Annotated in this window: 56 protein-coding genes (2 of these 56 only partly in view); 14 read left to right on the forward strand and 42 right to left on the reverse strand. The window is 62.0% G+C overall.

Annotated features, from left to right (window positions below; translation table 11 throughout):
- From hyi to HX821_RS00260, 7 genes are all read left to right on the forward strand, one after another.
- On the forward strand, positions 1–308 hold the final stretch of the coding sequence (gene hyi / locus HX821_RS00230; protein WP_003210594.1) for a hydroxypyruvate isomerase. The gene continues 475 nt to the left of window position 1, outside the view; only the last 308 of its 783 coding nucleotides appear in the window; its start codon lies off the left edge, out of view; its stop codon occupies positions 306–308.
- Positions 309–484: 176 nt separating this feature from the next.
- Positions 485–1,375, forward strand: a complete 891-nt coding sequence (locus tag HX821_RS00235; protein ID WP_003210595.1) for a 2-hydroxy-3-oxopropionate reductase — start codon at positions 485–487, stop codon at positions 1,373–1,375.
- 178 nt (positions 1,376–1,553) lie between these two features.
- Positions 1,554–2,849, forward strand: a complete 1,296-nt coding sequence (locus HX821_RS00240; RefSeq protein ID WP_003210596.1) for a glycerate kinase — start codon at positions 1,554–1,556, stop codon at positions 2,847–2,849.
- Entirely contained in the window at positions 2,839–4,254 is a 1,416-nt protein-coding gene (gene pyk / locus HX821_RS00245; RefSeq protein ID WP_177035112.1) for a pyruvate kinase, read from the forward strand. The genes HX821_RS00240 and pyk overlap by 11 nt, the downstream gene beginning before the upstream one ends.
- Before the next feature lie 129 nt (positions 4,255–4,383).
- Positions 4,384–5,259 (forward strand): urea transporter, encoded by an 876-nt coding sequence (locus HX821_RS00250; protein ID WP_177035113.1) that lies wholly within the window; start codon positions 4,384–4,386, stop codon positions 5,257–5,259.
- A 31-nt stretch (positions 5,260–5,290) separates the two neighbouring features.
- The gene (locus tag HX821_RS00255; protein ID WP_177008368.1) at positions 5,291–6,115 is read left to right on the forward strand and encodes an ion transporter; all 825 of its coding nucleotides are present in this window, start codon (positions 5,291–5,293) and stop codon (positions 6,113–6,115) included.
- A gap of 107 nt (positions 6,116–6,222) precedes the next feature.
- Positions 6,223–7,227: a sulfate ABC transporter substrate-binding protein gene (locus HX821_RS00260; protein ID WP_003210600.1), complete on the forward strand. Its 1,005-nt coding sequence runs from the start codon at positions 6,223–6,225 to the stop codon at positions 7,225–7,227.
- Between the two features lie 141 nt (positions 7,228–7,368).
- On the opposite strand, the gene HX821_RS00265 is transcribed toward HX821_RS00260, so the two are convergent.
- Positions 7,369–7,983: a DUF5666 domain-containing protein gene (locus HX821_RS00265; protein WP_003210601.1), complete on the reverse strand. Its 615-nt coding sequence runs from the start codon at positions 7,981–7,983 to the stop codon at positions 7,369–7,371.
- Between the two features lie 178 nt (positions 7,984–8,161).
- Here HX821_RS00265 and HX821_RS00270 point away from each other — a divergent pair, with 178 nt between their 5' ends.
- Positions 8,162–9,358, forward strand: a complete 1,197-nt coding sequence (locus HX821_RS00270) for an MFS transporter (RefSeq protein ID WP_032899318.1) — start codon at positions 8,162–8,164, stop codon at positions 9,356–9,358.
- Between the two features lie 157 nt (positions 9,359–9,515).
- Here the strand turns inward: HX821_RS00270 and HX821_RS00275 are convergent, their stop codons facing one another.
- The 15 genes from HX821_RS00275 to phnC all read right to left on the reverse strand — a co-directional run bounded on the left by HX821_RS00275 (position 9,516) and on the right by phnC (position 24,233).
- Positions 9,516–11,555, reverse strand: coding sequence for a M10 family metallopeptidase C-terminal domain-containing protein (locus HX821_RS00275; protein WP_177035114.1), 2,040 nt, complete (start codon positions 11,553–11,555; stop codon positions 9,516–9,518).
- Between the two features lie 389 nt (positions 11,556–11,944).
- Positions 11,945–13,441 carry a M10 family metallopeptidase C-terminal domain-containing protein gene (locus tag HX821_RS00280; protein ID WP_177035115.1) on the reverse strand — a complete coding sequence of 499 codons (1,497 nt, stop codon included), beginning with the start codon at positions 13,439–13,441 and terminating at the stop codon, positions 11,945–11,947.
- Positions 13,442–13,789: 348 nt separating this feature from the next.
- Positions 13,790–14,539, reverse strand: a complete 750-nt coding sequence (gene phnP, locus HX821_RS00285) for a phosphonate metabolism protein PhnP (RefSeq protein WP_177035116.1) — start codon at positions 14,537–14,539, stop codon at positions 13,790–13,792.
- Positions 14,530–15,093, reverse strand: a complete 564-nt coding sequence (gene phnN, locus HX821_RS00290; RefSeq protein ID WP_003210611.1) for a phosphonate metabolism protein/1,5-bisphosphokinase (PRPP-forming) PhnN — start codon at positions 15,091–15,093, stop codon at positions 14,530–14,532. The genes phnP and phnN overlap by 10 nt, the downstream gene beginning before the upstream one ends.
- Positions 15,093–16,241, reverse strand: coding sequence for an alpha-D-ribose 1-methylphosphonate 5-triphosphate diphosphatase (locus tag HX821_RS00295; protein WP_177035117.1), 1,149 nt, complete (start codon positions 16,239–16,241; stop codon positions 15,093–15,095). The genes phnN and HX821_RS00295 overlap by 1 nt, the downstream gene beginning before the upstream one ends.
- Positions 16,231–16,950 carry a phosphonate C-P lyase system protein PhnL gene (phnL, locus tag HX821_RS00300; protein ID WP_177019620.1) on the reverse strand — a complete coding sequence of 240 codons (720 nt, stop codon included), beginning with the start codon at positions 16,948–16,950 and terminating at the stop codon, positions 16,231–16,233. The genes HX821_RS00295 and phnL overlap by 11 nt, the downstream gene beginning before the upstream one ends.
- The gene (phnK, locus tag HX821_RS00305) at positions 16,950–17,759 is read right to left on the reverse strand and encodes a phosphonate C-P lyase system protein PhnK (RefSeq protein ID WP_085984643.1); all 810 of its coding nucleotides are present in this window, start codon (positions 17,757–17,759) and stop codon (positions 16,950–16,952) included. The genes phnL and phnK overlap by 1 nt, the downstream gene beginning before the upstream one ends.
- Positions 17,720–18,586 (reverse strand): alpha-D-ribose 1-methylphosphonate 5-phosphate C-P-lyase PhnJ, encoded by an 867-nt coding sequence (locus HX821_RS00310; protein WP_008434764.1) that lies wholly within the window; start codon positions 18,584–18,586, stop codon positions 17,720–17,722. Before HX821_RS00310 ends, phnK begins: the two co-directional genes overlap by 40 nt.
- Positions 18,579–19,655 carry a carbon-phosphorus lyase complex subunit PhnI gene (locus HX821_RS00315; RefSeq protein ID WP_177035118.1) on the reverse strand — a complete coding sequence of 359 codons (1,077 nt, stop codon included), beginning with the start codon at positions 19,653–19,655 and terminating at the stop codon, positions 18,579–18,581. The genes HX821_RS00310 and HX821_RS00315 overlap by 8 nt, the downstream gene beginning before the upstream one ends.
- Entirely contained in the window at positions 19,655–20,245 is a 591-nt protein-coding gene (phnH, locus tag HX821_RS00320; RefSeq protein ID WP_177035119.1) for a phosphonate C-P lyase system protein PhnH, read from the reverse strand. Before phnH ends, HX821_RS00315 begins: the two co-directional genes overlap by 1 nt.
- On the reverse strand, positions 20,245–20,682 hold the full coding sequence (gene phnG, locus HX821_RS00325) for a phosphonate C-P lyase system protein PhnG (protein WP_003210619.1): 438 nt from the start codon (positions 20,680–20,682) through the stop codon (positions 20,245–20,247). The genes phnH and phnG overlap by 1 nt, the downstream gene beginning before the upstream one ends.
- Positions 20,683–20,693: 11 nt before the next feature.
- The gene (gene phnF / locus HX821_RS00330; RefSeq protein WP_023659262.1) at positions 20,694–21,398 is read right to left on the reverse strand and encodes a phosphonate metabolism transcriptional regulator PhnF; all 705 of its coding nucleotides are present in this window, start codon (positions 21,396–21,398) and stop codon (positions 20,694–20,696) included.
- A gap of 36 nt (positions 21,399–21,434) precedes the next feature.
- A complete protein-coding gene (gene phnE, locus HX821_RS00335) occupies positions 21,435–22,217 on the reverse strand; it encodes a phosphonate ABC transporter, permease protein PhnE (protein ID WP_003210621.1) in 783 nt (260 codons plus the stop codon).
- Positions 22,218–22,365: 148 nt separating this feature from the next.
- Complete coding sequence (gene phnD, locus HX821_RS00340) at positions 22,366–23,367, reverse strand: phosphonate ABC transporter substrate-binding protein (protein ID WP_003210622.1); 1,002 nt, start codon at positions 23,365–23,367, stop codon at positions 22,366–22,368.
- 32 nt (positions 23,368–23,399) lie between these two features.
- The gene (gene phnC, locus HX821_RS00345) at positions 23,400–24,233 is read right to left on the reverse strand and encodes a phosphonate ABC transporter ATP-binding protein (RefSeq protein ID WP_003210623.1); all 834 of its coding nucleotides are present in this window, start codon (positions 24,231–24,233) and stop codon (positions 23,400–23,402) included.
- Positions 24,234–24,626: 393 nt separating this feature from the next.
- Here phnC and HX821_RS00350 point away from each other — a divergent pair, with 393 nt between their 5' ends.
- Together HX821_RS00350 and HX821_RS00355 are read left to right on the forward strand one after the other, a co-directional pair.
- Complete coding sequence (locus HX821_RS00350) at positions 24,627–25,049, forward strand: NUDIX domain-containing protein (protein ID WP_102604693.1); 423 nt, start codon at positions 24,627–24,629, stop codon at positions 25,047–25,049.
- 298 nt (positions 25,050–25,347) lie between these two features.
- Complete coding sequence (locus HX821_RS00355) at positions 25,348–25,701, forward strand: DUF6124 family protein (RefSeq protein WP_087694315.1); 354 nt, start codon at positions 25,348–25,350, stop codon at positions 25,699–25,701.
- Between the two features lie 158 nt (positions 25,702–25,859).
- Here the strand turns inward: HX821_RS00355 and HX821_RS00360 are convergent, their stop codons facing one another.
- The gene (locus tag HX821_RS00360) at positions 25,860–26,756 is read right to left on the reverse strand and encodes a LysR family transcriptional regulator (RefSeq protein WP_177035120.1); all 897 of its coding nucleotides are present in this window, start codon (positions 26,754–26,756) and stop codon (positions 25,860–25,862) included.
- 135 nt (positions 26,757–26,891) lie between these two features.
- Between HX821_RS00360 and HX821_RS00365 the strand changes: the two genes are divergently transcribed.
- On the forward strand, positions 26,892–28,091 hold the full coding sequence (locus HX821_RS00365) for an MFS transporter (RefSeq protein ID WP_087694340.1): 1,200 nt from the start codon (positions 26,892–26,894) through the stop codon (positions 28,089–28,091).
- Positions 28,092–28,276: 185 nt separating this feature from the next.
- On the opposite strand, the gene HX821_RS00370 is transcribed toward HX821_RS00365, so the two are convergent.
- From HX821_RS00370 to ccmA, 10 genes are all read right to left on the reverse strand, one after another.
- Positions 28,277–28,681, reverse strand: coding sequence for a hypothetical protein (locus HX821_RS00370; protein WP_003210627.1), 405 nt, complete (start codon positions 28,679–28,681; stop codon positions 28,277–28,279).
- A 15-nt stretch (positions 28,682–28,696) separates the two neighbouring features.
- On the reverse strand, positions 28,697–29,890 hold the full coding sequence (gene ccmI / locus HX821_RS00375; protein WP_102369664.1) for a c-type cytochrome biogenesis protein CcmI: 1,194 nt from the start codon (positions 29,888–29,890) through the stop codon (positions 28,697–28,699).
- Positions 29,883–30,356 carry a cytochrome c-type biogenesis protein gene (locus HX821_RS00380; RefSeq protein ID WP_003210629.1) on the reverse strand — a complete coding sequence of 158 codons (474 nt, stop codon included), beginning with the start codon at positions 30,354–30,356 and terminating at the stop codon, positions 29,883–29,885. Before HX821_RS00380 ends, ccmI begins: the two co-directional genes overlap by 8 nt.
- Positions 30,353–30,889, reverse strand: a complete 537-nt coding sequence (locus tag HX821_RS00385; protein WP_008434782.1) for a DsbE family thiol:disulfide interchange protein — start codon at positions 30,887–30,889, stop codon at positions 30,353–30,355. The genes HX821_RS00380 and HX821_RS00385 overlap by 4 nt, the downstream gene beginning before the upstream one ends.
- Entirely contained in the window at positions 30,886–32,874 is a 1,989-nt protein-coding gene (locus HX821_RS00390) for a heme lyase CcmF/NrfE family subunit (protein WP_177035121.1), read from the reverse strand. Before HX821_RS00390 ends, HX821_RS00385 begins: the two co-directional genes overlap by 4 nt.
- Before the next feature lie 3 nt (positions 32,875–32,877).
- Positions 32,878–33,333 (reverse strand): cytochrome c maturation protein CcmE, encoded by a 456-nt coding sequence (ccmE, locus tag HX821_RS00395; protein WP_008434786.1) that lies wholly within the window; start codon positions 33,331–33,333, stop codon positions 32,878–32,880.
- Positions 33,330–33,506: a heme exporter protein CcmD gene (gene ccmD, locus HX821_RS00400; protein WP_008434788.1), complete on the reverse strand. Its 177-nt coding sequence runs from the start codon at positions 33,504–33,506 to the stop codon at positions 33,330–33,332. Before ccmD ends, ccmE begins: the two co-directional genes overlap by 4 nt.
- Entirely contained in the window at positions 33,503–34,258 is a 756-nt protein-coding gene (locus HX821_RS00405; RefSeq protein ID WP_003210634.1) for a heme ABC transporter permease, read from the reverse strand. Before HX821_RS00405 ends, ccmD begins: the two co-directional genes overlap by 4 nt.
- A gap of 85 nt (positions 34,259–34,343) precedes the next feature.
- Positions 34,344–35,012 (reverse strand): heme exporter protein CcmB, encoded by a 669-nt coding sequence (gene ccmB / locus HX821_RS00410; protein WP_003210635.1) that lies wholly within the window; start codon positions 35,010–35,012, stop codon positions 34,344–34,346.
- A complete protein-coding gene (ccmA, locus tag HX821_RS00415) occupies positions 35,009–35,590 on the reverse strand; it encodes a cytochrome c biogenesis heme-transporting ATPase CcmA (protein WP_003210636.1) in 582 nt (193 codons plus the stop codon). The genes ccmB and ccmA overlap by 4 nt, the downstream gene beginning before the upstream one ends.
- Before the next feature lie 252 nt (positions 35,591–35,842).
- Between ccmA and HX821_RS00420 the strand changes: the two genes are divergently transcribed.
- The 3 genes from HX821_RS00420 (at position 35,843) to HX821_RS00430 (ending at position 39,143) form a co-directional block, all read left to right on the forward strand.
- On the forward strand, positions 35,843–37,426 hold the full coding sequence (locus tag HX821_RS00420; protein WP_032899324.1) for a flagellar hook-length control protein FliK: 1,584 nt from the start codon (positions 35,843–35,845) through the stop codon (positions 37,424–37,426).
- Complete coding sequence (locus tag HX821_RS00425) at positions 37,423–37,752, forward strand: EscU/YscU/HrcU family type III secretion system export apparatus switch protein (protein WP_177035122.1); 330 nt, start codon at positions 37,423–37,425, stop codon at positions 37,750–37,752. Before HX821_RS00420 ends, HX821_RS00425 begins: the two co-directional genes overlap by 4 nt.
- Before the next feature lie 227 nt (positions 37,753–37,979).
- The gene (locus tag HX821_RS00430; protein WP_102369668.1) at positions 37,980–39,143 is read left to right on the forward strand and encodes a hypothetical protein; all 1,164 of its coding nucleotides are present in this window, start codon (positions 37,980–37,982) and stop codon (positions 39,141–39,143) included.
- A 33-nt stretch (positions 39,144–39,176) separates the two neighbouring features.
- Here the strand turns inward: HX821_RS00430 and HX821_RS00435 are convergent, their stop codons facing one another.
- The 15 genes from HX821_RS00435 to flhB form a co-directional block, all read right to left on the reverse strand.
- On the reverse strand, positions 39,177–39,572 hold the full coding sequence (locus tag HX821_RS00435; RefSeq protein WP_003210640.1) for a DUF2802 domain-containing protein: 396 nt from the start codon (positions 39,570–39,572) through the stop codon (positions 39,177–39,179).
- On the reverse strand, positions 39,573–40,058 hold the full coding sequence (locus tag HX821_RS00440) for a chemotaxis protein CheW (RefSeq protein ID WP_003210641.1): 486 nt from the start codon (positions 40,056–40,058) through the stop codon (positions 39,573–39,575). It abuts the gene before it with no gap.
- Positions 40,059–40,131: 73 nt separating this feature from the next.
- Entirely contained in the window at positions 40,132–40,935 is an 804-nt protein-coding gene (locus HX821_RS00445) for a CheW domain-containing protein (RefSeq protein WP_003210642.1), read from the reverse strand.
- A gap of 151 nt (positions 40,936–41,086) precedes the next feature.
- The gene (locus HX821_RS00450) at positions 41,087–41,875 is read right to left on the reverse strand and encodes a ParA family protein (RefSeq protein WP_003210643.1); all 789 of its coding nucleotides are present in this window, start codon (positions 41,873–41,875) and stop codon (positions 41,087–41,089) included.
- A 51-nt stretch (positions 41,876–41,926) separates the two neighbouring features.
- On the reverse strand, positions 41,927–42,814 hold the full coding sequence (gene motD / locus HX821_RS00455) for a flagellar motor protein MotD (protein ID WP_003210644.1): 888 nt from the start codon (positions 42,812–42,814) through the stop codon (positions 41,927–41,929).
- A gap of 15 nt (positions 42,815–42,829) precedes the next feature.
- Positions 42,830–43,570, reverse strand: a complete 741-nt coding sequence (locus HX821_RS00460) for a flagellar motor protein (protein WP_003210645.1) — start codon at positions 43,568–43,570, stop codon at positions 42,830–42,832.
- Positions 43,570–44,691 (reverse strand): chemotaxis response regulator protein-glutamate methylesterase, encoded by a 1,122-nt coding sequence (locus tag HX821_RS00465; protein ID WP_008434810.1) that lies wholly within the window; start codon positions 44,689–44,691, stop codon positions 43,570–43,572. Before HX821_RS00465 ends, HX821_RS00460 begins: the two co-directional genes overlap by 1 nt.
- Positions 44,692–44,740: 49 nt before the next feature.
- On the reverse strand, positions 44,741–46,951 hold the full coding sequence (locus HX821_RS00470) for a chemotaxis protein CheA (RefSeq protein WP_177008379.1): 2,211 nt from the start codon (positions 46,949–46,951) through the stop codon (positions 44,741–44,743).
- A gap of 11 nt (positions 46,952–46,962) precedes the next feature.
- Entirely contained in the window at positions 46,963–47,751 is a 789-nt protein-coding gene (locus tag HX821_RS00475; RefSeq protein ID WP_003214538.1) for a protein phosphatase CheZ, read from the reverse strand.
- Between the two features lie 18 nt (positions 47,752–47,769).
- Positions 47,770–48,144, reverse strand: a complete 375-nt coding sequence (locus HX821_RS00480) for a chemotaxis response regulator CheY (protein WP_005790040.1) — start codon at positions 48,142–48,144, stop codon at positions 47,770–47,772.
- Positions 48,145–48,314: 170 nt separating this feature from the next.
- The gene (fliA, locus tag HX821_RS00485; RefSeq protein ID WP_008434817.1) at positions 48,315–49,055 is read right to left on the reverse strand and encodes an RNA polymerase sigma factor FliA; all 741 of its coding nucleotides are present in this window, start codon (positions 49,053–49,055) and stop codon (positions 48,315–48,317) included.
- Complete coding sequence (gene fleN, locus HX821_RS00490) at positions 49,052–49,885, reverse strand: flagellar synthesis regulator FleN (RefSeq protein WP_003192912.1); 834 nt, start codon at positions 49,883–49,885, stop codon at positions 49,052–49,054. Before fleN ends, fliA begins: the two co-directional genes overlap by 4 nt.
- A 120-nt stretch (positions 49,886–50,005) precedes the next feature.
- A complete protein-coding gene (gene flhF, locus HX821_RS00495; protein ID WP_003214543.1) occupies positions 50,006–51,322 on the reverse strand; it encodes a flagellar biosynthesis protein FlhF in 1,317 nt (438 codons plus the stop codon).
- Between the two features lie 11 nt (positions 51,323–51,333).
- Positions 51,334–53,448, reverse strand: a complete 2,115-nt coding sequence (gene flhA / locus HX821_RS00500) for a flagellar biosynthesis protein FlhA (protein ID WP_023659255.1) — start codon at positions 53,446–53,448, stop codon at positions 51,334–51,336.
- A 489-nt stretch (positions 53,449–53,937) separates the two neighbouring features.
- A protein-coding gene (gene flhB / locus HX821_RS00505) for a flagellar biosynthesis protein FlhB (protein WP_008430191.1) crosses the window boundary here: on the reverse strand, positions 53,938–54,937 show its 3' portion. 137 nt of this gene lie beyond the right edge of the window; only the last 1,000 of its 1,137 coding nucleotides appear in the window; the start codon falls outside the window, past its right edge; the stop codon is at positions 53,938–53,940.

The raw sequence follows: 54,937 nt of genomic DNA on the forward strand, positions 1-54,937 counted from the left end.
CGCAGGCCCTGTCGATTCGCGAGCAGGTGGGCAGTGCCAACCTGTTCCTGCAATACGACATCTATCACATGCAAATCATGGAAGGCGACCTGGCCCGCACCATGGCTGCGCACCTGGGTGAGATCAACCACATCCAGCTGGCGGACAACCCGGGGCGCAACGAGCCGGGGACCGGTGAGATCAACTACCGCTTCCTGTTCGAACATTTGGACCGCATCGGTTATCAGGGTTGGGTCGGCTGTGAGTACAAGCCGTTGACCACCACCGAAGCGGGTTTGGGTTGGCTCAAAAGCCACAACGCGATCTAACTGAACAAACACAGCACCCAATGTGGGAGCGGGCTTGCTCGCGAAAGCGGTGGATCAGTCGACATCAATGCTGAATGTCGGCCCCCATTCGCGAGCAAGCCCGCTCCCACAGTGGATCTCCTGTGTTTAGCAGGCCGCGCCAGGCCTGCACACCTAACAATAAGAGGATTTTCGTCATGGCTAAAATCGGATTTATCGGCACCGGCATCATGGGCCAACCCATGGCTGCCAACCTGCAAAAGGCCGGTCACCAACTGTTTCTTTCCGAGCATCACGGCAAGGCGCCGGCTGAACTGATCAGCGCTGGTGCGGTGGCCCTGGCCAATCCGCAGCAAGTGGCCCAGGAAGCCGAGTTCATCATCGTCATGGTGCCCGACACTCCGCAGGTCGATGATGTGCTGTTCCGCGCCGACGGCGTTGCCGCAGGCCTTGGGCCGAACAAAGTGGTGATCGACATGAGTTCGATCTCGCCCACCGCCACCAAGGCCTTCGCCGCGAAGATCAACGAGACCGGCGCACGCTACCTCGACGCCCCGGTGTCCGGTGGTGAAGTCGGTGCCAAGGCCGGCACGCTGAGCATCATGATCGGCGGCGACCCGCACACCTTCGAACGCGCCCTGCCGCTGTTCCAGGCCATGGGCAAGAACATCACCCTGGTGGGCGGCAATGGCGATGGCCAGACCGCCAAGGTGGCCAACCAGATCATCGTTGCGTTGAACATCCAGGCGGTGGCGGAAGCGCTGCTGTTCGCCTCGAAGAACGGCGCCGACCCGGCCAAGGTGCGTGAAGCACTGATGGGGGGGTTTGCTTCGTCGAAAATCCTCGAAGTGCATGGCGAGCGCATGATCAAGGGCACCTTCGATCCGGGCTTCCGCATCAACCTGCACCAGAAGGATCTGAACCTGGCCCTGGCCGGTGCCAAGGAGCTGGGGATCAACCTGCCGAACACCGCCGGCACCCAGCAGGTGTTCAGCACCTGCACCGCCATCGGTGGCGGCAACTGGGACCACTCGGCGCTGATCAAGGGCCTGGAACATATGGCGAATTTTTCGATTCGCGATAAATAACCCCCGTTGAAATGCGATCGAATGTGGGAGCGGGCTTGCTCGCGAAAGCGGTGTATCAGTCAGCATGGATGTCGAATGGTAGACCGCTTTCGAGAGCAAGCCCGCTCCCACATTTTTGACCGCATTTCACATCGAATTTGATGCACCCCTAATAACAAGAATCCCCGGGAGCCCGCTTATGTCGGTCGATCCGCAACACCTGCTTCGCGAGCTGTTTGCCACAGCCATCGACGCCGCCCACCCCCGGCAAGTCCTCGAACCCTATCTGCCCGCCGACCGCAGCGGCCGTGTCATCGTGATCGGCGCCGGCAAAGCCGCCGCCGCCATGGCGCTGGTGGTGGAAAACTGCTGGCAAGGCGAAGTCTCGGGCCTGGTGGTCACCCGCTACGGCCACGGCGCACCCTGCAAGAAAATCGAGGTGGTCGAAGCCGCGCACCCGGTGCCGGATGCCGCAGGCCAGGCCGTGGCCAAGCGTGTGCTGGAGCTGATCAGCAACCTGGGCGAAGACGACCGCGTGATCTTCCTGCTCTCCGGCGGCGGCTCTGCACTGCTCGCCCTTCCGGCCGCCGGCATCACCCTGGCGGACAAGCAAGCGATCAACAAGGCCCTGCTCAAATCCGGCGCCACCATCGGCGAGATGAACTGCGTGCGCAAGCACCTCTCGGCGATCAAGGGCGGGCGCCTGGCCAAGGCAAGCTGGCCTGCCACCGTCTACACCTACGCGATTTCCGATGTACCGGGCGACCAGGCCACGGTCATCGCTTCCGGCCCCACTGTTGGCGACCCCAGTACCTCGCAACAGGCGCTGGCGATTCTCAAGCGCTACCAGATTGAAATCCCGGCGTCGGTGCGCACCTGGCTGCAAAGCCCGGAGTCGGAAACCGTCAAGCCCGGGGACCCGGTGCTGGCCCGCAGCCATTTCCAACTGATCGCCCGTCCGCAGCAATCCCTGGAAGCGGTGGCGGTGAAAGTCCGCCAGGCCGGTTTCAGCCCGCTGATCCTCGGCGACCTGGAAGGCGAAGCGCGGGACGTGGCCAAGGTGCACGCCGGTATCGCCCGGCAAATCATCCAGCACGGCCAACCCCTGGCGGCGCCTTGCGTGATCCTCTCCGGCGGCGAAACCACCGTCACCGTACGCGGCAATGGCCGTGGCGGACGCAACGCCGAATTCCTGCTGAGCCTCACCGACAGCCTCAAGGGCCTGCCCGGCGTCTACGCCCTGGCGGGTGACACCGACGGCATCGACGGCTCGGAAGACAACGCCGGCGCGATCATGACGCCCACCAGCTACGCCCGCGCCGAAGCCCTGGGCTTGAGCGCCAGTGACGAGCTGGACAACAACAATGGCTACGGTTACTTCGCGGCCCTCGACGGCTTGATCATCACCGAGCCGACCCGCACCAACGTCAACGATTTCCGCGCCATTCTGATTCTTGAAAGCCCTGAAAGAGAGTCCCCTGAACATGACGCCTGATAAGAAGGTCAAGATCCTCGCCACGCTGGGCCCGGCCACCGACAGCATCGACGACATCCGCGAGCTGGTGGAAGCCGGGGTGAATATCTTTCGCCTGAACTTCAGCCATGGCGATCATGCCGACCACGCCCAACGCTACCAGTGGATTCGCCAGGTGGAGCGCCAGCTCAATTATCCCCTCGGCATCCTGATGGACCTGCAAGGGCCGAAGCTGCGGGTGGGGCGTTTTGCCGAAGGAAAAGTGCAACTGATTCGCGGCCAGGCCCTGCGCCTGGACCTCGACCCGACACCCGGTGACCAGCGGCGAGTCAACCTGCCCCACCCGGAAATCATCGCGGCCCTGCAGCCCGGCATGGACCTGCTGCTGGACGACGGCAAGCTGCGCCTGCGGGTGATCACCAAGCACGCCGATGCCATCGACACCACCGTGCTCAACGGCGGCGAACTGTCGGACCGTAAAGGCGTGAACGTACCCCAGGCATTGCTGGAGCTCAGCCCGCTGACCGCCAAGGACCGCCGCGACCTGAGCTTCGGCCTGGAGCTGGGAGTGGACTGGGTGGCGCTGTCGTTTGTGCAACGCCCGGAAGACATCCGCGAAGCCCGCGAGTTGATCGGCGACAAGGCGTTCCTGATGGCCAAGATCGAGAAGCCCTCGGCGGTGCAGCGCCTGCAGGAAATCGCCGAGCTGAGCGACGCGATCATGGTCGCCAGAGGCGACCTGGGGGTGGAAGTGCCGGCGGAAAGCGTGCCGCAAATCCAGAAGGACATCATTGGTGTGTGCCGCCAGTTGGGTAAACCGGTGGTGGTGGCCACGCAGATGCTTGAATCCATGCGCTTCTCCCCGGCGCCGACCCGTGCCGAGGTCACCGACGTGGCCAACGCAGTGGCGGAAGGGGCGGACGCGGTGATGCTGTCGGCGGAAACCGCTTCCGGTGAATACCCGTTGGAGGCCGTGCTGATGATGAGCAAGATCATTCGCCAGGTGGAAAATGGCCCGGATTACCACACCCAGCTGGACGTCAGCCGGCCCAAGGCGGATGCCACGGTGTCGGACGCCATCAGCTGTGCGATCCGCCGTATCAGCAGCATCCTGCCGGTGGCAGTGCTGGTGAACTACAGCGAGTCGGGCAGCTCCACCTTGCGGGCGGCGCGGGAACGGCCGGCGGTGCCGATTCTGAACCTGACACCGAACCTGTCGACGGCGCGACGCTTGAGCGTGGCGTGGGGCGTGCATTCGGTGGTGAACGATCGGCTGCGGCAGGTGGATGAGGTGTGTTCCACGGCGTTGGAGATTGCCCAGGCACAGGGTATGGCGGAGCGTGGGGATACGTTGGTGATTACTGCTGGGGTGCCATTCGGGCAGCCGGGGTCGACCAACTCGTTGCGGATCGAGACATTGATCTAATCCCCTGTGGCGAGGGAGCTTGCTCCCGCTGGACTGCGCAGCAGGCCCATCTTTTGGGGCCGCTGCGCGCCCCAGCGGGAGCAAGCTCCCTCGCCACAAGATTCGGCGCTTTCCTGCAGATTATTGATCATGCCCAACCAACCCTGCCCCGACTGGGCCGAAGCCCTGCTCAACGGCTTCAGCCAGATATTCCTGCAGCGCCACCCGCTGTGTGGCCTGCTCTGCCTGCTGGCGATCCTGATCGGCGCCCCGGCCCTGCTCGGCGGCGCGCTGCTGGGCGGTGTCGCCGGCTTGCTGACCGCCCAACGCCGCGGCTATCCCAAGGCCGAACGCCAGGCCGGTCTCTATAGCTACAACGGCGTGCTGCTCGGCTTGCTGATCAGCCAGCACTTCAGCTGGTCGGCACTGCTGCCGCCGTTGATTCTCGCCTGCGGTGGCCTCAGCGCAATCCTCACTCGCCAGTGGCTCAAACGCGCCGCCAACCCCGATGACCTGCCCGCCTACACCGCACCGTTTGTGGTACTCGGCTGGCTGCTGCTGGGCACCACCGCGCCCGCCGCATTTGCCGCCAGCGAACCCGGCATCTGGGCGCTACTCTGCGCGCCGTTCACAGGTCTGGCCCAAGTCATCCTGATGGACCAACCCCTCGCCGGCCTGCTGATCGCCCTCGGTCTTGTAATAGCCAGCCGCCGCGCGGCCTTGTGGGCGCTGACCGGCGCGAGCCTCGGCGTGTTGATCGCCCTGTTGATGGACGAGCCCGCCAGCGCCCTGCTCGGCCTGCACAGCTATAACCCGGCATTGGCCGCCCTGGCCCTCAGCCAGCATCGTCGCCAACCCTGGCTGCCGCTGATCGGCATCCTGCTGGCGATCATCCTCACGCCCGGCTTCACCGGCCTCAACCTGCCCGCGCTGACCGCGCCGTTTATCCTTGCCGCCTGGCTGGTGCGCGCCAGTCAGCGGGTGATGCAGAAAACCCGCATGGACAGCCCCTTCGAATCCCCCTAGGCTTCGCTGATCTTCGATTCAGGCGACTTCCATGGACAGCAACAAGCACTGGCGTGAGCGTCTCTACGTCATGGTTTTCCAAAGTGACACCCCGGCCGGCCGACGCTTCGACAGCACCCTGTTGCTGATCATCCTGGCCAGCCTGGTGATCGTGATCCTCGACAGCATCCAGGAGGTCCACGACAACTACGCCAACGTGCTGGCCTATATCGAGTGGGGCTTCACCATCATCTTCGCCATCGAGTACGGCCTGCGGCTGTACTGCTCGCCCAAGCCGTTGCGCTATGCCTTCAGCTTTTATGGGCTGGTGGATTTGCTGGCGATCGTGCCCGGGATCCTCGCGCTGTACTACAGCGACGCGCAGTACCTGCTGATTATCCGAATCATCCGGATGCTGCGGATTTTCCGCGTGCTCAAGCTCGGCCCGTACCTCAAGCAGGCCAACTACCTGATGTCGGCGCTGCGGGGCAGCAAGCAGAAGATCGTGGTGTTCCTGGTCAGCGTCTGCACCCTGGTCACGGTGTTCGGCACCTTGATGTACGTGATCGAAGGCCCGGAGCACGGCTTTACCAGTATTCCCAAGGGCATCTATTGGGCAATCGTGACGCTGACCACCGTGGGTTTTGGCGATATCGTGCCGAAGACCCCGCTGGGCCAGGTGATTTCGTCGCTGGTGATGATCACCGGTTATTCGATCATCGCGGTGCCCACCGGGATCTTCACCGCCGAACTGGCCAACGCCATGCGCGGTGAGCAATTGCAAACGGATTGCCCGGTGTGCAAGAAAAACAGCCATGAGCCCAATGCAGCGTTTTGCTCACGGTGTGGCAGCGCGCTTTTCAAGAAACTGGAATAAGCAAAGTTCTTTTTAATCTTTAAGCGACTATGCGCCCCCCCGTTATAGTCGCCGGCATATTGCCCCCATGCGTTTCAAAAACCTTCTCGAACAACAAGGAATGAGCAGTGAAAAAACTCGTTAGTGCCTCTCTCCTGGCCGCCGGCCTCGCACTGGCTGGCGTCGTCCAGGCCGCCCCGGTCACCCTGCTCAACGTCTCCTATGACGTGATGCGTGACTTCTACAAGGACTACAACGCCGCCTTCCAGAAGCACTGGGCCGCCGAGCATCCAAACGACAAGCTGACCCTGCAGATGTCCTTCGGTGGTTCGAGCAAACAAGCGCGCTCGGTGATCGACGGCCTGCCGGCTGACGTGATCACCATGAACATGGCCACCGACATCAACGCCCTGGCGGACAACGGCAAACTGGTGCCGGACAACTGGGTTACCCGCCTGCCGAACAACAGTGCGCCGTTCACTTCGGCCACGGTGTTCATCGTGCGCAAAGGCAACCCGAAAGCCCTGAAAGACTGGCCGGACCTGCTCAAGGATGGCGTGCAAGTCATCGTGCCGAACCCGAAGACCTCCGGTAACGGCCGTTACACCTACCTCTCGGCCTGGGGTTATGTGCTGAAAAACGGTGGCGACGAAGAGAAGGCCAAGAAGTTCGTGGGTGACCTGTTCAAGCACGCACCCGTGCTGGACACCGGTGGCCGTGCCGCTACCACCACGTTCATGACCAACCAGATCGGCGACGTGCTGGTGACCTTTGAGAACGAAGCAGAAATGATCGCCCGTGAATTCGGCCGTGATCAGTTCGAAGTGATCTACCCGAGCGTTTCCGCAGAAGCTGAGCCGCCAGTGTCGATCGTCGACAAAGTGGTCGAGAAGAAAGGCACCAAAGTGGCTGCCGAGGAATACCTGAAGTACCTGTGGTCGCCGGAAGGCCAGGAAATTGCCGCCAACAATTACCTGCGTCCACGTGACCCGAAAGTGCTGGCCAAGTACACCGACCGTTTCCCGAAAGTCGACTTCCTGTCGGTAGAGAAGACCTTTGGCGACTGGCGCACCGTGCAGAAGACCCACTTCAATGATGGCGGGGTTTTTGACCAGATCTACTCCGGCCAATAAGCAGTTCTGACTGGAGAAACCCGGTCAAAAATGTGGGAGCGGGCTTGCTCGCGAAGGCGGTGGATCAGTCGGTACATCCGGTGACTGTCACACCGCATTCGCGAGCAAGCCCGCTCCCACATTTGTTTCAGTGTTCAGCGGTTACATCGGCGGTGTCACGCCATCCTTACCCGCGGAAATCGCCTGGGCCGTCACGCTCCCGTCCGCGCCCTTCGCCGCAAACATCACCACCTTCACCCCAGGCTTCAGCAAGCTGCGATCACCCGGCTCCAGGTTGACGATCGGCACATCATCCGGCACCACGATCTTCTGCTCGCCGCCCTTGTACTTGACGGTCAACGTGCGGCCATCGCTCACCACCAGGTCACCCACGGTGCCGTTGGTCATGCTGCTACCTTCCTTCAGGTCGAACGCACGGTGCCCATCGCCTGTACCGGCCATCGCCGGTGGGAATACATGCACTTCCAGCGCCGTCAGGGTGCCATCCGCGTTGGGCATGGCCGCCGAACCGATGTAACTGCCGGGCTTGATGTCTTCGATTTTTGCCAGGGTGACCGCACGCACCTGCGTGTCCTTGGTCAGGTGCACGGTGACGTCTTCACCGCTGTTGACCTTGACGTGCATCGCGTCGCCGTCCATCGCGGTAATCGCACCCCGCACGCCGACACGCGGGGCATCTGCGGCCTGGGCAACGCCCACGGTCATCAGCGCGGCCAGGCTGGAGGCCAGGAGCATCTTGTTGAATGTCGTCTTCATGGCAGTCGATTTCCTGTTTATGCAGTTGTGACTGAATGTATCATCGACCTTCAGCGCGAAAGTTAACGTTTCAGTCATTAATTCCCGGCATGAGTGTTATCACCACAGACAGGCTACCCGCGCCCGGGGCCAGTCTTTATCCTCGCTCGCCACAATCCTTCGCTTTTATGAGAACGCCATGAACGCCACGCCCCCCGCTACAAGCACGATGACCCGAGGCATGGTGATGCTGTTTGCGTTCTGTTGCGGCGCCATCGTCGCCAACATCTACTACGCGCAACCGATCATCGAGCTGATCGCCCCGGACATCGGCCTCACGCCGGCCATGGCCAGCCTGATCGTGTCCCTGACCCAGATCGGCTATGCCCTGGGCCTGTTCTTCCTGGTGCCGTTGGGCGACCTGCTGGAAAACCGCCGGCTGATGATCATCACCACCGTGGTGGCCATCGCCAGCCTGCTGGGTGCGGCGTTCACCGAACAGCCGAACCTGTTCCTGCTGGTGTCGCTGCTGATCGGCTTCAGCTCGGTGTCGGTACAGATCCTGATTCCGCTGGCGGCGCACCTGGCGCCGGCTGAATCCCGTGGCCGGGTGGTCGGCAGCATCATGGGTGGCCTGCTGCTGGGTATCCTGCTGGCGCGACCGGTGTCCAGCGTGGTGGCCGACCACTTCGGCTGGCGCGCCATGTTCATGGCCGCTGCGGCACTGATGGCGTTTATCAGCGTGGTGCTGATGCTGACCATCCCCAAGCGCCAACCGGATCACGCGGCCAGCTATGGCCAGTTGCTCGCCTCGCTGGGCACCTTGCTGCGCCGCCAGCCGGTGCTGCGCCAGCGCGCGTTTTACCAGGGCTGCATGTTCGCCACCTTCAGCCTGTTCTGGACCGCCGCCCCGCTGGAACTGTCACGCAACCACGGCCTGAGCCAAAGCCAGATCGCCCTGTTTGCCCTGGTCGGTGCCCTGGGCGCCATCGCCGCACCCATTGCCGGGCGCCTGGCGGATGCCGGCCACACCCACCGCGCTTCGCTGCTGGCGATGCTGTTTGCCGCACTGAGCTTCCTGCCGGCCTTCGTGCACCCGCTGTACAGCGTGATCGGCCTGGCGGTGACCGGCGTGGTCCTGGACTTCTGCGTGCAGATGAACATGGTCCTTGGCCAGCGCGCCATCTACGCCCTCGACGCCAACAGCCGTAGCCGACTGAACGCGCTGTACATGACCAGCATCTTCATCGGCGGCGCCTTCGGCTCGGCGATTGCCAGCAGCGTGTACGAACACGGCGGCTGGCTGGGGGTGATGCTGGTGGGCAGCGCATTCCCGCTGGTGGCGTTGCTGCGCTTCTTGAGCGCCTCGCGGCAAGGGGCGGTGGCGACTGCCTGACCGACCTTACAACCGCATCAACGGCTCCAACGCCGCATCCGCCAGAAATGACGAGTGACGAGGTCAAGGGCTTGCTGACTGATTGGGAATTACCGCCCAGGGATTTATGGGCGGTATCCCCTCCAGGAGGATGGCGAGCGCCCTGGCGCGTTGCTTTTCAGCGCAGGTGAGTAGACAGACCGATCACGTCCTCTGGCCGGATCAAGCGTGTGCTTTTAAGCAGGAAGTTTGTCTGACGCCGTCCCAGTAAGTCGATGCCCACAAAGTAACGCCCGCTCTGCTGGTTGTATTTGACGACGGTATCTCCAATACGGCCCGTGTAGCTATCCACCAGCCGCAAGGGCGTTCCGACTTCTGTCATTAAACCCGTCAGATCAATTGTGTCTTGGCCACTGGTGAAATCCATGATCAGGTCAGCGTCGTCATAGGCCGAGTCGCTGGCCTTCTCATACCTGAACGTGTTTCTACCGCCCACACCCCAGAGCGTATCTCCACCTGCCCCGCCGGTGAGAACGTTATCCACCGTATTGCCTATGAGCGTGTCACGGCCTGAGCCGCCAATCGCATTCTCCACGGTGACACCTTTGGCTATACCAACGTTATTGCGCAAGCCGCCTACGCTGGAGGCTGCGCCCTCGCGCAAGTCGATGGTCTGGTTCTGCCGGAAGCCCGAAAAGTCCAGGGTGTCATCGCCACCTTTGTCCCTCACCAGGAACCTGGGAGCGCCACTCTGGGAATGCAGGCTAAGGAAGGGATCACCGGTGTTGGAGTTGAAGCCATAGACAGTATCGTGCGGAGCAGGAAAAGGGTCCGGATTCGGGTCCGGTTGAGGTTCTGGCTTGGGCTCTGGTTGGGGCTCCGGCTTGGAAACTCCAGGTTCGTATGCCCCGCCAGTGACTATGTCACTGGCCTGAATGCCACCCACGCTCTTAATCAGAAAATCCGCTTTGCCCCTGCCAGTGGTGTCAAGACCCAGACTACCGTTTCCGCTGCGCGGGTCATGGCTCAGGACAATCTCGCCAGCACGCCCCGTAAACCGCTCAACAATGTTGAAATGCTTGATTGAGGTATTTTTCAATAAGCCCGAAAGGTCGATCTTGTCTGTGCCGCTGGTGAAATCCAGGATTTCGTCAGGCCTGGTGAGTGTCGAGTCACTCGCTCTATCGTAAGCAAACACGTCCGCGCCTGCGCCGCCTGTCAACCTGTCTGAACCCGCTCCACCCTTGAGCCGGTTGCCGGACTCATTCCCTATGAGCTCATCGTCACCTGAGCCACCTGTGGCATTTTCAATGACAACGCCCTTGGCGATAGACACATTACCCTTCAAGCCACCCACATTGGAAAACGACTCCGCATTAAGGTTGATCTTCTGGTTCTGGGAAAATAGCGAAAAGTTCAGCGTGTCATTCCCGCCCCCGTCCCATACCGAAAATATCGGGGCGTCCCTCGAGGACTCAAGGCTGAAGTGGTCACGGTCAGTATTGGATTCAAAGCCATAAGTAGTATCGGTATTCCGAATATTGAGATTGGCCCCGTAGAGTTTCTGTACGGCAGCAATATCATCTTTCATTGGCGTTGAAGGTTCGCGCGATTTGAAGTCATGGCCCGTATGATTGGTTTCTCGCCAGTAACTCATCACGCTGTGGGCTCTGGTGTCCTGCGTGTATAGGGCATCTGCATAAGAGTGCACACTTTCACCATAGTCCCCAGGGTGGCCAAGCCCCAGGGCATGTCCCAACTCATGTATGGCCGTTGATAAAAAAACATCGCCATGCCGTGGGGCATCAGAAGCGCCTTTCGTTCCAACCGTAGTGCTCATATCACCGTACCAGCGATTAGGCAGCCCCGACACCCCGCCATTGTCATCGGGATTGGCCTTGATGGTTATTGAACCATCCGGACCTGGCGCCCCCTCCTTGAAGACAATATTTGTCACGTCCTGCCAAGACGTCAGGGCTTTGCGCAAGGACGCTTTCTGTTGCACAGAGAATTGATCGTCAAGGGTGAAGGAAAGCTCGATTTTGTTATCGCCATTACGATCGTAATGCCTCGAACCCTCTCGCAGGATCTGCTTTGCAGCATCATCCGTGGTGAAGGTTTTTTTTGAGGTTGCGCCATCACTGGTAGTGGCCGCATTCAACGTAGATAGCTCATGACTTGATACAGGCGGATTAACAAAAGAAGCAGTGACTCTCATAAAAACAACATCCTTTTAGTTGAGACTTTCATTCATTAGGAAACAGACTTTCAACGCGACTGTTTCACTTAACAGCCGCCTTAAAATCTCACATGAAAAAACCGAGTGTCACCCCTACGAACGTTTCAATTTAAATATCCAAACAGCCAGAAACACATCGCCAATTTTTTAAGCGCACTATATTTATATTCAGAAGTTTCAGATCAGGACAGCTCTGCATTCAATATGCGATACGAAGAAAACCGGAGACATATAAACCTACAATTACCCATCGCCCTAACCAGGGCATGAAAACAATCTGCTACACATCCGGCTGCTGCACCACGTGGTGCTGATGGCTGAGAGCCAGGCACTGGAAACAGGGCCAGACTCTGCCTTCACTCTGGCGGTTACCCAGGGGCGCCCGGCTGTTGAAGCAGACCTTTCAATAGCTGCAGCAACGTCGACAATGTCTTGGCGATCATCTCGTTCAACACTGCAAGCGTGGTCGTTTTCGAATCAGGCGCAGGGGGCGGCGCCGGGGACGGCACTACATTTGGCATGGGTAATGGCACCGGCTTGAACCCAGGCGTCGCCCCCGCCCACTGCACATCCGTCGACTTGATCTGGCCAACACTGTTGATCAACAACTCGGCTTTGCCACTGCCGTTCAGGTCAACTTCAAGGCTTGACCGGCCCGTGGCGGCGTCGTACTTGAGCAAGGCCTCGCCAGCGCGCCCCGTGAATCGGTCCGTGAACACCAGGGTGCCCACCCCGGCTTCTTTCAATGCGCCCGACAGGTCGATCTTGTCGGTACCGCTGGTAAAGTCCTCGATCAAGTCAGGATCCTGGGGCGTGGAATCACTGGCCTTGTCGTAGATAAACATGTCCGCTCCGCCGCCACCGCGCAACGTATCAGCCCCTGCTCCACCTTTGAGTCGATTGCCCGCCTCGTTACCGATCAGGGTGTCGCGACCGGCCCCACCTGTTGCGTTTTCAATTGTGCACCCCTTGGCAATCGAGACATTGCCCTTCAAGCCGCCCACGTCAGAGAACGACTCGGCATTGAGGTTGATCTTCTGGTTCTGTGAGAACCCTGAAAAGTCCAACGTATCGTCACCGCCGCCGTCCCATACGCAAAAAACGGGTTTGTCCGTGGCGCTCTTGAGCGTCATCGCCTCCCGCTCGGTGTTGGAGTTGAAACCATACGTGGTGTCGGTATTGCGGGTTTGGTGATTGGCCCCATACAACCGCTGCGCTGCCGCGATGTCGTCCATCATTGGCGCGGATGGATTCGAAGACTGAAAGTCGTGGCCGGCCTGGTTTTTCTCCGACCAGTAGCTCATGACGCTGCGCGCCTTGGTATCCCCGGCATAGACCGCGCCACTGTTGTAGGTAGAGCCGCCACCATTGTAGTTGCCTGGATGCTGCAGGCCGATGGCGTGCCCGACTTCATGTACCGCGGTCACCGAAAAGTGGCTGCCCAGGCCAGGTCTGCTCCCTGCTTTCAGCGTGCCTATCGTCGCGGTCGTGCTGGTGTTGGAGCGTGTAGGTGATGTGGCAACACCACGGTCACCGCGAGGGTTGTTTTTAATGTTTACCGTGCCGTCTGCCCCATCTGCCTGCTCCTTGAGGTTAATGTTGGCAACATCCTGCCAGGACTGCACCGCTTGACGAACGCGTTGTTGCTGCTGCGCGGTGAAACTGGGGTCGACGGTGTAGGACAGATCAACTTTCTTGTCGCCGTTACGATCGTGAAACCGCAGGTTGTCCCGCGAGATCTGCTTGCCGGCCTGATCCGTGGTGTAGGTCGGCTTGGCTTTCGCGCCGAAGCCAGTCGGACCGGGGTCAGACTCCGGCAAGTTTTGAAGCATGGGCCTGATGGAGATCGCGTCAAAAACGTTCATGAGAAAGAGCACTCTTTATTAATTAATAGACGAGCCGGAACAATCGGCATCAGCCATTAAGCTCCCATGCATGGAAAGCACGGGACAGCGCTTATTTAGTTCTCATCGAAACACTTAAAAGCGATGAAACACCCGCTAAGAAACTCAATAAATTACTTGCAATTTAAACAACTGAACACACACCAGCCGTTGCGGCAGCGCCTTGGTTTATCAGAAAAAAAACAAAAACCTACACAATGCCGCCAATATGAATACTCCAAACCGGCATCAACAAAGATACATCCACTCAAACTTTTCATCCAAATCCACCAGCGATCAGGACCTCACCGCTTGACATAACTTCCCACGCTAAATCACCCGCCCATCCCAGCCCACCGTCACATGCCGCGGCAGCTCCCGCCGATGCTGCAACAACCACGCATCCAGCGTATGCCCCACATGGGTCAGCACCCCCAACTGCGCACCCACCTCCTCAATACACTGCAATGCCAGCGTCAGGTCATTGTGATTGCGCGGTGCCTGCGGTTGCGGCGGCATGGAGCAATCGAGTACCAGCACATCCAGCGGCTCGCGTTGCAGCCAATCGCGGGTGGCGGGTGGCAGGCCAACGGTGTCGGTAAGGTAGGCAATGCGCCGCCCTTCACCTTCCAGCAGATACCCCAGGGTGGGCTTGGAATGCAGCAGCGGTAACGCGGTGACGCTCAGTTCACCCAACCGGCGGGTTTCAAACTCGGCAAACGGCTGGCTGAAATCGAGGATGCCGGGGTGCTTGTACAGGTCGGACAACCCTTCCGGATCCACCGGCCCATGCACCGGAATCACCAGCCCCTGGCCCCAGCGCAGATGCAGCAGACCCTGGGCATGATCGGCATGGTAATGGGTCTGGAGAATCCCGTTGAAACTGCGGGGCGGGAAGCGCTCGGTGAGGTCGGGCAACCCGCTGTCGATCAACCAGCGCTGGCCGCCACACTCGATCAATGCGCTGCATGGGCGGCGGCGCAGGCTCTGGTCATGGCGGGCCAGGCCACAGGCGGCGCACTCACAGCCATACACCGGGACTTGCCGCGCATCGCCGGTGCCCAGCAGTGTCAGGCGCATGCGGGTTGCCCGTCGAGGCAGCCCAGCAAGCGCTCGACCGTGTGTTCCAGGTGGCCGGAATTGTCGAGCAGGAACACATCTGCAGCAGCGCTCAAACCCTCGGCGAATCGCGCATTGCGCGCCAGGCGCAGATCAATATCCGCCAGGGATTCGCGCCCCCGCGCCAGCAAGCGCTGGCGCAACACCCCTTGGTCTACCGTCAGCAGCACCACCAGCAGGTTCGGGTAACGCAGCCGGGTTTGCGCCAGATGGCCGCGGGAGCCGTTGACCAGCACATCGTGCCCCGCCGCCAGCCACTCATCGATTTCCCGTGGGATGCCATAGGACAACCCGTTGGCGTGCCAGCTGAGGGCAAATGCGCCCTCGGCCTCCATTGCGGCAAACTGCGCCGGGCTCACACCCTGCGCCGCTTCGCCCACCGCTTCCGCCGAGCGGGTGATGACCCGCCGCACAATGCGGCAGCCACGCTCGGCCAGACGCGGTCGTGCGGCATCCAGCAGGCTGTCCTTGCCCGAACCCGATGGTCCGATGAGATAGATCAACCTGCCTGCCATCAAAACACCCTCTTCGCTTGTCGCCACACTTGTTGGACCACGGGCAGTCCGTCTTGGCTTTTTTTGGCTTGCACCAGGTCGGCCCGCAGACCGATAGCGATTTCGCCGCGATCACTCAGGCCCGCCGCGTGCGCGGGCGCCAGGCTGATCATCCTGACCGCCCGAGAAAGGTCGCCGCCGTCCTGTTGATTGGCCAGCACGAACGCCGCCTGCAACAGGCTGGCCGGGTAGTAGTCACTGGAAAGTATATCCAGCAATCCTTCGGCGGCCAGGCCGGCGGCGGCCACATTACCCGAGTGGGACCCGCCACGCACCACGTTCGGCGCGCCCATCAGAACTTTCATGTTCAGTTGCCGGCAGCCACGGGCGGCTTCCAGGGTGGTGGGGAATTCGGCGATGGTCATGCCATAGCGCGCCGACTCCTCCACATGCGCCAACGTCGCATCGTCATGGCTGGCCACCGACAGGCCGCGTTCCAGGCAATGCTCGACGATCGCGGCGCGGTAGCGGTCGCTGTACTCCCTGGAGTTGGCCATTTGCAGCTTGATGAACGCGTCCATGGTCTCGTCGTTCAGGTGGTACTTGCCCATGTAGTACTCACGGTACTTGGATTCAAGCACGAACTGGCGCTGGCCCGGCGAGTGGTCCATCACTGACACCAACTGCACCAACGGGTTTTCCACCAGGTCGCGGAACACGCTCAGGGTGTCGGGGTGGCACAGCTCGCAGCGCAGGTGCAGGTGGTGTTCGGCGCGGGTCAGGCCGGCGCTTTCTGCTGCCGCGATGGCATTGAGCATCGCCGGCAGTTTCTGCATGCGGTTGCCCTTGGGGTTCACGTCGCCGATGGACACCGCGTCGAACACCGTGGTGATGCCGGCCGCGATGATCTGCGCATCATGGCTGAGCACCGCCGAGGTCGACGGCCAGTCCACGCCGGGGCGCGGGGTCATGTGTTTTTCCAGGTTGTCGGTGTGCAGTTCCACCAGGCCCGGCAACAGGAAATCCCCGTCAAGGTCCTGGGCCTGGGGCAGTTGGCTGCGGCCTTCGGCGATGTCGACGATCAGCCCGTCACGCAGCACGATGCTGCCAAGGAACATGCGATCAGCCGTCACCAGCCGGGCATTACTGAGGATCTGTTCAGCGGGCATGGGCGTATTCCTCTTGGGCAACAGGCGCGGGGGTCATGTCGAAATGGCGGTCGGCGACCGCTTCACGGGCGGCACGGTCGTGGAAGATGCCGATCAAGGCCGCGCCGGCAGCCTTGGCTTCGTTCATCAGTTCCAGCACCACCTGGCGGTTGCTGTCGTCGAGGGACGCGGTGGGTTCGTCCAGCAGCATCACCGGCCAATCCACCATGAAGCCGCGGGCGATGTTGACCCGCTGTTGCTCGCCGCCGGAGAACGTACCGGGTGCCAGCTGCCACAGGCGTTGTGGGATATTCAGGCGGGTCAGCAGATGCTCGGCGCGCGACTGTGCATTGGCCTTCGACCAGCCACGGGCCAGGGCCGGTTCCATCACCACATCCAGGCAGGCTACACGCGGAATTACCCGCAGAAACTGGCTGACGTAGCCCAGGGTCTGCTGGCGCACTTGCAACACCTCCCGAGGCTCGGCACCGACCAGCTCCAGCCATTCGCCGAGGTGCTGTACCCGGATGCTGCCGCCCGCCGGCAGATAGTTACCGTACAGGGTGCGCAGCAACGTGCTTTTACCGGCGCCGGACTGGCCATGCAGCACCAGGCACTCACCGCCTTTCACACTGAACCCCACCCCGCGCAGCACGTTCAGCACCACGCCGTTCTGCTGGTGCAAGGTGAAGGTTTTCGAGAGGTCACGGACCTCGATCAAGGCATTCATCATGGCTGCAATACCGAAGACACCAGCAGTTGAGAGTAAGGGTGCTGTGGATCGTCGAGGATCTGGTCCGTCAGCCCGGTTTCCACCACGCGGGAACGGCGCATCACCATCAGGCGGTCGGCCAGCAGGCGCGCCACGGCGAGGTCGTGGGTCACGATCACCACCGCCAGATCCAGCTCGCGAACGAGGCCGCGCAGCAGGTCGAGCAAGCGCGCCTGTACCGACACGTCCAGGCCGCCGGTGGGTTCGTCCATAAACACAAGGCGCGGGCTGGAGACCAGGTTGCGGGCGATTTGCAGGCGTTGTTGCATGCCGCCGGAGAAGGTCCGGGGCAAGTCGTCGATACGCTGCGGGTCGATTTCCACCTGGCCCAGCCAGTCGAGGCCGGCGCCACGCAGTTGCTCATAGTTGCGCACGCCCTGGGCCATCAGGCGCTCGCCGATATTGGCGCCGGCAGAGACCCCCATGCGCAAACCGTCCCGAGGGTTCTGCTCGACAAAGCCCCATTCGGTGCGCAGCAAGGTGCGACGTTCGGCTTCGCTGGCGCTGTACAGATCCAGCCATTCACCGTCCTTGCCGCGATAGCCGATGTGGCCGGCCTGCGGTGGCAGACGCCCGCTGAGCAGCGAGAGCAAGGTGGACTTGCCCGAGCCCGACTCACCAACAATCCCCAGCACTTCACCGGGGTACAAATCGAAGCTGACGTCCTGGCAGCCCTTCTCTTCCCCGTACAACAACGACAGGTCACGCACTTGCAAAAGAGGCTGGCTCACTGGTTGTTCTCCTTGACCCGTTGGGCGCAGTACCAGGTGTCGGAACACACAAAACTCTGGGTACCGGCGTCGTCGAGAATCAGCTCATCGAGGAACGATTCATGGCTGCCGCAGATCGCGCAGGTGTGTTCCCACTTCTGCACTTCGAACGGATGGTCTTCAAAGTCGAGGCTGGTGACCTGGGTGTACGGCGGCACCGCGTACAGGCGCTTTTCGCGACCGGCACCGAACAGCATCAGCGCCGGGCTCATGTCGAGTTTCGGGTTGTCGAATTTCGGGATTGGCGAGGGGTCCATCACGTAGCGCTCATCCACCATCACCGGGTAGGCGTAGCTGGTGGCGATATGGCCGAAGGTGGCGATGTCCTCGTAGAGCTTTACGTGCATCACCCCGTAGTCATTCAGGGCGTGCATGGTGCGGGTCTCGGTTTCCGACGGTTCGATAAAACGCAGCGGCTCCGGGATCGGCACCTGGTAGACCATGATCTGGTCGGCCTGCAACGGAGTTTCCGGGATGCGGTGGCGGGTCTGGATCACCGTCGCGTCCGGGGTGCTTTCGGTGGTGGCGACGCCCGCGGTGCGCGCAAAAAAACGCCGGATCGACACGGCGTTAGTGGTGTCGTCGGCGCCCTGGTCGATCACCTTGAGCACGTCGTCAGCCCCCAGGATCGCGGCGGTCAGTTGCATGCCGCCGGTGCCCCAACCGTAAGGCAGCGGCATCTCGCGGCCACCGAACGGCACCTGGTAACCGGGGATCGCCACGGCCTTGAGCAAGGCGCGGCGGATCATGCGTTTGGTCTGCTCGTCGAGGTAGGCGAAGTTGTACGCCGGGTCACGCGCAGGCGCTTGAGTCAGGTCATTCATGGCGGGTGCCCTCGGCCGGTTGGCGCAGTTTGCGGATCAGTTCCAGCTCGGACTGGAAGTCCACGTAGTGAGGCAATTTGAGGTGGGAAACAAAGCCCGCCGCCTCGACGTTGTCGCAGTGGGACAGCACGAATTCTTCCTGCTGGGCCGGCGACACGATCTCTTCGTTGAACTCATTGGCCCGCAGCGAGCGGTCCACCAGGGCCATGCCCATCGCCTTGCGCTCGGCATGCCCGAATGCCAGGCCGTAGCCCCGGGTGAACTGCGCCAGCTCGGTGGCCGAGCCGACGAACTGGTTGACCATCTCGCACTCGGTGACTTCGATGCTGCCCAGGCAGATCGGGAAACCCAGCTCTTCCGGGTCGATCCACACCTCCACATCGCCGATGCGAATCTCGCCGGCGAACGGGTGGTTGCGGCCATAACCACGTTGGGTCGAATAACCCAGCGCCAGCAGGAAACCTTCGTCGCCACGGGCCAGGGCTTGCAGGCGCTGGGCGCGGTTGGCCGGGTATTCCAGCGGGTCGCGGGTGATGTCGGCGACGCTGCCGGTGTCGTCGGATTCGTTCTTGATCAGCCCTTCCTTGGCCAGCAGGCCGAGTACCCGAGGGCACGGTTCCAGAGTCGCATCCGGCGTGGTTTGCGGGCCGGGGTATTCACCTTCGGCCAGCAGTGCGAAGTCCAGCAGGCGGTGGGTGTAATCGAAGGTCGGGCCCAGCAGTTGCCCGCCCGGCACGTCCTTGAAAGTCGCCGACAAACGCCGGCTCAGTGACATCTGCACGGTATCGATCGGCAGGCTCGGGCTGAAGCGCGGCAACGTGGTGCGGTAGGCCCGCAGCAGGAAGATCGCTTCCACCAGATCCCCCGCCGCTTGCTTGACCGCCAGTGCGGCCAGCTCCGTGTCGTACAGCGAGCCTTCGCTCATCACTCGCGCGACCGCCAGCGGCAGTTGCTCGCGGATCTGCTCCACGCTCAATTCCGCAATGGAAGTATCGCCCCGGCGTTTTTTCGCCAGCAGGCGGTGGGCATTGTCGATGGCCTGTTCGCCACCCTTGACGGCTACGTACATCAGGCATGCTCCTGTGCAATTCGGGTGCTGCGTGGCAGGCCGATCAGGTGATGGCCGGCGGCGAACAACACGTCCAGGCCACGGGGAAACGTCTCGCGGCGTTGACGTTCCAGCCAGAATGCTTGAGGCACCGGCAGGTTGACCTGACGCTGGGTCTTGATCCCCGGACCGCGCCAGTTCAAGGCGCGACCGGCTTCCAGGTCGGTCAACTGGACCAGCAAGGTGCAGGACTGATCCGGGTAGCGGTCATTGCCGTGGTCGAAGCCGCTGAGGTCGAGCAAGTCCTGTTCACCGAGCAAGGCGAACGCGGCCTCTTTCCGGTTGGCGGTCAGCGGGCAGCCGCAGTGGAAGGCCAGGTTGGCGCGGATCAGCGGCGTGTCGAAGCACGGCGCCAGCCAGAGCGGGGTGTCCATATCCAGCAGCGCCAGGCACAGCGCATAGGTAGCCGGCGCCAGGCCTTCAAGGCTGGGGGCCGCGGGCAAGGACTGGATCAGGCCGGGCTCGGCGAGCGCCTTGAGGGCCCCGCGAAAACCGCGCTGGGCGTCCAGCACCGGGTCTACAAAGGCCGGTTGCAAGCGTTGGGCATTCATCAGTTTTCTCCTCGAACCAGGGTGAAGAACTCGACCTTGGTGGCGGCGGTGTCGGCCTCTTTTTGCGCCCGGCGCTCGGCCTGGGCGTTGGCCAGTGCGCCGATCAGGTCGCTGAGCCAGGGGCTCGGGTGTGCCCCTTGCAAATGCGCATCCGCCAGGGCCGCCAGTTCGGCATGGACCTTGTCGCGCCCGGCCAGGTAGCTGTAGCCGGTGCGCCCGTCAGCCAGGCGCACCACGCAGCGGGTCACGCTCATTTCGCCGAGGTTGAACGGCGCGCCATTGCCGCCCATGCGGCCACGCACCAGGGTCATGCCGATTTCCGGGGCGCGGATCAGTTGGTAATCCACGTCGCGCAGGGCGTCTTCATGGGGCAGCAATTCACTGCGAAAGGCGCGGGCGAGCACGCCGATCCAGTGTTGACGCGGGGACAGGTTCATCGGGGTCTCCATCAGGTCACCACTTGGTACTGGAAGCGATCCGAACGGCTGGTGGACTGCGCCAGCTCCACCGGGCGGCCGTCGCGATCGCGGGAAAGGGTGAATACGGTGAGCGCCGGCAAGTGCCGGGGCATCATCAGCAGTGCGGCTTCGTCGCGGTTGGGCAAACGCGCGCCGATCAGGCTTTGGGTACGGGTCAACGGCATGTCGCGCTCACGCAGGTAGTGGCGCAGCGAGCCGCCGTTGTAGTCCGCCAGCAGCGGCGCATGGCTGGCGCAGTAACGGTGGCGGATCAGGCTGACCGGCTGGTGGTCGAGCTTGCGCAGGGTTTGCAGCTCGATCATCGGCGCCATCTCGGCGATGCCCAGTTGCTGGGCCTCTTCGCGGCTGGCAAAGCAGTAGCGGCGCTTGAGCAGCATCGCTTCCACGCCCACGCCTTGGGCCGACAAGGACTGGCTGTAGGAGGTCTCGGCGCCCATCGGGTAAATCAGCGGGCGGTCCAGCACCTGGGTGCCCTTGCCCTGGCGGCGCAACAGGCTGCCTTCGAACACCAGCTCGTCGATGGCGCGGCGCAGGGTGTGGCGGTTGACGCCGAAGCGTTCAGCCAGTTGCACCTCGCCCGGCAGGAATTCACCGGCCTGGTAGCTGCTCAGTTCGCGGCGCAGGATGTCAGCGAGTTCGCGGTACACCGGCTCATCTTGTCTAGACAACTGCATGCTTAAAAAAAAGCGCCCAGGGGCACCCCTCCGTCGTCAGATGAACTGCTTGCGCAGGCGTTGGGACAGCACGTCGATACAGCTCACCACCACGATGATCACCAGCAGCACCGCGCAGGTCTGCACGAACTGGAACGCGCGGATGTTCTCCCAGAGGATCACGCCGATCCCGCCGGCACCGACCATCCCCACCACCGTCGCCGAACGCACGTTGGCCTCGAAGCGGTAGAGCGCGTAGGACACCCACAGCGGCATCACTTGCGGGATCACGCCGTAGATCACTTCCTGCAAGGCACTGGCACCGGTGGCTCGCACACCTTCAACGGGGCCCGGGTCGATGGCTTCGACGGCTTCGGCAAACAGCTTGGCGAGGACCCCGGTGGTGCTGATCCACAAGGCCAGGACACCGGCAAAAGGACCGAGGCCGACGGCGACCACGAACAACATCGCGAACACCATTTCGTTGATCGAACGGAAGGCATCCATCACCCGGCGCAGCGGCTGGTGAATCCACCATGGGGTGATGTTGTCGGCGCATAGGATGCCCAGGGGCACCGAGCAGACGATCGCCAGCACCGTGCCCCAGAGGGCGATTTGCACGGTGACGATCATCTCCTTGAGGTAGGAGCGCCATTCGTGGAAGTCCGGCGGGAAGAAGTCGGCGGCGAAGGTCGCCATGTTTCCGGAATCGCGGTACAGCGCCAGCGGGTTCATCTCGGCGCCGTGCCAGGCCCAGGCCAGCAGGATCAGGAACAGGCCCCAGCCCAGGTATTGCGGCCAAGTCCTTTTGCCCACTGCTTCAGCATGCAAGGTAGTCATGGGTCACTCTCGGTGTAGGGTTGGAACTGGGCTTAATGTGGGAGCGGGCTTGCTCGCGAATGCGGTGACTCAGTCGCCGGATGCGTTGAATGACACACCGTATTCGCGAGCAAGCCCGCTCCCACATGAACCCGATTCCTACAGGGGGTTAGCCGTTGGCTGCGGTCTTCTTGTCCAGTTCGGTGATGCGCTCTTGCAGCTTGGCCAGGTCGGCGTCGATGTCGGCGAGCTTCCTGGCCTTGTCAGCCGCTTCCAGCTTGTCGTCGGCGCTGATGGTGGTGCGCTGCTTGAACAGTTCCAGTTGGCGGATCGGTAACAGCTGGTCGTCGCTGGACTTGAGGAACTTGCCCAGTTGCATGTTCTTCAGCACGGCCTTCTCTTCGTCGGTGTCACCGTAGTTGGCGAAGAAGTCGCGGATCTTGGTCTTCTCGCTGTCGCTCAGGGCCTTGCTCCACACCATCGGGTCGGCCGGGATCAGCGGCGACTTCCAGATCACCTTGAGCATGGCGGCCTTGTCCGGCTGGGTGACTTCCAGGCGGTCCCAGCTTTCGGTGTTGAAGGTGGCGACGTCCAACTGCCCCTTGGCCACGCTCAATGCGTTGACTTCATGGCTGGAGTTGAGGGTGCGCTTGAAGGCGGTGGCGGCGTCGACATGGTTCTTGGCGAACACGTAGTAGCCGGGTACCAGGTAGCCCGAAGTGGAGTTCGGGTCACCGTTGCCGAAGGTCAGGTTCTTGGCGTTCTTGAGCATGTCATCGACGTTGTTGATCGGGCTGTCCTTGCGCACGATCAGCACGCTCCAGTAACCGGCAGCCCCGTTGGCGGCGGCGGTCTGGGCGAAGATTTCGCCGTTGGAACGGTCCACCGCTTCCATCGCGGCCTTGTTGCCCAGCCAGGCCACGTCGACCTTGTTGAAGCGCATGCCCTGGATCAGGCCGGCGTAGTCGGAAGCGAAGGTGGCGTTGATGGTGAGGCCGGTCTTCTTGTGCATGTCATCCAGGAAGGGCTGCCAGATGCTCTTGAGGTTCTGCGAAGACTCGGTGGACATGATGCCGAAATTGATCGCCTTGTCGGCGGCCTGGGCAGTGCCCATGGCCACGCTGGCAAGCAGCACGGCAGACAGAAACACATGACCGATACGGTTCAACATGGAGAGGATTCCTGTGGGTCGTTAGTAAGGTTTCAAGCGCGGGCCAGGGCCAACCGTGCGGGGACGACGGGTGTGCGGGTCTGGTCGGAAAACATCAGGCTGGTGTCGACATCGGCACCGTACAAATCGTTGAGGAACTGGCTGCTCAGCTCGCTGGCCTGGCCATCGAAGTGAATCCGCCCGCCCTTGAGCGCCACGGCTCGCGGGCAATAACGCATGGCGTAATCGACCTGGTGCAGGGTGACCACCACGGTCTTGCCGTCGCGGCCGTTGATGTCGGCGAGGATCTCCATGACCTTGCGCGCCGACTCTGGGTCCAGGGAGGCGATGGGTTCATCCGCCAGGATCACTTCGGCGCGTTGCGTCAAAGCGCGGGCGATTGCCACGCGTTGCTGCTGGCCGCCGGACAAGGTGGAGGCGCGCTGGCTGGCCAGGTCTGCCAGGCCGACGCGGGCCAGGGATTCCATGGCGAACTGTTTTTCCTCGGCATTGAACAAACCGAGGTTGCCGCGCCAGCGCGGCATGCGGCCCAGGCAACCGAGCAGTACGTTGTCGAGCACGCTCAGGCGGTTGACCAGGTTGAACTGCTGGAAGATGTAGCCGATGTCGGCGCGCAGGCGCCGCACCTTGCCATTCAACCGCCCGCTGGCCTGCACTTCCCGGCCCAGCACCTTGACGCTGCCGCCGTTGCTCTTGTCGCAACAGGCCAGGCCCGCGAGGTGGCGCAGCAAGGTGGACTTGCCGGAGCCGGAAGCGCCAATCAGCGCGACCATCTCACCGGTGGCAACGGTGAGTTCGAGGTCGACCAGCGCGGATTTCTTCGCAAAGGTCTTGTTCAGATGATCGACATGGATAGCTGGAGTCATGGGCTTCTCTGTCTGGTTGAACAGCCATCCGTGGCTGCGTTTGAGTTCAAACGACAGTAGGCGCGGGCTGTGTCAGCCCTATGACTTGCACATGACTGGAGTAAAACCGTTTGATGAAGGTTTGATGAAAGGTTGGAAGTAGCTGTAGGACGTTGATCGTTCCCACGCTCTGCGTGGGAATGCCGCCTCGGACGCTCTGCGTCCATTGAAGTCTTGCGCAGTGGTGACGCGGAGCGTCACGGGATGCATTCCCACGCAGAGCGTGGGAACGATCCATACCTAACTTGTGGCGAGGGAGCTTGCTCCCTCGCCACAAGGTCTTCGCCCGGCATTGGAAATGTGCCGGACTGTGGTGCAATAGCTGGCCGCCAATATGTGCAAAAGGACAACGTGATGGGAAAAGACAAGGCATGTCCGGTCATCCTGCGAACCCGCCAATCCCTGGAAATCCTCGCCTTCAAACACCCACTGGCAGGTCTTCAACTGGTCAAGGGCAGCTTGGAGCCTGGCGAAAGTACCGAGGCTGCGGCAGTTAGAGAGTTGCTTGAAGAGGCCGGGATAACCGGCAAGGTGATACGTGACCTGGGCACTTGGCACTCAGCGTCCACGGGGCATACATGGGCCTTTCATCAATGCCTGATCCCTGAAGACCTGCCAGATACCTGGACCCATTTTGCAGAGGATGATGGCGGCCACGAGTTCCAGTTCTTCTGGCACCCGCTGGCGAGCGAACCGTCAGAAGAGTGGCATCAGGTGTTTAAAGATGCCCTGGAGTTTCTAAAGCCGCGCCTTGCCGAAGTATCGCTTCAGGAATAATCAAGATCCCGGTAAATCGGTGATTTTTCCTACGATCTCTATGGCTTGCAGCAGCCTTAACTCGCCGCTAGCCTCTCCAAGTCGCTGCTCATCAGCGATCGGGTTTGGTCGCCCGGGTTAGAATGGCGCACAGTGCCGCGCAAGCGGCATTATCGTGTTCGCTTTATGGCGAGCTGTGCGTGGGAGGGCCCTGGCCCTGCCGGGTTTCCATTCCCTGGTCGACCAACCTGCGTACAGCTCGCCACCCACCTGCTTGGTCGCAGATGTGGTGAGCTCCCACTGAATGGAGAGTCATTGCATGTACAAGGTCACGCCCAATCCGCCAGAAACGTCTGGCTCCAAGTCTGAAAAAAACAAGCTTCAGGACGCCGCCCAGCGGGCCATCGATCACTACCTGAAACCCGCCGAAACCAAAGCGTCCACCAATGAAAAAAACCACTTCAGTCTGTTCACCGTATCAGCCAACGTTGAAACGGAAGCACTGCTGAGCAACGCCTACGAAACACTCCAGTCTGCCAATGCAATGGCGTTGGACCTTTCCGAAAACATTGATGGCAAAGACCGCAGCCTGGTATTGGCGATGCAACAACTGCTGGAGTTGGGATTGTTGTTGGTGGATAGAGCGCTGGATCGAGAGTGCCCGGTGGCCTGATCAAAACCGAAATCCAACTGGCAACATAAATCCAATGTGGGAGCGGGCTTGCTCGCGAATGCAGAGGGTCAGTCAATACATCGGGTGACTGATCCACCGCTTTCGCGAGCAAGCCCGCTCCCACATTTTGATTTTCATCAGGTTCAAACTGCCCGGTGTTATTGAGCGATGCGGGCGCGCAATCGCGGCATCACAAAATCCATAAACGCCCTTAACTTCAGCGGCAACGGTGACTGGCCTTTATGCACCAAACTGATGGGCAGCGGCGCCGACTCGAACGCCTCAAGCACCACCGCCAACGCCTCCTCCCGCAGCGCATCCGCCACCTGATACGACAGCACCCGAATCACCCCCACTCCTAACGTCGCCGCTGCAATCGCTGCTTCTGCGGTGTTCACCGACAACCGCGAATGCACCGGTACCGAGAGCCCGGTTTTACCCGCGCCAAATCCCCACGCCCCTTGGGACGCCAGCACTTCGAAGGTGATGCAGTCATGCCCCGCCAAGTCCTGGGGCTCAGCGGGTATGCCGCGAGCGGCCAGGTATGCCGGGCTGGCGCACACCACCCGCCGCACCGTGCCCACCTGCATGGCCTTCAGCGAGCTGTCGGGCAACTCGCCAATGCGCACCGCGACGTCGCAGTGTTCTTCCATCAGGTGCACGACGCGGTCGGTGAGGATCAGGTTGATGTCGATCTCCGGGTACTGCGCGAGGAATTCCGCCACCACCGGCACGATGTGCAGCCGCCCGAAGACCACTGGCGCGGTAACGACCAGTTCGCCCCGGGGCTGGGAATATTCGCCAGTGGCCGCGCGCTCGGCCTCGCTGATGTCTTCAAGAATGCGCCGGCACGCGTCGAGGTAGGAGGCGCCGGCATCGGTCAACGACAGCTGGCGCGTGGTGCGGTGCAGCAGGCGGGTTTTCAGGTGCGTCTCGAGCTCGGCCACCTTGCGGCTGACGCTGGCCAGCGGCATGTCGAGGCGCCGCGCCGCAGCGGTCAGGCTGCCTGCATCAACCACGGCAACGAAGATGGACATGGATTCAAGACGGTTCATGGCAACCTATCAAATTCTGGAAGGATGATTCCAAATCCTAGGGGATTATCCTGCCAAGCGCGAGTGCGTAACGTTAGCCACTCATCTCCTTCCCGGAGATCTGCATTGAAGGAGAGCGCCGTGAGTGGCCTGCCGATGACATCCCAACCTTCCACAGCGCCTGCGGTCGCGCCGCGCGGCAAGATCATCATGATGGCGGTGATCGCCGGCGCGGTGATTACCAATATTTACTGCACCCAGCCGATCCTGCCGCTGATCGCTTCGGACATGGGCGTAGACGTGACCACCGTGGATCTGGTGGCCGGTTCCGCCCTGCTGGGTTTTGCTACCGGGCTGGCGTTGTTGCTGCCGATGGGCGACCGTTTTGACCGCCGCAAGCTGGTGCTGGGGCAGATCGCCCTGGCGTTCTGTTTCGCCCTGGCGGCGGCGTTTTCACCGGGCATCTGGGCGCTGATCGGGGCGTCTTTCGGCTTGGGGATTGTGAGCTGTGTACCGCAGCAACTGGTGCCATTCGCGGCGGTGATGTCGCAGCCCCACGAACGCGGGCGCAATGTGGGCACGGTGGTCAGCGGGATCATGGTCGGCATCCTGCTCGGGCGCACGATCGCCGGCGTAGTCGGTGAGGCTTATGGCTGGCGGGCGGTGTACGCGATGGAGGCGGCCTTCATGATCCCGGTGTGGATCGGTGCCGCCAGGCTGCTGCCACAAGGCGTGCCGAGCACCAACCTGTCCTACCCTCGCCTGCTGGCTTCGCTGTGGCCGCTGATGCGCGACAACAGCCCGATTCGCCAATCAATGATGGTGCAGGCGTTGTTGTGGGCTTGCTTCAATGCGTTTTGGGTGAATCTGGCAGCACTGTTGGCTCATGGGCCATGGCAATTGGGCAGTGCCTGGGCCGGTGGCTTCGGGATTATCGGTGCGGCGGGTGCGTTGGCGGCGTCGCTCGGTGGGCGGGCTTCCGACAGGCTGGGTTCGCGCAAGGTGATTGGGGCGAGTATCGGGATTGTGACCTTGGCGTTCCTGCTGCTGGCGGGTGCCGAGACTTCGATTATCTTGCTGGTGCTGGGGGTGATCGTGCTGGATATCGGCGTGCAGTCGGGCTTGGTTTCCAACCAGACCCGGGCGTTTGCGGTGGACCCGAAAGCCCAGGGCCGCATCAATAGTTTGTACATGACGGCGACGTTTTTTGGCGGTGCGGTGGGGGCGACAGTCAGCGGCTGGTTAATGGCGCGGTTGGGCTGGATGGGGATTGTGGAGTTTGGGGTGATGCTGGGGGTGATTGCCGGGGTGGTCCACTGGACAAGCGCGCCCAGGCAGACTGAGGAGCTGGCGTAATTTCAAATCAAACGAGATTCAAAATGTGGGAGCGGGCTTGCTCGCGAATACGGTATATCAGTGCCCGATTTGTTGGCTGACACGCCGTATTCGCGAGCAAGCCCGCTCCCACATTTGAGCTTTGTTGTTGGGTGGACTGTATTCCAAACCAGCCATGAAAAAGGCGACCCGAAGGTCGCCTTTTTTCATTGCGCGTACTGCTTGCTCAACCCCGGCGGTACGCCATGGACATCGGTCTCTTCCCAAGGCCCGTTCGGGCTGATGGACCGGCTCCAGCCGTTGCTCCAGCGGTAGTAGGTGCGCTGGCGGTAGAACGTATCCGGCTGTTCGTCCAGCACGTACACCTGCATCTTTCCGTCCCAGTGGCTGGCCGCACCCGGTGGCGGTGCGAAGGTCGGCGAGGAGCTCGGCACCGGCTTCGACGGTTTGATCACTGGGCCCGAGGGCTGGGTGCCTGGCTGTGTGCTCGGCTGGGTCGACGGCCCTGTCGGTGGAATAGTCGGCCCGGTAGGCGACGGAGGCCGATGGACCGCACAAGCACTCAACCCCAGTACCAGGCTGAGCAGGGTGATACGTGCGATAGCGGTCATGGGCATTTCCTCGAATTATTGGTCCGGACTGTCGATGGTCAGCTGCTGCAGCGCAGTGGTGCTGCTGGCCAGGGGTTGGCTGCGGCCGATCCACTCGCCAGCTGTGGGAACACCTGCCCGGGATATGCGCGCAACCAGTTGGACTTCGGGAAAGTTGGACAGTTTCAACTGCGGCATCATCGCGTCGCTGTCGCCCAGCTCGACGGTGATCGGCAGGTCGGCCACGGTCACGCGCTTGGCCGCCAATGGCGCCGGCGGGCCTTTGACGGCGCGGGCGAAGATGAACACGCTGTCGGTCGGCAAGGCCTTGGCCTTCACATCGGCGGCCAGGTCCACCCGCACTTGTATCTGTTTTTCTGCCTTCACGGGCGCCACGCTGCCGCCGCTCTCCTTGAGCTTCTCGGCGGCCCGGTCGATCCCGCCTTGCAGCGCGGCACGGGAATTGTCGTCCGGTGGCAGTTGCGCCAGCAGGCGGTTCCAGTAGTCGATCGCTTCCTGGTAACGCTGGCCTTCAAAGGCGGCGATGCCCAGCAGGCCGAGGCTGGTGACTTCCTTCGGGTCGAGTTTCAGTGCTTCGTCGGTCAGGGCCTGGACCTTGGGCGACCACTGTTTGTTGTCGGCAAAGTACTGGGCCTGGGCCCACTGGCCGAGCAACTCGGGCTGGCGACCGGCCAGGGCCACGGTGCGCTCGAAGATTTTCGCCGCATCAGCGGAACGGTCCTGGGCCATGTAGGCGCGACCGAGGAAGTACAGGCCTTCCGGCGAATCCGGCTGGGCCGCTGCGGCGCGCTCCAGGCGGCGGGTCATGTCTTCCATGGACACCGGCGGCTGGGAGAATTCGCGGGTCAGTTCGACCTTGTCGCTGGCACCGTAATGCAGGTACAGCGCCACGCCCAGCACCGGCACCAGAAACGCCGCGAGCAACGGCAACGGTTTGCCGAGGCGCGATTCCCGGGGCTTTTCCACACCCTCGGTATCCGCCAGCAACTCACGGGCCGCTTCAGCGCGCCCGCTGTCCAGCTGGGCCGCATCCAGCACGCCTTCGGTCTGCTGGGTTTGCAGTTCCGCCACGCGTTCCTGGTACAGCGCCACGTTCAATGCAGTGCGATCCTCTTCACGCTGGGCACGGCGGCCGCGTAACACCGGGATCAGCAGGAAACTCAAGGCAATCAGAAGCAGCAGACCTGCTGCGAGCCAGAAATCAATCATCAGTTTTTTTGTCCAGCAGTTGGTCGAGGCGTTGACGCTCATCGACGGAAAGCGAGTCCGAGCCATCGGCCGGGGCGACACGACGGCGGCGCACAATCACCGCCATAACGACTAAGCCTGTGAGCAACAACCCGGCGGGGCCGAACCACAGCAGCGCTGTCTTGCCGGTGAGCGCCGGCTTGTAGCGCACGAAGTCACCGTAGCGGTCGACCATGAAGTCGATGATCTGCTGATTGTCCTTGCCCTCGCCGAGCATGCGGAAAATCTCTTTGCGCAGGTCGGCGGCGATCGGTGCGTTGGAGTCGGCGATGTCCTGGTTCTGGCACTTGGGGCAGCGCAGCTCCTTGGTCAGTTCGCGAAAACGCTCGCGGTCTCCGTCCTTGGCAAATTCGTAAGTGTCGATGGCGGCGTGGGCCACGCCGACCATGCTCAAGCCCAATACCGCGGCGGCTAACCAACGCTTCATGGCTTGGCCTCGTCCACCAGCGCCTGGTACTTGGCGGCCAGTTGCTCGCGCCACACCACTTCGTCGATCACGCCCACGTACTTGTCGCGGATCACGCCCTTGGCGTCGATGAAGAAGGTTTCCGGAGCGCCGTACACACCAAGGTTCAGCCCGAGGTTGCCGTCTTCGTCGCGGATATCCAGCTGGTACGGGTTGTGGAATTCAGCCAGCCACTTCAGGGCGGCAGCATTGTCGTCCTTGTAGTTGATGCCGTAGATCACCACGCCCTTCTCCGCCAGCTTGTTCAGCACCGGATGCTCCACGCGGCAGGAAATGCACCAGGTGCCCCACACGTTGACCAGTGCCGGTTTGCCCAGCAAATCAGCCTGGGTCAGGGTCTTGTCGCCCTGCACCGTCGGCAGCGAGAACGCCGGGAATGGCTTGCCGATCATGGCCGACGGCAACTCGGCCGGGTCCAGGTACAGCCCGCGATACAGGAACACCGCCACCACCAGGAACGCCGCCAGCGGTAACACCATCAACCAACGCTTCATACTGGCGCTCCTTGCAGGCCGAGGGCTTCACGCACTCGGCTCTTGACCTTGACCCGGTAGCGCCGGTCCATCGCTGCCAGCAAACCACCGAAGCCGGTGAGCAGGCCGCCGAACCAGATCCAGCGCACAAACGGTTTGACGTGGACCCGCACGGCCCAGGCGCCATCGCCCAACGGCTCACCCAGGGCGACGTAGAGGTCGCGGGTGAAACCGGCGTCGATCCCGGCTTCGGTCATCATCGAGCTTTGTACGGTGTACAGGCGTTTTTCCGGGTGCAGCACCGCCACTTCCTTGCCGTTGCGCACAACGCGTACGGTGCCTTTGTCGGAGGTGAAGTTGGGGCCTTCGAAGTGCTTGGCGCCTTCGAAAATGAAGTGGTAACCAGCCAGGTCCATGGACTCGCCGGGGGCCAGGCGCAGGTCGCGCTCGGCGCTGTTCTGGCTGGACAACACCACACCCAGGGCGCACACGGCGATGCCGATGTGGGCGACCTGCATGCCCCAGTAACTGCGGGTCATGGACGGCAAGCCTTTGATCAAACCTTTGTGGCGGGTCTTGTCGATCAGGTCGCGTACACCGGCCAGCAATACCCAGGCCGCGAGCATGAAGGTGGCAAGCACGGCCCAGTTGAAGTCGCCGTAGGCAATACCGGCGATCACGGCCAGTGCGGCGCTGCCCAGCAGTACCGGGGTGAGCATGCCCACCAGCCATTTCACCGGGGTGTCTTTCCAGCGCACCAGTACGCCGACCGCCATCACCACCATCAGCAGCGCCATCAAGGGGATGAACAGCGCGTTGAAGTACGGCGGGCCGACGGACAGCTTGGCGCCGCTCAGGGCATCCAGCACCAGCGGGTACAGGGTACCGAGCAGAATCATCGAGGCCGCCACCACCAGCACCAGGTTATTACCCAGCAGCAGGGTTTCCCGGGACCAGAGGTTGAAGCCCACGTGGCTCTTGACCACTGGCGCACGCAGGGCGAACAGCGTCAGCGAACCGCCGACCACGAACAGCAGGAAGATCAGGATGAACACGCCGCGCTCCGGGTCGGAGGCAAACGCGTGCACCGAGGTCAGTACGCCGGAACGCACCAGGAACGTACCCAGCAGGCTCAGGGAAAACGCGGCGATGGCCAGCAACACGGTCCAGCTTTTGAACACGCCGCGTTTTTCCGTGACTGCCAGCGAGTGAATCAGCGCGGTGCCCACCAGCCAGGGCATGAAGGAGGCGTTTTCCACCGGGTCCCAGAACCACCAGCCGCCCCAGCCGAGTTCGTAGTAGGCCCACCACGAGCCCAGGGTGATGCCGATGCCGAGGAATGCCCAGGCGACGATGGTCCACGGCCGCGACCAGCGCGCCCAGGCGGCATCGAGACGCCCGCCGAGCAAGGCGGCGATGGCGAAGGCGAAGGCGACCGAGAAACCGACGTAGCCCATGTAGAGCATCGGCGGGTGCACGATCAGGCCGATGTCCTGCAGCAGCGGGTTGAGGTCGTGCCCGTCGACCGGGATCTGCGGCAGGATGCGGGTGAACGGGTTGGAGGTCATGATCAGGAACAGCAGGAAGCCGATGCTGATCATGCCCATCACCGCCAGCACCCGGGCCAGCATCACCTGCGGCAGTTGGCGGGAGAAGATCGAGACGGCAAAGGTCCAGCCGCCGAGGATCAATGCCCACAGCAGCAACGAACCTTCGTGGGCGCCCCACACGGCGCTGAACTTGTAGTACCAGGGTAAGGCGCTGTTGGAGTTATTGGCGACGTAGGCGACAGAAAAGTCGTCGGTCATGAAGGCGTAGGTCAGGCAACCGAAGGCGAACACCAGAAAGGCGAACTGGCCCCAGGCAGCCGGCTGGGCCAGGCTCATCCACAGGCGGTCACCGCGCCAGGCGCCCAGCAACGGGACCACGGCCTGGACGATGGCAAAGCACAGGGCGAGGATCATCGCCAGTTGGCCCAACTCCGGAATAAACAGTGCGGACGTCATGACTTAGCCCTCCTTGGCAGGGGTCGGGGCGGATTGGCCGCTGTCTTTGAGGGCCTTGGTGACTTCCGGCGGCATGTATTTTTCATCGTGCTTGGCCAGCACTTCGTCGGCCACTACCACGCCGTCGGCGTTGAGCTTGCCGAGGGCAACGATGCCCTGCCCTTCGCGGAACAGGTCCGGGAGGATGCCGCGGTAGGTGATGGTCACGGACTTGTTGAAGTCGGTGACGATGAACTTGACGTCCAGGGAGTCGCCGGAGCGTTGCAACGAGCCTTTCTCGACCATGCCACCGGCACGGATTCGGGTGTCCAGCGGCGCTTCGCCGTTGGCGATCTGGGTCGGGGTGTAGAACAGGTTGATGTTCTCCCGCAGGGCGCTCAGGGCCAGGGTCACGGCAATGCCGACACCGGCCATGATGGCCAGGATGATCAACAGACGCTTTCTACGCAGCGGATTCACTTTTCGGTCTCCCGGCGCAAACGACGCGCCTCTTGTTGCAGGTAACGCTTGCGGGCCAGGATCGGCGCGGCGACGTTGAGGGCCAGCACCGCCAGGCAAATGCCATAGGCCGTCCAGACGTACAGGGCGTGATGGCCCATGGCGAGAAAATCACTGAAAGAGTTGAAGCTCATCCACGGGCTCCCAGGCTGTTTTGCACTTCGGCCTTGACCCAACTGGTGCGGGCTTCACGCTTGAGCACTTCGAGGCGCATGCGCAGCAGCAGCACGGCGCCAAAAAAACAGTAGAACCCCAGCACCATCAGCAGCAGCGGCGCCCACATTTCCACGGGCATTGCCGGCTTTTCGGTGAGGGTGAAGGTGGCGCCCTGGTGCAGGGTGTTCCACCACTCCACCGAGTATTTGATGATCGGGATGTTGATCACGCCGACGATCGCCAGCACCGCGCAGGCCTTGGCGGCGCTGTCACGGTTGCTGATGGCGTTGCCCAGGGCAATCAGGCCGAAGTACAGGAACAGCAGGATCAGCATCGAGGTGAGTCGCGCATCCCATACCCACCACGAACCCCAGGTCGGCTTGCCCCAGATCGCGCCGGTGACCAGCGCCACGGCGGTCATCCAGGCACCGATGGGCGCGGCGCATTGCAGGGCGACGTCCGCCAGCTTCATCTTCCACACCAGGCCGACGATGCCGCACACCGCCAGCATCACGTAGCAGGACTGGGCCAGCATCGCGGCAGGCACGTGGATGTAGATGATGCGAAAGCTGTTGCCTTGCTGATAGTCCGGCGGCGCGAAGGCCAGGCCCCAGACCAGGCCGATGCCGATCAGCAATACCGCGGCGATGCTCAACCACGGCAGCAGTTTGCCACTGATGCCGTAAAACCATTTGGGCGAGCCGAGCTTGTGAAACCAGGTCCAGTTCATGCTGTTTCCATCACGGTTGCTTCTCGTCGTTGCGAGAAGCTTAGGGTCTTTACTGGTTAAGGTTCTATCGCTTAACCAGACCTCATTATTCGCCGACGCTGATCTTCAGGCCAGCCGCTATAGCAAAGGGTGTCAGGGTTACCGCCAGGGCGGCCAGGCTGCCAAGCCACAGGAGGTAACCGGTCGCCGGCATGCCCTGGAGCGCGGCTTGCAGCGCGCCGCTGCCCAGGATCAACACCGGGATATACAAAGGCAAGATCAGCAGGGCCAACAACAGGCCACCGCGTTTCAAACCGACGGTCAGTGCCGCACCTACGGCGCCCAGTAGACTGAGAACCGGCGTGCCAAGCAACAAGGAAAGGAGCAACACCGGCAGGCATTCGGTGGGCAACCCCAGCATCATCGCCAGCAGCGGCGCGAGCAATACCAGCGCCAGGCCGGAAAACGCCCAGTGTGCCAGTACCTTGGCCAATACCAGAAGTGGCAGGGGGTGCGACGAAAGGACCCACTGTTCGAGGGAACCGTCTTCAAAATCACTGCGAAACAGCCCGTCCAGCGAGAGCAGGACTGACAAAAGCGCCGCCACCCAGACCAGTCCCGGAGACAAGGTTTGCAACAGTTTAGTCTCGGGGCCCACCGCCAACGGGAACAGCGCAATCACAATCGCGAAGAACACCAGCGGGTTGGCCAATTCGGCCGGACGGCGACAGAGTAACCGCGCTTCGCGGGCGACCAACAGGGCAAATACGCTCATACCGCCCACCGGCCCAGGTCGAGGTCGCGGTAACCGGCAGGCATGCGCGTCAAGGTGTGGTGAGTGGTCAGGACAACCATGCCGCCCTGCTCGCAGTGCGCGGCAAGGTGTTCTTCCAATTGGGCAACGCCTTGTTTGTCGAGGGCGGTGAAGGGTTCGTCGAGAATCCATAGCGGCGGGCCGTCGAGATACAAACGGGCCAGGGCCACGCGGCGCTGCTGGCCGGCGGACAGGGTGTGGCAGGGAACGTCTTCGAAACCCTTGAGGCCAACCGCGGCCAGCGCCTGCCAGATCGCCTCGCGGCTGGCGGGATGATGCAGGGCGCTGAGCCAACTGAGGTTTTCTTCAGCGGTAAGCACATCCTTGATTCCGGCGGCGTGGCCGATCCAGATCAGGTTGCGCGCCAGCTCGGTGCGCTGCTCGTGCAACGGTTTGCCGTTGAGCCGCACTTCCCCCGCCGTCGGCTGCATCAGACCGGCCAGCAGGCGTAACAGGCTGGTCTTGCCGCTGCCGTTGGGGCCGCTGACCTGCACCATGTCGCCGCCCGCCAGACGCAGTTCGAGGTGTTCGAACAGCATCCGCAGGTCACGTTCACAGGCGAGCGCTACGGCTTCTAGAAGAGGGCTGGTCAAGAGATCGCGGGCCTTTACGGTTCAAGTCGGCGGTGGAACGGCCGTTAAAGAGATGCACATTAACTGCTTTGGCGACCGTTTTTAGAGAGCTGGATCAATCAGTTGTGTTGTTTTTAACGCTCTCTTTGAAGACGGGCGGCATTATACATGTGATGCCCTACTCTAAAGAGGGCAATTTCCCCTGAGACGGCGCGCACGATGACCGGTGAGATCAATCTTCCCACGCTCCCCCCGACGCTTCCGGCCGGGCCTGCGCCCGCGCCTGCAGCGGGCGAGTTGCTGAAACTGCTGGAGCCGCAGACCGGCCTGATCGACCCCGGAAAAACCGTAAATGCCGAGGTGCTGGCACTGAAACAAGGCGGCGATGCATTTCAGTTGCTGCTCAAGCTGACCCTGGAAGGCGGCCGGCAAACCCTGGTGCAGGCCAGCAGCAGCCAGCCGCTGCCGCTGGGTACCCAGGTGGAAGTCAGCCAGACGCCGTCGGGCAATTTGTCCATCAGCCTGCAGCAGGCCCTGAGTTCCAGCGTCGCCGCGCTGACGCGTATCGACACCAGCCAGTTACCGGTGGGCACCCTGCTGCAAGGCAAGGTGCTGACCACCCAGGCGCTGCCACAGGGCGCCAACCAGCCGGTGGTGTATCGCTCACTGGTGTCGGTGCTCAATAACGTCCTCAGCGGCGCGACCCTGACCGTCGAAAGCCCGCAGCCCTTGCGCGTCGGCAGCCTGCTCAGCGCCGTGGTGCAAAGTGCGCAGACCTTGAGCTTTGTACCGCTGAGCGGGCGCCAGGACCAATTGGCCGTGGCCCAGCAACTGTCCACCCAGCAAAGCCGCCAGGGCTCGCTGGACGTGGTGTTCACCGCGCTGCAAAGCCTGCCGGCGACCAGCAGCGACAGCACCGGGGCCGACCTGCGCGCCGCCGCCGAGCGTTTGCTCGCCGGCCTGCCCGACCTGGCCCAGGCCAGCAACCCCAAGGTGCTGGCGCAACTGATCCAGAACAGCGGGACCTTCCTCGAAGCCAAGTTGCTGGCCGGGCAAAACCCGCAGATACCGCCGCTGGACATGAAAGGCGCGCTGCTGCGCTTCGTCGCCGACCTGCTGCCATCCCTGCCCGCCAGCACCAATCTGAATGCGATCCTCGCTGCCAACACCCTGGCGCAGTTGCTGCCCAGCTTCGTACGCAGCCCGCTGGGCACCCTCGGCCAGGTCGGCGCCAGGCAGGCGCCCGCAGGCTTTCCGCTGCCCGATCGGCTGATGCAACGCCTGGAAGGTGAAAGTGACCTGGAAAACCTGCTGCGCCTGGCCGCCGGGGCCATCTCCCGCCTGCAAAGCCATCAGCTGTCGAGCCTGGAGCAGACCGGTACCACCGCCGACGGCAAGCTCTTGACCACCTGGCAGCTGGAAATCCCCATGCGCACCTTGCAGGACATCGTGCCGTTGCAGGTCAAGTTCCAGCGGGAAGAACCGGCGCCCGACAAGGAACAGCCGGAACGCAAGGACAGCAAGGATCCCAAGCAAATGCTCTGGCGCGTGGAAATGGCGCTCGACATGGAGCCGCTCGGCCCGTTGCAGGTCCAGGCGCAACTGAGCCAGGGCAAACTGTCGAGCCAGTTGTGGGCGACCCGGCCCTTCACCGCCAGCCTGATCGAAAGCCACCTGGGCAGCCTGCGCGAGCGCCTGGTGTCGTCGGGACTCAACGTCGGCGACCTCGACTGCCACCTCGGCACCCCGCCACGGGGCCCGAAAACCGGGCTTGAACAACGCTGGGTGGATGAAACCGCATGAAAAACCCCAACCCGCCCCGCCAGGCCATCGCCCTCAAATACGACGGGCAACAAGCGCCGACCCTGACCGCCAAGGGCGACGATGCCCTGGCCGAAGCCATCCTCAAGCTGGCCCGGGAGAACGAAGTCCCGATTTACGAAAATGCCGAGCTGGTCAAATTACTGGCACGCATGGAGTTGGGCGACAGCATCCCGGAAGAGTTGTACCGCACCGTCGCCGAGATCCTCGCGTTTGCCTGGACGCTGAAGGGCAAGTTCCCGGTGGGCTACGACCCGGACGCGGGGCCGGTGGAGCGGGATGTGACGGAAAGAGGCGACGATTATTAAGGTGGGAGCCGGCTGATCGTTCCCACGCTCTGCGTGGGAACGCCGCCTCGGACGCTCCGCGTCCAACTGGCGCTGCAACGTTCAAGTCTTGCGCAGGGGTGACGCGGAGCGTCACGGGATGCATTCCCACGCAGAGCGTGGGAATGATCAGTTGCGGTGGGTGGTGTATAGCAATTATATCTTTCGAGGTATAGATTATCTCGAACCCGATAGTTCAGGATAAACCCATGAGCCCTACCCGCCCGATTCTCAGTCGAAAGCTACTCGCCGAAGCGCTCGCCCGTGATCTGGCAGGCGAGTCATTTGCCGACTACAGCTCCGGCATGTTCCTCGCGGCTCCGCGCCGTACCGGCAAGAGTACGTTCCTGCGCAACGACCTTATCCCTGAGTGCAAGGCCCGGGGCTGGCTGCCGGTGTACGTGGACCTGTGGATGAACCGCGAAGTCGACCCCGCCGAACTGATCTCCGGCGCCATCGGCAAAGCCCTGGGCGAGTTCGAAAGCGCAGTGAGCAAAGCGGCCAAGAAGGCCGGTATCGACAAGATCAGCCTGCTGCGCACCTTGAGTTGGGATTTCACCAAGCCTCAACTGCCCGCCGGCACCACGCTCAGCCACGCCCTGGACGTGCTGCACCAGGTCTCGGGGCAAATGATCGTGCTGATCGTGGACGAAGCCCAGCACGCCCTCAACAGCGAAGGTGGGGTGAACGCCATGTTCGCCCTCAAGGCGGCACGGGATCATCTCAACGGCAGCAGCACGGCCGATGGCCTGCGCCTGGTCTTCACCGGCTCCAGCCGGGACAAACTGGCCAACCTGGTACTCAAGAGCAAACAACCGTTCTTCGGCGCCCACATCACGCCGTTCCCGCTGTTGAGCCGGGATTTCGTCGAGTTTGTGACGGACCTCTGGAACCAGCGCCTGGCCGCGACCAACCAGTTCAACCTGGAGGACATGGACTATGCCTTCCAGCTCGTTGGCCGGCGCCCGGAAATGCTCAACAAACTACTGACCGAAGTGAGCGTGGGTCTTGGCGAAGCCAGCAACCTTGGCGAGTTGCTGAGGACCGGGGCACTCAATCACCAGGCCGGCATCTGGAGCGATTACGAGAGCGCCTACAACGACCTCTCGCCGCTGCAACAGGCGGTACTTGAAGTGATGGGCGAACGAACCCTGGGCAAGCAGGCGTTCTCGCCTTTTGCGGAGAAAACCTTCCAGGATGTGAACCGCAAGCTGGAACAGGCCCAGGTCGAGCCGAACGCCAGCACACCAAACGTGCAGAAAGCACTGGAAGTGCTGCGGGAGAAGGAGTTGGTCTGGAAAGCCAACCGTGGTGAATATGCTTTGGAGGACTCGACCATGGCCGAATGGCTGAGCAACCGGCACCGGCTATAAGCTGCAAGCAATAGCGCTTGCAGCTCGTAACCTTCAGCTGTCCTTGTGCAACCGGCTCATCAACTGCGCTTCAGCCTGGGTCAACCCGCAGGACTGGGTCAGCTCATCCACCGTGGCGCCCATGCCCACCAGCTTCGCCGCCTGGGCGAATGAGAGGCTCGACGGGTCACGCTGCTCGAGTGCCGACAGCTTGTCCGGCAACGGCGCCAGCACCGAACGCAGCTCGTGCACTTCATCACCCACACGCACCGCACTTTGCTGGAAGTGGTCGACCCGCTTGGCCAGCTCCAGGATCCGCCGGTCGCGCACAGCGTCGCGCTCGACTTGTCGAGTGGCCAATTCCCGTTGCTGGCGAACATAACGCAGCAGGAAGCCCAGGGTCCCGGCCCAAAGGATGGCCAGGACGATCACCGCTACCTCAAGAAACAATCAGATATTCTCCAGGTCCTGCCACTCTTCTTCGCTCATCATCTTGTCCAGCTCAACCAGAATCAGCAGTTCGCCGTTCTTGTTGCAGACACCCTGGATGAACTTGGCCGATTCTTCGTTGCCGACGTTCGGCGCAGTCTCGACTTCGGATTGGCGCAGGTAAACCACTTCCGCCACGCTGTCGACCATGATCCCGACCACTTGCTTGTCGGCTTCGATGATCACGATGCGGGTGTTGTCGTTGACTTCGGTCGGCACCAGGCCAAAACGCTGGCGGGTGTCGATCACGGTCACCACGTTGCCGCGCAGGTTGATGATGCCCAGCACATAGCTTGGGGCACCCGGAACCGGAGCGATTTCGGTGTAGCGCAGCACTTCCTGCACACGCATCACGTTGATGCCATAGGACTCGTTGTCCAGCTTGAAGGTGACCCATTGCAGGATTGGATCATCCACCAGACCTTGTGCGGACACTGACTTGTTCATACTCCAGACCCCTTCAAATACCGTTGGTTACGGTGTGTGTTCTTGGGCAGCGCCGTAGCGCTGCTGCTTGTTATCAAGTGCGTTTGTTCAGCGGCATGGCTTTTACCGCGCCGCTGGCAATCAACTCCGCCAGTTCGGCGACATCCAGCAACGCGCACATGTGTTCGATCACAGTGCCCGCCAGCCATGGCCGCTGGCCCCGGTGGCTGCGCCATTTGATTTCGTTCGGGTCCAGGCGCAATGAGCGGCTGACCTGATGCACCGCCAGCCCCCACTCGTAGCCCTGGACCGAAATAACGTATTGCAGGCCCTGGCGGAAGTCATCGCGGTAGCGGTCGGGCATCACCCAACGCGCGGTGTCCAATACCTTCAAGTTGCCCTGCTGGCTCGGCAGGATCCCGAGGAACCAATCCGGCTGGCCGAACAACGGCGTCAACTCCTGGCCTTCCAGGGAGTAGATCGACCCCAGGCACACCAGCGGCACCGCCAGGGTCAGCCCGGCGACATCGAACAGCAAACATTCGAACGGCTCCGCAGCCCACACCGGGCGACCGTCGCCCTGTACCGGCGGCGGCGTGATGCTCGGCGGGAGGTGAACCTCAACCACCGGCTCCACCACTACAGGCGCAATCACCACAGGCTCGACGGGCACAGCAACCGGTACAGGAACTGCTACGGGAACGACCAACGCATCACGGGCCTGTTCTTCCAGGACCGCCAGCTGAAACTCGTCCAGGGCAGCAGGTTCAGGCTCGATGACTTCATCGAGGATCAGAATCGGCTCCGGCATGTCCTCGGTGGCGTCCTGGAGCAAAGCGTCCAGGTAGGACTCCAGCGCCAGTTGCGGCCGTGTCTTGAAATCAACGGGACGGTTCATCTGTATGCCCACGCGCAAGCCCCATCAACCCTGTATTCAGAGGTTATCGGCCTGTGAGTGTCCGGACTTGAATCGAGAGCCGGTTTGGTCAGGAAAACCGCGGCGTCTGCATCGCTGGCAAGCCAGGCTCCTACAGGGCTGTTTATGACCATCACGCCACCTGCGCCACAAGTTGCTGGGACAACAGGTGCTTGAGCAACGCCCGATACGCCAGCACCCCACGGCTCTTGCCGTCGAACTGCGACGGCGTCAGCCCTGCCCGGCTCGCATCCCGCAGGCGCGTGTCCACCGGGATGTAGCCTTGCCAGATGGTGTCCGGATAAGCATCGCGCAATACCCGCAAGGTGCCGAGGGACGCCTGGGTACGGCGGTCAAACAGGGTCGGCACGATGCTGAACGGCAGCGCTTGCTTGCGCGAGCGGTTGATCATCGCCAGGGTGCTGACCATGCGCTCCAGGCCCTTGACGGCCAGGTGCTCGGTCTGCACCGGGATCACCAGCTGTTGGCTGGCGGCCAGGGCGTTGACCATCAGCACGCCGAGCAACGGCGGGCTGTCGATGATCGCGTAGTCGAAGTCCTGCCACAGCTGCGCCAGGGTCTTGGCGATCACCAGGCCCAGGCCGCTCTGCCCCGGCGACTGGCGCTCAAGGGTGGCCAGGGCGGTGCTGGACGGCAACAGCGAGATCTTTTCATTGCTGGTAGGCAGCAACAGTTGCCCCGGCAAGTCGGCCGGCACGCTGCCCTTGTGCAGGAACAGGTCGTAGCAACTGTGTTCCAGGGCATCCGGGTCATAGCCGAAATAGCTGGTCATGGAGCCGTGGGGGTCCAGGTCGACCACGACCACACGCTTGCCGGCCTCGGCCAGCAAGCCGGCCAAGGCGATGGACGTGGTGGTTTTACCGACACCACCCTTTTGATTGGCAACTGCCCAGACTCTCATTCGGATTGTTCCTCCCGGCAGGCACAGGCTCGACCGAGAAATTGCATGGGGTTATAGAGCCGGTGACGGAGAATTGACGGCACTCCCGCGAACCGGCGCCTTTACGGGCGCTGGTGCAGTTTGTGTGCCAGCCCGCTTCAAGGCGGCATCCGGTGTTGCATTGGCAGTGCCGGTACCGGTCAGGCTGCGGCGCACGTCCAGGTTGCGCGACACCACCAGCACCACCCGACGGTTGCGCGCACGGCCTTCCGCCGTGGCGTTATTGGCCACCGGCTGGAACTCGCCGTAACCCACCGACGCCAGGCGCCCGGGGTTCACACCCTGCATCGCGAGCATTCGTACAATACTCGCCGCCCGGGCCGAAGACAGCTCCCAGTTGGTCGGGTACTGCGCGGTACTGATCGGCAGGTTATCGGTAAAGCCTTCAACGTGGACCGGGTTTTCAAACGGCTTCAGGATCGCCGCCACCTTGTCGATGATGGTAAACGCCTGGTCGCTGGGCATTGCATCGGCACTGGCGAACAGCAGGCTGGAATTGAGCTCGATCTCGACCCACAACTCATTGCCGCGCACGGTCATCTGGTTGGAGCTGATCAGGTCGCCAAAGGCCGCGCTGATGTTATCGGCGATGCTTTTCAGCGGGTCGCTGGTGCCACCGATGCCGGCGGCGGTTTCATCGCTGTCGTTGACCAGCGGCTTGGCCGGGGTCACGGTCTTGGGGCGTTCTTCGCCAATGGGTATCGGCTTGAGGGCGCGGTCAGCGTCGTTGAATACGCCAATCAGCGCCTGGGAAATGACTTTGTACTTGCCTTCGTTGATCGAGGAAATGGAGTACATCACCACAAAAAACGCGAACAGCAACGTAATGAAGTCGGCGTAGGACACCAGCCAGCGTTCATGGTTGACGTGTTCTTCAGGCTCGCGGCGGCGACGGCTCACAACAAATACCTCCCATCAATCCATGAAGCCCTGGAGCTTCAATTCGATGGAGCGCGGGTTTTCACCCTCGGCAATCGAGAGGATGCCTTCGAGCAACATCTCGCGATAACGCGACTGGCGCAGGGCGATCGACTTGAGCTTGCTGGCCACCGGCAACAACACCAGGTTGGCACTGGCCACGCCGTAGATGGTGGCGACGAACGCCACGGCAATCCCGCTGCCCAGTTGCGACGGATCGGCCAGGTTGCCCATCACGTGGATCAAGCCCATCACCGCACCGATGATGCCGATGGTCGGCGCGTAGCCGCCCATGCTTTCAAAGACTTTGGCAGCGTTGATGTCGCGGCTTTCCTGGGTGTAGAAGTCCACTTCGAGGATGCTGCGAATCGCTTCCGGCTCGGCGCCGTCCACCAGCAGTTGCAGGCCTTTGCGTGCGTAGCTGTCGGGCTCGGCATCGGCCACGCCTTCCAGCCCGAGCAGGCCTTCCTTGCGCGCCGTGAGGCTCCAGTTGACCACGCGGTCGATGCCGCCCGGCAAGTCGACACGCGGCGGGAAGATAATCCAGATGAGGATCTGCATCGCGCGCTTGAACGAACTCATGGGCGACTGCAACAACGCCGCGCCCACGGTGCCGCCGATCACGATCAACGCCGCCGGGCCGTTGGCCAGGGCGCCCAGGTGGCCGCCTTCGAGGTAGTTGCCGCCGATAATCGCGACAAACGCCATGATGATGCCAATCAGGCTCAATACATCCATCAGAGGCAAGCCTCCACCAGGTGCTTGCCGATGTCGTCCAGGCTGTAGACGGCGTCGGCCAGGTCGGCCTTGACGATGGCCATGGGCATGCCATAGATCACGCAGCTGGCTTCATCCTGGGCCCAGATCGCGCTGCCGCCCTGCTTGAGCAGGCGCGCGCCTTCACGGCCATCGGCGCCCATGCCGGTCAACACCACCGCCAAAACTTTGTCGCCGTAGGATTTGGCCGCGGAACCGAAGGTGATATCCACACACGGCTTGTAGTTCAGGCGTTCGTCACCCGGCAGGATTTTGATCGCACCCCGGCCATCGACCATCATCTGCTTGCCACCGGGGGCCAGCAGCGCCAGACCCGGACGCAGGATGTCGCCATCCTCGGCTTCCTTGACGCTGATGCGGCACAGCTTGTCCAGGCGCTCGGCGAACGCCTTGGTGAACGCGGCCGGCATGTGCTGGATCAACACGATCGGCGCCGGGAAGTTGGCCGGCAATTGGGTCAACACCCGCTGCAAGGCCACCGGGCCGCCGGTGGACGTACCGATGGCCACCAGTTTGTAGGCCTTGCGCTTGGGCGCAGGTGAATGTGCGGCGGGCGCAGCCGTACGCACCGGGGCGGCGGCCGGGCGCGCAACCGGTGCCGGCGCCGGGCGACCAAAGGTGCTCGGGGCGGCCGGTGGCGGCGTAACGGGAGCGGGCGCCGGCGCACTGAACAGGCTGCGACGGTTACTGCGGGAGATGCTGTGCACCTTCTCGCAGAGCATCTGCTTGACCTTCTCGGGGTTGCGCGAGATGTCTTCGAAATTCTTCGGCAGGAAGTCCACCGCGCCGGCATCCAGCGCATCCAGGGTGACCCGGGCGCCTTCGTGGGTCAGCGAAGAGAACATCAACACCGGCGTCGGGCAGCGCTGCATGATGTGCCGCACCGCCGTGATGCCGTCCATCATCGGCATCTCGTAGTCCATGGTGATCACGTCCGGCTTGAGCGCCAGGGCCTGATCGATCGCCTCTTTGCCGTTGGTGGCCGTGCCGACCACCTGGATATTGGAATCCGATGAAAGAATTTCCGAGACGCGGCGGCGGAAGAAACCCGAATCGTCCACCACCAGGACCTTGACTACCATAAACACTCCGTTAGGCCGGGCGAGGGACAACCGCCCTGCCCGGGCCGAATCAAATACGCCGTGCGGCGTAACGCTTGAGCATGCTCGGAACATCCAGAATCAGCGCGATCCGACCGTCACCGGTAATGGTCGCACCCGACATGCCCGGGGTTCCCTGCAGCATTTTGCCCAAAGGCTTGATGACCACTTCTTCCTGGCCCACCAGTTGATCGACCACGAAGCCGATACGCTGGGTGCCCACGGAAAGAATCACCACATGGCCTTCGCGCTGCTCTTCATGTTTGGCCGAAGCCACCAGCCAGCGCTTGAGGTAGAACAGCGGCAACGCCTTGTCGCGCACGATCACCACTTCCTGGCCGTCCACCACGTTGGTGCGCGACAGGTCGAGGTGGAAGATTTCGTTGACGTTGACCAGCGGGAAGGCGAACGCCTGGTTGCCCAGCATCACCATCAGGGTCGGCATGATCGCCAGGGTCAACGGCACCTTGATGACGATCTTCGAGCCCTGGCCCTTGGTCGAGTAGATGTTGATCGAGCCGTTGAGCTGGCTGATCTTGGTCTTCACCACGTCCATGCCCACGCCACGGCCCGACACGTCGGAAATCTCGGTCTTGGTGGAGAAGCCCGGGGCGAAGATCAGGTTGTAGCACTCGGTGTCGGTGAGGCGGTCGGCGGCGTCCTTGTCCATCACCCCACGCTTGACTGCAATGTTGCGCAGTACCGTGGGGTCCATGCCTTTGCCGTCATCGGTGATCGACAGCAGGATATGGTCGCCTTCCTGTTCGGCCGCCAGGATCACTTTGCCCTGGCGGTTCTTGCCTGAGGCTTCGCGCTCTTCCGGCGTCTCGACACCGTGGTCGACCGCGTTGCGCACCAAGTGGACCAGCGGGTCGGCCAGGGCCTCGACAAGGTTCTTGTCGAGGTCGGTTTCTTCACCCACCAGTTCCAGGTTGATCTCTTTCTTGAGCTGGCGTGCCAGGTCGCGAACCAGGCGCGGGAAACGGCCGAAGACTTTCTTGATCGGCTGCATCCGGGTCTTCATGACGGCGGTCTGCAGGTCTGCGGTGACCACGTCGAGGTTCGACACGGCCTTTTGCATGGCCTCGTCGCCACTGTTCAGGCCCAGGCGCACCAGGCGGTTACGCACCAGCACCAGTTCGCCGACCATGTTCATGATGTCGTCCAGGCGCGCGGTATCAACCCGCACGGTGGTTTCGGCTTCACTGGCCGGTTGCTTGTCCGGGGCCGGGGCAGCCGCGGCAGCCCGGGCCGGTGCTGGAGTCGGAGCCGGAGCCGCTTTCGCTGCGACAGGCGCGGCAGCCTTGGCGGCAGGAGCCGGTGTTGCGACAGCCGCGGCAGCAGCCGGTGCAGCAGCGCCGACCACTTCGGTGAACTTGCCCTTGCCGTGCAGTTCATCCAGCAGGGCTTCGAATTCGTGATCGGAGATCAGTCCATCGGCGGCCGGCGCAGCAGCGGGTGCCGCAGGCGCGGCGGCCGTTGCGGCGACTTCCGGCAGAGCCTCGGCGGCAAACGAGCCTTTGCCGTGCAACTGGTCCAGCAGCGCTTCAAATTCGTCGTCGGTGATTTCATTGCTGACGGGCGCCGCGGCTTCCGTTGGCGCTGGCGCTGCGGCCACCGCGTCCGGGGCAAACTGGCCCTTGCCGTGCAACTGGTCGAGCAACGACTCGAACTCGGCGTCGGTAATGTCTTCGGTGGTCGGCACCATGGCCGGCGCACTGGCTGCCGGCGCTTCGGCTTCGGCCTTGACGGCGTTCAGCGAGTCCAGCAGTTGTTCAAATTCGCTGTCGGTCACGTCGCCCGCAGGCTCGGCAACCGGCTCAGCCACCGCTTCCACCACGGGAGCGTTGGCCGCAGGTTCCGCCAGGCGCGCCAGGGCGGCCAGCAGTTCCGGCGTGGCGGCAGTGATCGGTGCGCGCTCGCGCACTTCACTGAACATGCCGTTGACCGCGTCCAGTGCTTCCAGGATCACGTCCATCAGTTCCGAGTCGACGTGTCGCTCACCCTTGCGCAGGATGTCGAACACGTTCTCGGCGATGTGACAGCACTCCACCAGCTCGTGGAGCTGGAGGAAGCCGGCGCCCCCTTTTACAGTATGAAAACCGCGAAAAATTGCATTGAGCAGGTTCGCATCATCCGGTCGGCTTTCCAGCTCGACCAGTTGTTCGGACAGTTGCTCTAAAATTTCGCCGGCCTCTACAAGGAAATCCTGAAGGATTTCTTCATCGGCGCCGAAGCTCATGGGTGTGCTCCTTAGAAGCCTAAACTGGACAGCAAATCGTCTACGTCGTCTTGCCCGGATACAACGTCTTCACGTTTATCGGCATGAATCTGCGGACCTTCACCCTTGGCGAGGTGTTTTTGTGGATCTTTTTCAGAAAGGATCGCTGCGCGGTCATGTTCGATGCCGGCAAACCGGTCGACCTGGCCCGCCATCAACACCAGTTTGAGCAGGTTGCTTTCCACTTCGGTGACCAGTTGGGTCACACGCTTGATCACCTGACCGGTGAGGTCCTGGTAATCCTGGGCCAGCAGAATGTCATTGAGGTTGCTGGAAACCGTGCGGTTTTCCTGCTCGCTGCGGGACAAAAAGCCCTCGACCCGACGCGCCAGCTCACGAAACTCCTCAGCGCCCACTTCCCGACGCATGAACCGGCCCCAGTCCGTGCTCAGGGCCTTGGCTTCACTGGCCATACCGTTGACCAGAGGCGTGGCGTTTTCCACCAGGTCCATGGTGCGGTTGGCCGCCGCCTCAGTCAGCCTGACCACGTAGGACAGGCGTTCGGTGGCATCCGTGATCTGCGAGATTTCCTCGGCCTGGGGCATGTGCGGGTCAATCTGAAAATTGACTATCGCACTGTGCAACTCACGGGTGAGCTTGCCCACTTCCTGGTACAGGCCGCGGTCACGGGTCTGGTTGAGCTCATGGATCAACTGCACCGCGTCGCCGAACTGGCCTCTTTCAAGGCTTTCGACGAGTTGATGAGCATGTTTTTTCAGGGTCGACTCAAAGTCGGCCTGCGATGATTCTTTATGCTCCATAGCTCCCCCGTGGCAGCATCAATGACCGATGCGTTCGAAGATCTTTTCGATCTTCTCTTTCAAGGCCAGTGCAGTGAATGGCTTGACCACGTAGCCGTTGACCCCGGCCTGGGCGGCTTCGATGATCTGTTCACGCTTGGCTTCAGCGGTCACCATCAGCACAGGCAGGCTGCGCAGTTTTTCATCAGCGCGCACGTGGCGCAGCAGATCGATACCGGTCATGCCCGGCATGTTCCAGTCCGTTACCAGAAAGTCGATGCTCCCGCTGTTGAGGATCGGAATCGCCGTAATACCGTCATCCGCCTCGACCGTGTTAGTGAACCCAAGGTCACGCAACAGGTTTTTTATGATCCGCCGCATCGTTGAGAAGTCATCAACGATGAGGATTTTCATGTTCTTGTCCAATTCGACCTCCAAGCAGTCTTAAACGCGCCCAGCACCTGGGCGCGCCATATCAATCAACAGGCGTTACACAAAAAGGACTACCGGGGGCGCACCACGGGCCAAGCCCGTCCGGGCGCAGGGCCTGGACGGTATCGTTCGCAGTGTCCCCACACTGCCTGTCAGCGCGCTCGCCACTCTCCCAAACGCCCCCGCAAGCGGGCCGCGCACTGGCTGTGTAACTGGCTGACCCGCGATTCGCTGACCCCCAGGACCTCACCGATTTCCTTGAGGTTCAGCTCTTCGTCGTAGTACAGCGCCAACACCAGTCGCTCACGCTCCGGCAAATTGGCTATCGCGTCCGCCAGCGCGCTCTGGAAGCGTTCATCTTCCAGGTCCCGTGACGGTTCGAGATGGGCACTCGCGCCGTCCTCGTGCAGCCCTTCATGTTCGCCGTCCTGTAAAAGGTCGTCGAAACTGAACAGCCGGCTGCCCAAGGTATCGTTCAAAATCCCGTAGTAATCGTCGAGACTCAATTGGAGTTCGGCCGCAACTTCATGATCTTTAGCGTCGCGACCGGTTTTTGCTTCAATTGAGCGAATTGCGTCACTCACCATCCGCGTATTGCGGTGCACTGATCGCGGCGCCCAATCACCTTTACGCACTTCATCGAGCATGGCCCCACGGATACGGATACCCGCGTATGTCTCGAAACTCGCGCCCTTGCTCGCGTCGTACTTGGTCGACACTTCAAGCAGGCCGATCATCCCGGCCTGGATCAAGTCTTCGACCTGCACGCTGGCAGGCAAGCGCGCCAGCAGGTGATAGGCAATGCGCTTGACCAGGGGCGCATAGCGCTCGATCAATTCGACTTGACTGTCACGTGCCGACTTCTTGTAAAGGTTGTAGCCGCTGGCTGTCATAGCACCGGTCCTGCGCTCGTCTGATGCACCAATCGCTCGACGAAAAACTCCAGATGCCCCCGGGGATTGGCGGGCAACGGCCAGGTATCGACCTTCTGGGCAATAGCCTTGAACGCCAATGCGCACTTCGAACGAGGGAACGCTTCATAGACCGCACGCTGCTTTTGCACGGCCTTGCGCACACACTCGTCGTAAGGAACTGCGCCAACGTATTGTAAGGCGACATCGAGGAAGCGATCCGTGACCTTGGTCAACTTGGCGAACAGATTCCGCCCTTCCTGCGGGCTTTGGGCCATGTTGGCCAGCACGCGGAAGCGGTTCATGCCGTAGTCGCGGTTGAGCAGTTTGATCAGGGCGTAGGCGTCGGTGATCGAGGTGGGTTCGTCGCACACCACCAGCAACACTTCCTGGGCTGCGCGCACGAAACTGACCACCGACTCGCCGATCCCGGCGGCGGTGTCGATCACCAGTACGTCGAGGTTGTCGCCAATGTCGCTGAACGCCTGAATCAGGCCGGCATGTTGCGCCGGACTCAGGTGCACCATGCTCTGGGTGCCGGAAGCCGCCGGCACGATGCGAATCCCGCCGGGGCCTTGCAACAGTACGTCGCGCAGCTCACAGCGGCCTTCGATGACATCGGCCAGGGTATGTTTGGGCGTCAGTCCCAGCAGAACGTCGACGTTCGCCAGCCCCAGGTCAGCATCCAGCAGCATGACGCGACGGCCAAGCTCTGCCAGGGCCAGGGACAAATTCACTGACACGTTAGTTTTTCCGACGCCACCTTTGCCGCCGGTCACCGCGATCACCTGTACGGGATGCATGCTGCCCATTTTATTTCTTTACCTTGTCTTGCTTAGACGCAGGCTACATAAGTTGGCCGCGCGAACTGCTGGCAGGCCATCGATGTAGATACTTTTCACTGTCATTTTTAAATAGAAAGCCATGATGCCTCAGCCAACTCGCTTGTTCGGGCTGTGGTAGAGGTCAGCAAACATGTCAGCCATCGCTTCCTCACTGGGTTCTTCCTGCATTTGCACGCTGACAGCCCGGCTGACCAACTGATGACGGCGCGGCAGATGCAGATCATCCGGGATCCGCGGCCCGTCGGTCAGGTAGGCGACCGGTAATTCATGACTGATTGCCAGGCTCAATACTTCGCCCAGGCTTGCCGTCTCATCCAGTTTAGTCAGGATGCAACCCGCCAGCCCGCAGCGCTTGTAGCTGTGGTAGGCGGCGGTCAATACCTGCTTCTGGCTGGTAGTGGCAAGTACCAAATAGTTTCTGGATTTGATCCCGCGCCCGGCCAGGCTTTCCAGCTGCATGCGCAGGGCCGGGTCGCTGGCTTGCAGGCCGGCGGTGTCGATCAGCACTACGCGCTTGCGCAGCAGTGGGTCGAGGGCGTTGGCCAGGGACTGGCCCGGGTCGACGTGGGTCACCGGCACATTGAGGATGCGGCCCAGGGTCTTGAGTTGTTCCTGGGCGCCGATGCGGTAGCTGTCCATGCTCACCAGCGCGATGTTCTGGGCGCCGTACTTGAGCACGTAACGTGCGGCCAGCTTGGCCAGGGTGGTGGTCTTGCCCATGCCGGCCGGGCCGACCATGGCAATCACACCGCCTTCTTCCAGGGGTTCGATTTCCGGGGTGACGATCATCCGCGCCAGGTGGGCCAGGAGCATGCGCCAGGCCTGGCGAGGTTCTTCAATTTGCGTGGTCAGTTGCAGCAGGTCGCGGGACAACGGGCCGGACAGGCCAATGCGTTGCAGGCGACGCCACAGGTTGGCCTGTTGTGGCTGGCTGCCCTGCAACTGGTTCCAGGCCAGCGAACCCAGCTGCACTTCCAGCAGCTCACGCAGGCCGTTGAGTTCGAAACGCATCGAGTCGAACACCCGCTGGTCTACCGCCGGCGCCGGGGCTGGCGCAGCAGGACGCGGTGGTTCAACAAAAGTCGGCTCTACCAGCGGCTCGGACGCGGTCAACGGCAGCCCGGCAAACAGCTGGCGATTGGTGGAGGCGTCGCTGTCGCCACGCATGCTCAGTTCAGCCTGGGCCGAGACAATGCGCGAAGCGGTCTTGCGCAGCTCGTCTTCCAGTTCCATGTTCGGCACGCGCGGCGCCAGGGCCGAGGGTTTGTAATCCAGGGCAGCCGTCAGCTCCACACCGCCGGCAATACGACGGTTACCGATAATCGCAGCGTCGGCGCCCAACTCATCACGTACCAGTTTCATGGCCTGACGCATATCGGCGGCGAAAAAACGCTTCACTTGCATATCCCACTACCTCAGCCGTTGGGCCCTACTGTCGCGACGATAGTCACTTGCTTATTGTCAGGAATTTCCTGGTAAGCCAATACGTGCAAATTCGGTATAGCCAGGCGTCCAAACCGCGACAACATCGCCCGGACGGGGCCAGCCACCAGCAGGATCACCGGATGGCCTTCCATTTCCTGGCGCTGCGCGGCCTCGATCAACGAACGTTGCAGCTTCTCTGCCATGCTTGGCTCCAGCAATACGCCTTCATCCGCGCCCTGCCCAGCCTTCTGAATACTATTGAGCAATATTTGTTCCAACCTTGGTTCCAAGGTGATAACAGGCAGCTCGGAGTCAAGCCCTACAATGCTTTGGACGATTGCACGCGACAATCCGACGCGCACTGCGGCCACCAGGGCGGCAGTATCTTGACTCTTGGCGGCATTGTTGGCGATAGCTTCGGCAATGCTGCGAATGTCCCGCACCGGCACCTGCTCGGCCAACAGCGCTTGCAGCACCTTGAGCAGTTGCGAGGTGGACAGCACACCCGGTACCAGCTCTTCGGCGAGTTTTGGCGAGGCCTTGGCCAGCAATTGCAAGAGTTGCTGGACTTCTTCGTGGCCAATCAGCTCGTGGGAGTGCTTGTACAGAATCTGGTTGAGGTGGGTGGCGACCACAGTGCTGGCGTCGACCACGGTGTAGCCCAGCGACTGCGCCTGGCTGCGCTGGCTGATTTCGATCCATACCGCTTCCAGGCCAAAAGCCGGATCTTTGGCGGTAATCCCGTTGAGGCTGCCAAACACCTGGCCCGGGTTGATCGCCAGTTCGCGGTCCGGGTAGATCTCGGCCTCGGCCAGAATCACCCCCATCAGGGTCAGGCGGTAGGCGCTCGGGGCCAGGTCGAGGTTGTCGCGAATGTGCACGGTGGGCATCAGGAAGCCCAGGTCCTGGGACAACTTCTTGCGCACACCCTTGATCCGCGCCAGCAATTGCCCGCCCTGGTTGCGATCCACCAGGGGAATCAGGCGGTAGCCGACTTCCAGGCCGATCATGTCGATCGGGGTCACGTCGTCCCAGCCCAGTTCCTTGGTTTCCAGGGCGCGGGCCGGCGATGGCAGCAGCTCCTGCTGGCGCGCCACTTCCTGCTGGGCAATCACCTTGATGTTGTTTTGTTTTTTCCAGAACAGGTAGGCACCGCCGGCGGCCATGGCGGCCATGCTCAGGAACGAGACATGGGGCATGCCCGGCACGATGCCCATGATCGCCATGATGCCTGCCGCCACCGCCAGCGCCTTGGGCGAGGCAAACATCTGCCGGCTGATCTGCTTGCCCATGTCTTCGGAGCCCGAAGCACGGGTCACCATGATCGCCGCAGCTGTAGATAACAACAGTGATGGCAATTGCGCCACTAAACCGTCACCGATGGTCAGCAGGGCGTAAACCTTGCCGGCGTCGCCGAAGGTCATGCCGTGCTGGAAGATGCCGACCGCCATGCCGCCGATCAGGTTGATAAACAGAATCAACAGGCCGGCGATGGCGTCGCCGCGCACGAATTTGCTGGCACCGTCCATGGAACCGTAGAACTCGGCTTCCTGGGCGACTTCAAGGCGACGGGCCTTGGCCTGGTTCTGGTCGATCAGGCCGGCGTTGAGGTCGGCGTCGATCGCCATCTGCTTGCCGGGCATCGCGTCGAGGGTAAAACGCGCGCTCACCTCGGAAATCCGCCCGGCGCCCTTGGTCACGACCACGAAGTTGATGATCATCAAGATCGCAAAAACCACGATACCGACCACGTAGTTACCGCCGATCACCACCTCGCCGAAGGCCTGGATCACCTTGCCCGCGGCGGCGTGGCCGTCCTGGCCGTGGAGCATCACCACCCGGGTGGAAGCCACGTTAAGCGCCAGCCGCAGCAGGGTGGCGATCAGCAGGATGGTCGGGAATACCGCGAAATCCAGCGGCCGCAGGGCGTATACGCACACCAGCAACACGACGACCGACAGCGCAATGTTGAAGGTGAAGAACACATCCAGCAGGAACGGCGGCATCGGCAACATCATCATTGCCAGCATCACCAGCAACAACAACGGCACACCCAGATTGCCTCGCGAGAGGTCAGTCAGGGTGCCACGGGCCGTGCTGAGCATTTGAGAGCGATCCACCGGTATTCCTCGTTTCCTTGAAGCAAACTTTTGACGCCGGGAAGCGTCCTGGAGGCGGTATTGCAAGAAGCCTTCCAACTTTTGCTTGAGGAAGCAGATCGTTCCGGCGGCCAGCAACGACATACCGCCGCGTGCACATCACCTGTGGCGAGGGAGCTTGCTCCCGCTGGGCTGCGCAGCAGCCCCGGAACGGCTTGCGCGCTTTGCCTGAATCACCGCGCTAGCTTTATTGGGGGCGCTTCGCACCCCAGCGGGAGCAAGCTCCCTCGCCACGCTGATTGAGGTAGCGCCCTCGCCCGCGACTTACACGGTGCGAGATGCAATTGCGGGAACGCTCAGGGGGATTTCTGTTGTTTGGGCGGACGCCTTCGCGAGCAAGCCCGCTCCCACATTTGACCGCGTTTCTACAGGATATACACGGTCAAATGTGGGAGCGGGCTTGCTCGCGAAGAGGCCAGGAGGGACGCTACAAAATCAGGAATCCCGACGCAGATCCGGTGGAATCGGCAGGTCTTTGAGCGGATCCGGCCGCTTGCCCTTGCCCGCCCGGTACTGGCGGATCTGATACACGTACGCCAACACCTGAGCCACCGCCAGATACAACCCGGCCGGAATTTCCTGGTCCAGGTCGGTGGAGTAGAAGATCGACCGCGCCAACTCCGGCGATTCCAGCAGCAGGATGTCATTGGCGACCGCAATCTCGCGGATTTTCAACGCCGTGAAATCACTGCCCTTGGCCAGCAACATCGGCGCCCCACCCTTCTCCGGGTCGTACTTGAGCGCCACGGCGTAGTGGGTCGGGTTGGTGATGACCACATCGGCATCGGGTACCGAGGCCATCATCTTGCGCTGGGACATCTCGCGCTGCAGCTGGCGAATCCGCTGCTTGACCTCGGGTCGGCCTTCCTGGTCCTTGTGCTCGTCGCGCACTTCCTGCTTGGTCATCAGCAGTTTCTTGTGGCTTTCCCACAGCTGGATCGGCGCATCCACCGCAGCAATGATGATCAGCCCGCAAGCCATCCACAGCGAACTCCAGCCCACCACTTGCACACTGTGGATGATCGCCAGCTCGATCGGCTCATGGGCGATGCGCAGCAGGTCGTCGATGTCGGACGACAACACCGTCAACGCCACAAACAGGATCAGGATGAACTTGGCCAAGGCCTTGAGCAGTTCCACCAGGGCCTTGGTGGAAAACATCCGCTTGAGCCCGGCCGCCGGGTTCATCCGGCTGAATTTGGGCGCCAGGCTGCCGGCGGCAAACAGCCAGCCGCCGAGGGAAATCGGGCCGATCAGGGCCGCCAGCAACAAGGTGATGAGGATCGGCTGCACCGCGAGAATCGCGATCTTGCCCGAGTGCAGCAGGTACAAGCCCATGGCGCCCGGGCTCAGCAGCACGTCGCGGGGCAGGGAGAAATTCAGGCGCATCAACTCCATCAGGTCCAGGGCCAGGCCACCGCCGTAGATCAGCAGG

The sequence above is a fragment of the Pseudomonas sp. B6001 genome, assembly GCF_013386015.1.
Classification (GTDB): Bacteria; Pseudomonadota; Gammaproteobacteria; order Pseudomonadales; family Pseudomonadaceae; genus Aquipseudomonas.

What these genes read in the sequence shown, in the direction of transcription:
- HX821_RS00350 (WP_102604693.1), top strand. Translation starts at nt 24,627, where the DNA reads ATGGGAAAAGACAAGGCATGTCCGGTCATCCTGCGAACCCGCCAATCC.
- phnG (WP_003210619.1), bottom strand. Translation starts at nt 20,682, where the DNA reads ATGAACCTGTCCCCGCGTCAACACTGGATCGGCGTGCTCGCCCGCGCC.
- HX821_RS00310 (WP_008434764.1), bottom strand. Translation starts at nt 18,586, where the DNA reads ATGAATGACCTGACTCAAGCGCCTGCGCGTGACCCGGCGTACAACTTC.
- HX821_RS00420 (WP_032899324.1), top strand. Translation starts at nt 35,843, where the DNA reads ATGACCGGTGAGATCAATCTTCCCACGCTCCCCCCGACGCTTCCGGCC.
- ccmD (WP_008434788.1), bottom strand. Translation starts at nt 33,506, where the DNA reads ATGAGCTTCAACTCTTTCAGTGATTTTCTCGCCATGGGCCATCACGCC.
- HX821_RS00295 (WP_177035117.1), bottom strand. Translation starts at nt 16,241, where the DNA reads ATGCCCGCTGAACAGATCCTCAGTAATGCCCGGCTGGTGACGGCTGAT.
- HX821_RS00475 (WP_003214538.1), bottom strand. Translation starts at nt 47,751, where the DNA reads ATGGAGCATAAAGAATCATCGCAGGCCGACTTTGAGTCGACCCTGAAA.
- phnL (WP_177019620.1), bottom strand. Translation starts at nt 16,950, where the DNA reads ATGAATGCCTTGATCGAGGTCCGTGACCTCTCGAAAACCTTCACCTTG.
- phnE (WP_003210621.1), bottom strand. Translation starts at nt 22,217, where the DNA reads ATGACTACCTTGCATGCTGAAGCAGTGGGCAAAAGGACTTGGCCGCAA.
- phnD (WP_003210622.1), bottom strand. Translation starts at nt 23,367, where the DNA reads ATGTTGAACCGTATCGGTCATGTGTTTCTGTCTGCCGTGCTGCTTGCC.
- phnF (WP_023659262.1), bottom strand. Translation starts at nt 21,398, where the DNA reads ATGCAGTTGTCTAGACAAGATGAGCCGGTGTACCGCGAACTCGCTGAC.
- HX821_RS00270 (WP_032899318.1), top strand. Translation starts at nt 8,162, where the DNA reads ATGAACGCCACGCCCCCCGCTACAAGCACGATGACCCGAGGCATGGTG.
- phnC (WP_003210623.1), bottom strand. Translation starts at nt 24,233, where the DNA reads ATGACTCCAGCTATCCATGTCGATCATCTGAACAAGACCTTTGCGAAG.
- HX821_RS00265 (WP_003210601.1), bottom strand. Translation starts at nt 7,983, where the DNA reads ATGAAGACGACATTCAACAAGATGCTCCTGGCCTCCAGCCTGGCCGCG.
- HX821_RS00465 (WP_008434810.1), bottom strand. Translation starts at nt 44,691, where the DNA reads ATGGTAGTCAAGGTCCTGGTGGTGGACGATTCGGGTTTCTTCCGCCGC.
- HX821_RS00355 (WP_087694315.1), top strand. Translation starts at nt 25,348, where the DNA reads ATGTACAAGGTCACGCCCAATCCGCCAGAAACGTCTGGCTCCAAGTCT.
- HX821_RS00360 (WP_177035120.1), bottom strand. Translation starts at nt 26,756, where the DNA reads ATGAACCGTCTTGAATCCATGTCCATCTTCGTTGCCGTGGTTGATGCA.
- HX821_RS00470 (WP_177008379.1), bottom strand. Translation starts at nt 46,951, where the DNA reads ATGAGCTTCGGCGCCGATGAAGAAATCCTTCAGGATTTCCTTGTAGAG.
- HX821_RS00235 (WP_003210595.1), top strand. Translation starts at nt 485, where the DNA reads ATGGCTAAAATCGGATTTATCGGCACCGGCATCATGGGCCAACCCATG.
- pyk (WP_177035112.1), top strand. Translation starts at nt 2,839, where the DNA reads ATGACGCCTGATAAGAAGGTCAAGATCCTCGCCACGCTGGGCCCGGCC.
- flhA (WP_023659255.1), bottom strand. Translation starts at nt 53,448, where the DNA reads ATGCTCAGCACGGCCCGTGGCACCCTGACTGACCTCTCGCGAGGCAAT.
- HX821_RS00450 (WP_003210643.1), bottom strand. Translation starts at nt 41,875, where the DNA reads ATGAGAGTCTGGGCAGTTGCCAATCAAAAGGGTGGTGTCGGTAAAACC.
- HX821_RS00390 (WP_177035121.1), bottom strand. Translation starts at nt 32,874, where the DNA reads ATGACGTCCGCACTGTTTATTCCGGAGTTGGGCCAACTGGCGATGATC.
- HX821_RS00480 (WP_005790040.1), bottom strand. Translation starts at nt 48,144, where the DNA reads ATGAAAATCCTCATCGTTGATGACTTCTCAACGATGCGGCGGATCATA.
- HX821_RS00280 (WP_177035115.1), bottom strand. Translation starts at nt 13,441, where the DNA reads ATGAACGTTTTTGACGCGATCTCCATCAGGCCCATGCTTCAAAACTTG.
- phnH (WP_177035119.1), bottom strand. Translation starts at nt 20,245, where the DNA reads ATGAATGCCCAACGCTTGCAACCGGCCTTTGTAGACCCGGTGCTGGAC.
- ccmA (WP_003210636.1), bottom strand. Translation starts at nt 35,590, where the DNA reads ATGCTGTTCGAACACCTCGAACTGCGTCTGGCGGGCGGCGACATGGTG.
- HX821_RS00315 (WP_177035118.1), bottom strand. Translation starts at nt 19,655, where the DNA reads ATGTACGTAGCCGTCAAGGGTGGCGAACAGGCCATCGACAATGCCCAC.
- ccmB (WP_003210635.1), bottom strand. Translation starts at nt 35,012, where the DNA reads ATGAGCGTATTTGCCCTGTTGGTCGCCCGCGAAGCGCGGTTACTCTGT.
- HX821_RS00370 (WP_003210627.1), bottom strand. Translation starts at nt 28,681, where the DNA reads ATGACCGCTATCGCACGTATCACCCTGCTCAGCCTGGTACTGGGGTTG.
- HX821_RS00255 (WP_177008368.1), top strand. Translation starts at nt 5,291, where the DNA reads ATGGACAGCAACAAGCACTGGCGTGAGCGTCTCTACGTCATGGTTTTC.
- HX821_RS00275 (WP_177035114.1), bottom strand. Translation starts at nt 11,555, where the DNA reads ATGAGAGTCACTGCTTCTTTTGTTAATCCGCCTGTATCAAGTCATGAG.
- phnN (WP_003210611.1), bottom strand. Translation starts at nt 15,093, where the DNA reads ATGGCAGGCAGGTTGATCTATCTCATCGGACCATCGGGTTCGGGCAAG.
- HX821_RS00430 (WP_102369668.1), top strand. Translation starts at nt 37,980, where the DNA reads ATGAGCCCTACCCGCCCGATTCTCAGTCGAAAGCTACTCGCCGAAGCG.
- flhF (WP_003214543.1), bottom strand. Translation starts at nt 51,322, where the DNA reads ATGCAAGTGAAGCGTTTTTTCGCCGCCGATATGCGTCAGGCCATGAAA.
- HX821_RS00425 (WP_177035122.1), top strand. Translation starts at nt 37,423, where the DNA reads ATGAAAAACCCCAACCCGCCCCGCCAGGCCATCGCCCTCAAATACGAC.
- HX821_RS00365 (WP_087694340.1), top strand. Translation starts at nt 26,892, where the DNA reads ATGACATCCCAACCTTCCACAGCGCCTGCGGTCGCGCCGCGCGGCAAG.
- HX821_RS00240 (WP_003210596.1), top strand. Translation starts at nt 1,554, where the DNA reads ATGTCGGTCGATCCGCAACACCTGCTTCGCGAGCTGTTTGCCACAGCC.
- fleN (WP_003192912.1), bottom strand. Translation starts at nt 49,885, where the DNA reads ATGGGCAGCATGCATCCCGTACAGGTGATCGCGGTGACCGGCGGCAAA.
- phnP (WP_177035116.1), bottom strand. Translation starts at nt 14,539, where the DNA reads ATGCGCCTGACACTGCTGGGCACCGGCGATGCGCGGCAAGTCCCGGTG.
- HX821_RS00405 (WP_003210634.1), bottom strand. Translation starts at nt 34,258, where the DNA reads ATGAACTGGACCTGGTTTCACAAGCTCGGCTCGCCCAAATGGTTTTAC.
- fliA (WP_008434817.1), bottom strand. Translation starts at nt 49,055, where the DNA reads ATGACAGCCAGCGGCTACAACCTTTACAAGAAGTCGGCACGTGACAGT.
- HX821_RS00250 (WP_177035113.1), top strand. Translation starts at nt 4,384, where the DNA reads ATGCCCAACCAACCCTGCCCCGACTGGGCCGAAGCCCTGCTCAACGGC.
- HX821_RS00445 (WP_003210642.1), bottom strand. Translation starts at nt 40,935, where the DNA reads ATGAACCGTCCCGTTGATTTCAAGACACGGCCGCAACTGGCGCTGGAG.
- HX821_RS00385 (WP_008434782.1), bottom strand. Translation starts at nt 30,889, where the DNA reads ATGAAGCGTTGGTTGATGGTGTTACCGCTGGCGGCGTTCCTGGTGGTG.
- HX821_RS00440 (WP_003210641.1), bottom strand. Translation starts at nt 40,058, where the DNA reads ATGAACAAGTCAGTGTCCGCACAAGGTCTGGTGGATGATCCAATCCTG.
- HX821_RS00380 (WP_003210629.1), bottom strand. Translation starts at nt 30,356, where the DNA reads ATGAAGCGTTGGTTAGCCGCCGCGGTATTGGGCTTGAGCATGGTCGGC.
- HX821_RS00460 (WP_003210645.1), bottom strand. Translation starts at nt 43,570, where the DNA reads ATGGATGTATTGAGCCTGATTGGCATCATCATGGCGTTTGTCGCGATT.
- ccmI (WP_102369664.1), bottom strand. Translation starts at nt 29,890, where the DNA reads ATGATTGATTTCTGGCTCGCAGCAGGTCTGCTGCTTCTGATTGCCTTG.